Annotated in this window: 52 protein-coding genes and 2 pseudogenes; 31 read left to right on the forward strand and 23 right to left on the reverse strand. The window is 70.1% G+C overall.

The window, feature by feature from the left end; genetic code table 11:
- Positions 1-143 precede the first annotated feature (143 nt).
- Positions 144-626, reverse strand: coding sequence for a hypothetical protein (locus tag ABH928_RS03665; RefSeq protein ID WP_370061926.1), 483 nt, complete (start codon positions 624-626; stop codon positions 144-146).
- A 28-nt stretch (positions 627-654) separates the two neighbouring features.
- Positions 655-1,413: a transposase gene (locus tag ABH928_RS03670; protein ID WP_370061928.1), complete on the reverse strand. Its 759-nt coding sequence runs from the start codon at positions 1,411-1,413 to the stop codon at positions 655-657.
- Between the two features lie 764 nt (positions 1,414-2,177).
- On the opposite strand from ABH928_RS03670, the gene ABH928_RS03675 reads away from it, so the two are divergent.
- The 5 genes and pseudogenes from ABH928_RS03675 to ABH928_RS03695 all read left to right on the forward strand — a co-directional run bounded on the left by ABH928_RS03675 (position 2,178) and on the right by ABH928_RS03695 (position 7,073).
- Positions 2,178-2,783, forward strand: coding sequence for an ABC transporter ATP-binding protein (locus tag ABH928_RS03675; protein ID WP_370061930.1), 606 nt, complete (start codon positions 2,178-2,180; stop codon positions 2,781-2,783).
- On the forward strand, positions 2,780-3,592 hold the full coding sequence (locus ABH928_RS03680; RefSeq protein WP_370061932.1) for an ABC transporter permease: 813 nt from the start codon (positions 2,780-2,782) through the stop codon (positions 3,590-3,592). Before ABH928_RS03675 ends, ABH928_RS03680 begins: the two co-directional genes overlap by 4 nt.
- Positions 3,580-4,440, forward strand: a pseudogene (locus tag ABH928_RS03685) (amidohydrolase family protein); the annotation flags it as partial. The gene ABH928_RS03680 and the pseudogene ABH928_RS03685, both read left to right, overlap by 13 nt.
- Positions 4,441-4,466: 26 nt before the next feature.
- Positions 4,467-5,483, forward strand: coding sequence for a TIGR03842 family LLM class F420-dependent oxidoreductase (locus ABH928_RS03690; RefSeq protein WP_370061934.1), 1,017 nt, complete (start codon positions 4,467-4,469; stop codon positions 5,481-5,483).
- 60 nt (positions 5,484-5,543) lie between these two features.
- Positions 5,544-7,073, forward strand: a complete 1,530-nt coding sequence (locus ABH928_RS03695; protein WP_370062954.1) for an NCS1 family nucleobase:cation symporter-1 — start codon at positions 5,544-5,546, stop codon at positions 7,071-7,073.
- Between the two features lie 717 nt (positions 7,074-7,790).
- Here the strand turns inward: ABH928_RS03695 and ABH928_RS03700 are convergent.
- The 4 genes from ABH928_RS03700 to ABH928_RS03715 all read right to left on the reverse strand — a co-directional run bounded on the left by ABH928_RS03700 (position 7,791) and on the right by ABH928_RS03715 (position 12,443).
- Positions 7,791-8,633 carry a hypothetical protein gene (locus tag ABH928_RS03700; protein WP_370061936.1) on the reverse strand — a complete coding sequence of 281 codons (843 nt, stop codon included), beginning with the start codon at positions 8,631-8,633 and terminating at the stop codon, positions 7,791-7,793.
- A gap of 519 nt (positions 8,634-9,152) precedes the next feature.
- Positions 9,153-11,096 carry a molecular chaperone HtpG gene (gene htpG, locus ABH928_RS03705; RefSeq protein WP_370061938.1) on the reverse strand — a complete coding sequence of 648 codons (1,944 nt, stop codon included), beginning with the start codon at positions 11,094-11,096 and terminating at the stop codon, positions 9,153-9,155.
- 125 nt (positions 11,097-11,221) lie between these two features.
- Positions 11,222-11,680: a hypothetical protein gene (locus ABH928_RS03710; RefSeq protein WP_370061940.1), complete on the reverse strand. Its 459-nt coding sequence runs from the start codon at positions 11,678-11,680 to the stop codon at positions 11,222-11,224.
- A gap of 82 nt (positions 11,681-11,762) precedes the next feature.
- Positions 11,763-12,443, reverse strand: coding sequence for a type III effector protein (locus ABH928_RS03715; RefSeq protein ID WP_370061942.1), 681 nt, complete (start codon positions 12,441-12,443; stop codon positions 11,763-11,765).
- Between the two features lie 122 nt (positions 12,444-12,565).
- Between ABH928_RS03715 and ABH928_RS03720 the strand changes: the two genes are divergently transcribed.
- The 6 genes from ABH928_RS03720 to ABH928_RS03745 all read left to right on the forward strand — a co-directional run bounded on the left by ABH928_RS03720 (position 12,566) and on the right by ABH928_RS03745 (position 15,824).
- The gene (locus ABH928_RS03720) at positions 12,566-13,021 is read left to right on the forward strand and encodes an Hsp20/alpha crystallin family protein (protein WP_370061944.1); all 456 of its coding nucleotides are present in this window, start codon (positions 12,566-12,568) and stop codon (positions 13,019-13,021) included.
- A gap of 225 nt (positions 13,022-13,246) precedes the next feature.
- Positions 13,247-13,681 (forward strand): Hsp20/alpha crystallin family protein, encoded by a 435-nt coding sequence (locus tag ABH928_RS03725; RefSeq protein ID WP_370061946.1) that lies wholly within the window; start codon positions 13,247-13,249, stop codon positions 13,679-13,681.
- A gap of 594 nt (positions 13,682-14,275) precedes the next feature.
- A complete protein-coding gene (locus tag ABH928_RS03730; RefSeq protein WP_370062957.1) occupies positions 14,276-14,560 on the forward strand; it encodes a J domain-containing protein in 285 nt (94 codons plus the stop codon).
- A 176-nt stretch (positions 14,561-14,736) separates the two neighbouring features.
- Positions 14,737-15,108 (forward strand): hypothetical protein, encoded by a 372-nt coding sequence (locus ABH928_RS03735; RefSeq protein ID WP_370061948.1) that lies wholly within the window; start codon positions 14,737-14,739, stop codon positions 15,106-15,108.
- A 197-nt stretch (positions 15,109-15,305) separates the two neighbouring features.
- Positions 15,306-15,629 (forward strand): PRC-barrel domain-containing protein, encoded by a 324-nt coding sequence (locus ABH928_RS03740; protein WP_370061950.1) that lies wholly within the window; start codon positions 15,306-15,308, stop codon positions 15,627-15,629.
- Between the two features lie 27 nt (positions 15,630-15,656).
- Positions 15,657-15,824, forward strand: coding sequence for a hypothetical protein (locus tag ABH928_RS03745; RefSeq protein ID WP_370061952.1), 168 nt, complete (start codon positions 15,657-15,659; stop codon positions 15,822-15,824).
- A 141-nt stretch (positions 15,825-15,965) separates the two neighbouring features.
- On the opposite strand, the gene ABH928_RS03750 is transcribed toward ABH928_RS03745, so the two are convergent.
- Positions 15,966-16,346, reverse strand: coding sequence for a hypothetical protein (locus tag ABH928_RS03750; RefSeq protein WP_370061954.1), 381 nt, complete (start codon positions 16,344-16,346; stop codon positions 15,966-15,968).
- Positions 16,347-17,352: 1,006 nt separating this feature from the next.
- Here ABH928_RS03750 and ABH928_RS03755 point away from each other — a divergent pair.
- On the forward strand, positions 17,353-17,634 hold the full coding sequence (locus ABH928_RS03755) for a MerR family transcriptional regulator (protein ID WP_370062959.1): 282 nt from the start codon (positions 17,353-17,355) through the stop codon (positions 17,632-17,634).
- Between the two features lie 407 nt (positions 17,635-18,041).
- Here ABH928_RS03755 and ABH928_RS03760 read toward each other — a convergent pair whose 3' ends face one another.
- The gene (locus tag ABH928_RS03760) at positions 18,042-18,263 is read right to left on the reverse strand and encodes a hypothetical protein (protein ID WP_370061956.1); all 222 of its coding nucleotides are present in this window, start codon (positions 18,261-18,263) and stop codon (positions 18,042-18,044) included.
- Positions 18,264-18,729: 466 nt separating this feature from the next.
- Here ABH928_RS03760 and ABH928_RS03765 point away from each other — a divergent pair, with 466 nt between their 5' ends.
- The 3 genes from ABH928_RS03765 to ABH928_RS03775 all read left to right on the forward strand — a co-directional run bounded on the left by ABH928_RS03765 (position 18,730) and on the right by ABH928_RS03775 (position 21,371).
- Positions 18,730-18,933: a cold-shock protein gene (locus ABH928_RS03765; RefSeq protein WP_370061958.1), complete on the forward strand. Its 204-nt coding sequence runs from the start codon at positions 18,730-18,732 to the stop codon at positions 18,931-18,933.
- A gap of 359 nt (positions 18,934-19,292) precedes the next feature.
- Positions 19,293-20,861, forward strand: a complete 1,569-nt coding sequence (locus tag ABH928_RS03770) for a DEAD/DEAH box helicase (RefSeq protein WP_370061960.1) — start codon at positions 19,293-19,295, stop codon at positions 20,859-20,861.
- Between the two features lie 141 nt (positions 20,862-21,002).
- The gene (locus tag ABH928_RS03775; RefSeq protein WP_370061962.1) at positions 21,003-21,371 is read left to right on the forward strand and encodes a CBS domain-containing protein; all 369 of its coding nucleotides are present in this window, start codon (positions 21,003-21,005) and stop codon (positions 21,369-21,371) included.
- 288 nt (positions 21,372-21,659) lie between these two features.
- Here ABH928_RS03775 and ABH928_RS03780 read toward each other — a convergent pair whose 3' ends face one another.
- The 3 genes from ABH928_RS03780 to ABH928_RS03790 all read right to left on the reverse strand — a co-directional run bounded on the left by ABH928_RS03780 (position 21,660) and on the right by ABH928_RS03790 (position 23,791).
- Entirely contained in the window at positions 21,660-22,022 is a 363-nt protein-coding gene (locus tag ABH928_RS03780; protein ID WP_370061964.1) for a hypothetical protein, read from the reverse strand.
- 95 nt (positions 22,023-22,117) lie between these two features.
- Positions 22,118-22,444, reverse strand: a complete 327-nt coding sequence (locus ABH928_RS03785; protein WP_370061966.1) for a hypothetical protein — start codon at positions 22,442-22,444, stop codon at positions 22,118-22,120.
- A gap of 462 nt (positions 22,445-22,906) precedes the next feature.
- Positions 22,907-23,791: an aldo/keto reductase gene (locus tag ABH928_RS03790; protein ID WP_370061968.1), complete on the reverse strand. Its 885-nt coding sequence runs from the start codon at positions 23,789-23,791 to the stop codon at positions 22,907-22,909.
- On the opposite strand from ABH928_RS03790, the gene ABH928_RS03795 reads away from it, so the two are divergent.
- Complete coding sequence (locus tag ABH928_RS03795; RefSeq protein ID WP_370063002.1) at positions 23,778-24,035, forward strand: hypothetical protein; 258 nt, start codon at positions 23,778-23,780, stop codon at positions 24,033-24,035. The two genes, ABH928_RS03790 and ABH928_RS03795, sit on opposite strands and share 14 nt — an antisense overlap.
- A 196-nt stretch (positions 24,036-24,231) precedes the next feature.
- The gene (locus ABH928_RS03800; RefSeq protein ID WP_370061970.1) at positions 24,232-25,125 is read left to right on the forward strand and encodes a helix-turn-helix domain-containing protein; all 894 of its coding nucleotides are present in this window, start codon (positions 24,232-24,234) and stop codon (positions 25,123-25,125) included.
- 125 nt (positions 25,126-25,250) lie between these two features.
- On the opposite strand, the pseudogene ABH928_RS03805 reads toward ABH928_RS03800, so the two are convergent.
- Positions 25,251-26,380 (reverse strand): annotated as a pseudogene (locus ABH928_RS03805) (IS256 family transposase).
- A gap of 244 nt (positions 26,381-26,624) precedes the next feature.
- Here ABH928_RS03805 and ABH928_RS03810 point away from each other — a divergent pair.
- On the forward strand, positions 26,625-27,089 hold the full coding sequence (locus tag ABH928_RS03810) for a methyltransferase domain-containing protein (protein WP_370061972.1): 465 nt from the start codon (positions 26,625-26,627) through the stop codon (positions 27,087-27,089).
- Between the two features lie 330 nt (positions 27,090-27,419).
- Positions 27,420-28,232: a hypothetical protein gene (locus ABH928_RS03815; RefSeq protein WP_370061974.1), complete on the forward strand. Its 813-nt coding sequence runs from the start codon at positions 27,420-27,422 to the stop codon at positions 28,230-28,232.
- A gap of 51 nt (positions 28,233-28,283) precedes the next feature.
- Here ABH928_RS03815 and ABH928_RS03820 read toward each other — a convergent pair whose 3' ends face one another.
- The 5 genes from ABH928_RS03820 to ABH928_RS03840 form a co-directional block, all read right to left on the reverse strand.
- On the reverse strand, positions 28,284-28,892 hold the full coding sequence (locus tag ABH928_RS03820) for a hypothetical protein (RefSeq protein WP_370061976.1): 609 nt from the start codon (positions 28,890-28,892) through the stop codon (positions 28,284-28,286).
- 8 nt (positions 28,893-28,900) lie between these two features.
- Positions 28,901-30,067: a nitric oxide synthase oxygenase gene (locus ABH928_RS03825; protein WP_370061978.1), complete on the reverse strand. Its 1,167-nt coding sequence runs from the start codon at positions 30,065-30,067 to the stop codon at positions 28,901-28,903.
- A 226-nt stretch (positions 30,068-30,293) separates the two neighbouring features.
- Positions 30,294-31,799 (reverse strand): phytoene desaturase family protein, encoded by a 1,506-nt coding sequence (locus tag ABH928_RS03830; RefSeq protein WP_370061980.1) that lies wholly within the window; start codon positions 31,797-31,799, stop codon positions 30,294-30,296.
- Complete coding sequence (locus ABH928_RS03835) at positions 31,796-32,023, reverse strand: DUF3556 domain-containing protein (RefSeq protein WP_370061982.1); 228 nt, start codon at positions 32,021-32,023, stop codon at positions 31,796-31,798. The genes ABH928_RS03830 and ABH928_RS03835 overlap by 4 nt, the downstream gene beginning before the upstream one ends.
- A gap of 4 nt (positions 32,024-32,027) precedes the next feature.
- Positions 32,028-32,510: a DUF4254 domain-containing protein gene (locus ABH928_RS03840; RefSeq protein WP_370061984.1), complete on the reverse strand. Its 483-nt coding sequence runs from the start codon at positions 32,508-32,510 to the stop codon at positions 32,028-32,030.
- Positions 32,511-32,660: 150 nt separating this feature from the next.
- Between ABH928_RS03840 and ABH928_RS03845 the strand changes: the two genes are divergently transcribed.
- The 5 genes from ABH928_RS03845 (at position 32,661) to ABH928_RS03865 (ending at position 37,545) form a co-directional block, all read left to right on the forward strand.
- Positions 32,661-33,671, forward strand: a complete 1,011-nt coding sequence (locus ABH928_RS03845; protein WP_370061986.1) for an ATP-binding cassette domain-containing protein — start codon at positions 32,661-32,663, stop codon at positions 33,669-33,671.
- Entirely contained in the window at positions 33,671-34,468 is a 798-nt protein-coding gene (locus ABH928_RS03850) for an ABC transporter permease (protein WP_370061988.1), read from the forward strand. Before ABH928_RS03845 ends, ABH928_RS03850 begins: the two co-directional genes overlap by 1 nt.
- Positions 34,461-35,276: an ABC transporter permease gene (locus ABH928_RS03855; protein ID WP_370061990.1), complete on the forward strand. Its 816-nt coding sequence runs from the start codon at positions 34,461-34,463 to the stop codon at positions 35,274-35,276. Before ABH928_RS03850 ends, ABH928_RS03855 begins: the two co-directional genes overlap by 8 nt.
- A gap of 174 nt (positions 35,277-35,450) precedes the next feature.
- On the forward strand, positions 35,451-36,449 hold the full coding sequence (locus tag ABH928_RS03860; protein WP_370061992.1) for a glycosyltransferase family 9 protein: 999 nt from the start codon (positions 35,451-35,453) through the stop codon (positions 36,447-36,449).
- Positions 36,450-36,462: 13 nt separating this feature from the next.
- On the forward strand, positions 36,463-37,545 hold the full coding sequence (locus tag ABH928_RS03865; RefSeq protein ID WP_370061994.1) for an inositol-3-phosphate synthase: 1,083 nt from the start codon (positions 36,463-36,465) through the stop codon (positions 37,543-37,545).
- A gap of 161 nt (positions 37,546-37,706) precedes the next feature.
- Here the strand turns inward: ABH928_RS03865 and ABH928_RS03870 are convergent, their stop codons facing one another.
- The 3 genes from ABH928_RS03870 to ABH928_RS03880 form a co-directional block, all read right to left on the reverse strand.
- Positions 37,707-38,477, reverse strand: a complete 771-nt coding sequence (locus ABH928_RS03870) for a DUF3472 domain-containing protein (protein ID WP_370061996.1) — start codon at positions 38,475-38,477, stop codon at positions 37,707-37,709.
- A gap of 86 nt (positions 38,478-38,563) precedes the next feature.
- A complete protein-coding gene (locus tag ABH928_RS03875) occupies positions 38,564-41,434 on the reverse strand; it encodes a discoidin domain-containing protein (RefSeq protein ID WP_370061998.1) in 2,871 nt (956 codons plus the stop codon).
- Positions 41,435-41,556: 122 nt separating this feature from the next.
- The gene (locus tag ABH928_RS03880) at positions 41,557-44,316 is read right to left on the reverse strand and encodes a TIM-barrel domain-containing protein (RefSeq protein WP_370062000.1); all 2,760 of its coding nucleotides are present in this window, start codon (positions 44,314-44,316) and stop codon (positions 41,557-41,559) included.
- A gap of 247 nt (positions 44,317-44,563) precedes the next feature.
- Between ABH928_RS03880 and ABH928_RS03885 the strand changes: the two genes are divergently transcribed.
- Positions 44,564-45,535, forward strand: a complete 972-nt coding sequence (locus ABH928_RS03885; RefSeq protein ID WP_370062002.1) for an aldo/keto reductase — start codon at positions 44,564-44,566, stop codon at positions 45,533-45,535.
- A 102-nt stretch (positions 45,536-45,637) separates the two neighbouring features.
- Here the strand turns inward: ABH928_RS03885 and ABH928_RS03890 are convergent, their stop codons facing one another.
- On the reverse strand, positions 45,638-46,552 hold the full coding sequence (locus ABH928_RS03890; RefSeq protein WP_370062004.1) for an SMP-30/gluconolactonase/LRE family protein: 915 nt from the start codon (positions 46,550-46,552) through the stop codon (positions 45,638-45,640).
- 235 nt (positions 46,553-46,787) lie between these two features.
- Between ABH928_RS03890 and ABH928_RS03895 the strand changes: the two genes are divergently transcribed.
- From ABH928_RS03895 to ABH928_RS03915, 5 genes are read left to right on the forward strand one after another with little or no spacing between them, the layout of a single operon-like run.
- The gene (locus ABH928_RS03895) at positions 46,788-48,158 is read left to right on the forward strand and encodes an MFS transporter (protein ID WP_370062006.1); all 1,371 of its coding nucleotides are present in this window, start codon (positions 46,788-46,790) and stop codon (positions 48,156-48,158) included.
- 49 nt (positions 48,159-48,207) lie between these two features.
- Positions 48,208-49,479, forward strand: a complete 1,272-nt coding sequence (locus ABH928_RS03900; RefSeq protein WP_370062008.1) for an ROK family transcriptional regulator — start codon at positions 48,208-48,210, stop codon at positions 49,477-49,479.
- On the forward strand, positions 49,476-50,573 hold the full coding sequence (locus ABH928_RS03905; RefSeq protein WP_370062010.1) for an enolase C-terminal domain-like protein: 1,098 nt from the start codon (positions 49,476-49,478) through the stop codon (positions 50,571-50,573). The genes ABH928_RS03900 and ABH928_RS03905 overlap by 4 nt, the downstream gene beginning before the upstream one ends.
- Positions 50,570-51,388 carry an SDR family NAD(P)-dependent oxidoreductase gene (locus ABH928_RS03910; RefSeq protein ID WP_370062012.1) on the forward strand — a complete coding sequence of 273 codons (819 nt, stop codon included), beginning with the start codon at positions 50,570-50,572 and terminating at the stop codon, positions 51,386-51,388. Before ABH928_RS03905 ends, ABH928_RS03910 begins: the two co-directional genes overlap by 4 nt.
- 38 nt (positions 51,389-51,426) lie before the next feature.
- Positions 51,427-53,586: a hypothetical protein gene (locus tag ABH928_RS03915; RefSeq protein ID WP_370062014.1), complete on the forward strand. Its 2,160-nt coding sequence runs from the start codon at positions 51,427-51,429 to the stop codon at positions 53,584-53,586.
- A gap of 69 nt (positions 53,587-53,655) precedes the next feature.
- On the opposite strand, the gene ABH928_RS03920 is transcribed toward ABH928_RS03915, so the two are convergent.
- Positions 53,656-55,299: a protease pro-enzyme activation domain-containing protein gene (locus tag ABH928_RS03920; RefSeq protein ID WP_370062016.1), complete on the reverse strand. Its 1,644-nt coding sequence runs from the start codon at positions 55,297-55,299 to the stop codon at positions 53,656-53,658.
- A 520-nt stretch (positions 55,300-55,819) separates the two neighbouring features.
- On the opposite strand from ABH928_RS03920, the gene ABH928_RS03925 reads away from it, so the two are divergent.
- A complete protein-coding gene (locus ABH928_RS03925) occupies positions 55,820-55,957 on the forward strand; it encodes a hypothetical protein (protein WP_370062018.1) in 138 nt (45 codons plus the stop codon).
- Positions 55,958-55,967: 10 nt separating this feature from the next.
- Here the strand turns inward: ABH928_RS03925 and ABH928_RS03930 are convergent, their stop codons facing one another.
- Entirely contained in the window at positions 55,968-56,390 is a 423-nt protein-coding gene (locus tag ABH928_RS03930) for a MarR family winged helix-turn-helix transcriptional regulator (protein WP_370062020.1), read from the reverse strand.
- Between the last annotated feature and the right edge of the window lie 63 nt (positions 56,391-56,453).

A 56,453-nucleotide genomic window follows, 5' to 3' on the forward strand; every position in this document is an offset into this window, starting at 1 on the left:
CAATGATCACGAAGCCCGTGCCTGTACTGCTATCCACACCGGGTCGGCCGCTACCCGAACACACCGCACAACCACGGAACTTGAAGTCGCCCTGGGTGCACAGTGCGGTCGGGAACGTAAGTGGCTGTTCAACGCCGCTGCGTTTAGCGTGGCGAGCGGGATGCAAGCCCGCCTTCCATGATCGATATTTCGGTGTGGAGGGTGTACTTCTGCCCGGTTTCCGGGTGCTTGCCGGTGTTCTTGACGTACTTGCTGGCGCTCTTGAGGCTGCGGGCCTTGAGTCGTTGACGTCGGCGTGCGAGTAGGAGGTTGTCCAGCAGCGCGTGGCCGATCGCTCCGACCAGGCGGGCAGGCCCGTGTGGCAGCACACCGGTGGCGGTGGTGACCTGGCCGCGCGCTGAGTGGAGGGCGACGGTGAAGCTGAGCCGGTCCATGTCCAGGCCCGGCCGGTCGGACGCCGCGTCTGCGGCGGTGCGGATCAGCGCCTGGTAGACGGCCAGCAGGCCCCAGACCTCCTGCTCCAGGTCCGCAGGGTGGCCGGAACGCAGGACCCGACCGTCCAGCAGGACGGCTTTCAAGCTCGCGTAGGCGGTCTCCGCCTGCCAACGCTCGTGGTAGAGGGCCACGAGCCGGCTCGCCGGATAGAGCTCGGGGTCAGTCAGACTGGTGAGCGTCCTCCAGGGTCACGGTAATCCACGCCTCGATCACGCGGACGGTCAGCATCTCGTAGCCGCGCCCCGCCCGGTAGGAGCCGGACAGTCGGCTGAGGTAGGAGCCGTCCGGCAGGCGCTGCCCGATGGTCGGGTGCCAGCCGGCGGTAGACCGCACTAGGAAGTGAGCGCCGGTGGCGTGGACGTCTCGCAGGAACGCGACCGCGTCGAAGGCGGCGTCCGCGAGCAGAAGCATGCGGGCGCCGAGACGGTTCAGCAGCCGTGTGGCGTAGACGAGTTCGCCATCGGCCTCGGGTCCGAACGCGGCGGCAATCACGGCGCGGGTACCTGTTTCGACCAGGGTGATCAGCCGCAGTACGGGATAGGCGAACTCGTACTGCGGGCCGTGCCGCTTGGTGAAGCGGGCGGTGACCGGCTCACGGTCGGGCAGGCGCAGGCTGGTGCCGTCCACCGCGACCGTCCGCATCCCGCACCACCAGGCACCTGGCCGGTCCGTCCAGGCCACCGCCCCCGCCAACGCCTCGAACACGAGCCGCAACGGCTCCGGCCCCAGCCGCCTGCGGGCCCGCGACAGCGAAGAGCTGTGCGGGCGCACCGGCACCAGCGAGCCCAGGCCCGCAGTGAGCTTGTCCCACACCGCCCGGCTCGCCTCCAACGCCGCATCCACCAGCGCGAAGTCCACGATCTGGGTCAACTCGCCCAGATGCCCCGGCGCGAACACCCCCGCCGCTACCGCGACCACCCGCCTGATGACAGACTTCTCCCGCAACGGGACCCCTGACCTTGATCGACTTTCTTCGCCGATCGTTGATCTACAGGGGTCCCGTTGCCTCGTGCAAGCCCTTGACCAGCCCGCTTGCGGCATAACGCAACGGCGTTGAAGTGGCTGTTGGCTTTCCGATCTTCAGGAGTGTCGGTCGAACGGGTCCCGTTCGGGCTGTCGGCCGCGGACCCGGCCTTCCACGCAGTCCGGAGGCGCCTGACTGGACCATGTGCGCCGTGTGGGCATGCGTGGTGCTCGCGGATCCCGCGACTCCCCGTTCAGTTCCAGCGCGGCAGCCGAAAGCCTTGCCTCAGTTGCGCTCGGGGATCCTAGCCTGATTCGCGTCGCCTTCCCACCCCAGGACGAAGACCATGTCCGGGCGGTCCTCTTGGAAAACGTCCGACGGATGGGCTGCGACGTGCTCTCCCACGCCACACTGTTCAGGACCCCGTAGAACGTCGCCGCCCTCATCGACGCCCCCGACGACACGGTCAAGCGGATCCGGCACGGCGGTCGCGCCGGTGCCTGGCTGACACCGGCCAGCGACGTCCACTCACCGATCAGCGCCGCGAACGCGCGGATTCTCGGCAAGGTCGTCGTCTTCCTGGGGAAGGTGTGGCCCGAACAGCGAGAACGCGGTCGGCTGATCCTTGCGTCTGTTGCTGGACGGGTTCGGCGGGCCGTGTCCTTCCCTGCCGGTGGATCGTTTGGTCTTGTACGTGCTGCGGGCGTAGGAGGTGTCGGTGGAGGTGTGCAATGTCCGCCACGGGTACGGCCGGCGGGAGGTTCTGTGCGGGGTGGACCTGGTGCTGCCTCCCGGTGCGTTGACCGGTGTGGTGGGGGAGAACGGCGCCGGCAAGTCCACCCTGTTACGGATTCTGAGTGGCGAGCTGCGTCCGGACGGCGGGGCGGTGCGTCATCGCGGCAGGCTCGGCTACTGCCCTCAGCAGGCGGTTCTCAATGATGCCTTCACTGTCCGTCAGCACCTGGAGTTCTTCCGCACCGCCTACGGCCTGCGGAACCTGTGCCGAGCCGAAGAACTCATGGATGTGCTGGGTCTGACTGCCTACGCAGGCGTACGCACCGGTGTGCTCAGTGGCGGGACGCGGCAGAAGGTCAACCTCACGCTCGCGCTGATGCACGACCCGCAGGTGCTTCTGCTGGACGAGCCCTACCAGGGCTTCGACTGGGAGACGTACCTGCGGTTCTGGGAGCTGGTCACCCGGCTGCGGGAGGCCGGTCGAGCGGTACTGGTGGTGTCCCACCTGGCGCACGACGCCGAGCGCCTGGACCGGCTGTTCCATCTCCGTGGGGGCGTCCTGCACGAGGGCGCGGAGGCGCGCGCGTGAATCGCACCGGTCCGGGTCGCGGGGCCTGGCGTCACCTGGCCACCGCCATCCGCTTCGCGCTGATCGAGCACGGCCGCAACCGGTTCGCCATGGTGCTGGTCGCGGTGTTCGTCCCCATCTGGATCAGCCTCGCGCATCTGGTGGTCACGCCCGGTTGGGTCCAGATCCGGCTTCGCGCGACCGGCGAGGTGCTTCGCGCGGGCGGCGACGAGCTGACCCAGATCAGCGGCGCATTGAACGCCGCCACGCTCATCGTCGGCTTCATGATGTTCGCCGCGACGTTCGCCTCCGGCGACTTCGACCGCCGGCTGACCATGGCCGGGTATCCGCGGATCCATCTGCTGCTGGCCAAGGTCACCGCCCTCGTCCTGGCCTCGCTCGCGGTCGCCGCCTACGCCACCGTCGTCATCTGCCTGTATTGGAGCCCCCAGCGGCCCTGGCTCCTGGCGGTGGGAATGTTCTGCGCGGCCATGACCTACGGCGCCTTCGGCGTCACCCTCGGAGCCCTGCTCAAGAAGGAGGTCGAGGGCATGTTCACCATCGTGATGATCAGCATCATCGACCTCACCGTGCAGAACCCCATCGCCAACCCGGTCGCGGACAACCGGCTCACCGACTACCTGCCCTCCTACGGAGCCATGCAGGCGAGCACCGCGGCCGGCTTCTCCTCCACCGTCCCGTTCACCGATCTCGCCCTCCAACTGGTGTGGTTCACGGGCGCAGCGCTCCTGGCTTTCCTCGTCTTCGACCGCCGCACCCGCAGCGCTCTACCGGCGGCACCGGCCTGCGCCTCGGTGACGGTGGGCTGATCATGATGCACGCCGAGAACGGCATCGCGATCGACGTGCTGGTGGAGCAGGCGCTCGCCGCCGGGCACACCGACCCGCGCTACCACGGCGAGGTGCGCCGCGAGCTGCTGGAGGCCGAGGCCACCCACCGGGCGATCCAGCTCGCCCGGGTCGCAGGTGCGCCGCTCTACGTCGTGCACGTCTCGTGCGAGCAGGCCGTGGCCGAGGTGGCGCAGGCGCGCGATCTCGGGCTCAACGTCTTCGGTGAGACGTGCCCGCAGTACCTCTTCCTGTCGACGGACAACATGGCCGAGCCGGGGTTCGAGGGCGCCAAGTACGTGTGCAGCACGCCGCTGCGGCCGAAGGAGCACCAGGCGGCGCTGTGGCGCGGGCTGCGCACCAACGACCTCTCGGTCGTCTCCACGCACCACTGTCCGTTCTGCTTCGTCGGGCAGAAGGAGCTCGGCCGCGGGGACTTCTCGAAGATCCCCAACGGCCTGCCCGGCGTGGAGAACCGGATGGACCTGCTGCACCAGGCCGTGCTCGACGGCCACATCTCGCGTCGCCGCTGGATCGAGCTGGCCTGCGCCACGCCCGCGCGGATGTTCGGCCTCTACCCGCGCAAGGGCACCATCGCGCCGGGCTCGGACGCCGACATCGTGGTCTTCGACCCGCACGATCGGTATGTGATGTCGGCCGCGACCCATCACATGAACGTCGACTACTCGGCGTACGAGGGCCGGCAGATGACCGGGCGGGCGCGCACGGTGATCTCGCGCGGCACGCCCGTCGTCGACGCGGGCTGCTACGTCGGCCACACCGGTCACGGCACCTTCCTGCCGCGCAGCACCTCCCAGTACCTGATCTGAGCCCTGAGTACGTGGAAAGGCACCGCATGGACATCGGCCTCGTGCTCCAGACCGACCCTCCGGCCCGTCTGCTCGTCGAGCGGATGAAGCGGGCCGAGGCGGCCGGGTTCACCCACGGCTGGACGTTCGACTCCTGCGTGCTCTGGCAGGAGCCGTTCGTGATCTACAGTCAGATCCTCGCGCAGACCGAACGGTTGACGGTCGGGCCCATGGTCACCAACCCGGTCACCCGCACCTGGGAGGTCACCGCCTCGCTCTTCGCGACGCTGAACGACATGTTCGGCAACCGCACCGTCTGCGGCATCGGCCGTGGCGACTCCGCCCAGCGGGTCGCCGGACGCAAGCCGGCCACGCTCGACCGTCTCTCGCACGCCATGCACGTCATCAAGGAGCTGGCGGAGGGCCGGGAGGCCGAGGTCGACGGCACGGTGATGCAGATCCCGTGGATCACCGGCGAGCCGGTGCTGCCGATCTGGATGGGCGCGTACGGGCCGAAGGCGCTGGAGTTGACCGGCCGTCAGGCTGACGGTTTCATCCTCCAGTTGGCCGACCCGTTCCTGACGCAGTGGATGGTCAAGGCGGTGCGCTCCGCGGCCGAGCGGGCCGGACGCGATCCGGGGTCCGTCACCGTCTGCGTCGCCGCCCCGGCGTACGTGACCGACGGCAGCGAGGAGCAGCTCGCGCACGCGCGTGAGCAGTGCAGGTGGTTCGGTGGCATGGTCGGCAACCACGTCGCCGACCTGGTCTCCCGGTACGGCGAGCACTCCGGCATGGTGCCGGACGCGCTCACCGACTACATCAAGGAGCGCCAGGGCTACGACTACTCCCACCACGGCCGGGCCGGGAACCCGGACACGGCCTTCGTCCCGGATGAGATCGTGGACCGCTTCTGCCTGATCGGACCGGTTTCCGCGCAGCTGGAGAAGCTGGAGCAGCTGCGGTCCCTCGGCGTGGACCAGTTCGCGATCTACGCCATGCACGACGCCGTCGAGCCGACCATCGACGCCTACGGCGAGCACATCATCCCCGTCCTGAAAGGCTGAACCACAACACACCAGAGGTGGTGCCCGGTGTCCTCGTCCTCGGCAACTCCCGCACCCTCCATATCCTCGTCCGACCTGATCGCCACGCAGACCGCTTTCCCCGACGGCCGGGTCGCCCTGGCCGACGGGGTGGTCCTGGACGATCCGCGCTTCGCCAACGGCGACCTCGCCCCCGTCCCCCTCGCGCGCCGCACCTGGCGCACCTACAACTACCTTGCCCTGTGGGTCGGCATGGCCCACTGCATCCCCTCGTGGACGCTGGCCTCCGGGCTGGTGGCGCTCGGCATGGACTGGAAGCAGGCCGTGCTGACCATCGCGCTGGCGAATGTGATCGTGCTGGTGCCGATGCTGCTGACCGGCCATGCCGGGACGAAGTACGGCATCCCGTTCCCGGTGTTCGCGCGGGCCTCGTTCGGCGTCCGTGGCGCGAACCTGCCGGCGCTGGTGCGGGCGGCGGTGGCGTGCTGCTGGTTCGGCATCCAGACCTGGATCGGCGGGGAGGGCATCTACCTGCTGGCCGGGAAGGTGCTGGGCAACCGATGGTTGACGGTAGGTCAGATCTCTGGGACGCCGTGGACGCAGTGGCTGTCGTTCCTGGTGTTCTGGCTGATCGAGATCGCGGTGATCACGCGCGGGATGGAGACGCTGCGGCGGGTGGAGAACTGGGCCGCGCCGCTGGTGATCGTCGGCTCCCTGGTGCTGCTCGGCTTCATGGTGTCGAAGGCGGGCGGCGTGGGCCCGCTGCTGGACCAGCCCTCGCAGCTGGGGTGGGGGAGCGGCTTCTGGAAGGTGTTCTTCCCCGCGCTGATGGGGATGATCGGCTTCTGGTCGACACTGTCGTTGAACATCCCGGACTTCACGCGTTTCGGGGGCAGTCAGCGGGCGCAGCTGTGGGGCCAGACGCTGGGGCTGCCGACGACGATGACGTTGTTCGCGGTGCTGTCGGTGCTTGTGACGTCGGGTTCGCAGGCGGTGTACGGGGAGCCGGTCTGGGACCCGATCGCGCTGAGCGCGAGGATGAGCAATGTGGTGGGGGCGCTGTTCGCCCTGCTGATCGTGATGGTGGCGACGCTGTCGGTGAACATCGCCGCGAACGTCGTCTCGCCGGCGTACGACCTGTCGAACCTGGTGCCCCGGTTCGTCAACTTCCGTAGAGGCGCGCTGATCACGGGCGTGGTCGGAATCGTGATCATGCCGTGGAAGCTGATCGCGAACCCGCACGTCTACATCTTCACCTGGCTGGGGGTGGTCGGCGGCCTGCTCGGAACGGTGGCCGGCATCCTGATCGCCGACTACTGGTTCGTCCGTCGCACCCGCCTGGCCCTCGCGGAGCTGTACCGGAGAGACGGCCGCTACTGGTACACGGGCGGCTGGAACCTGCGGGCGGTGCTGGCCTTCGTCGTGGGCGGCCTGCTGGCGATCGGCGGCTCGTACTCGACTGTGGTGAAGGGCGTGAAGCAGGGCCCGTTCCCGGCCGACGGAGTCATCCCCCTGCTGAAGCCGCTGGCCGACTACGGCTGGGCCGTCGGCCTGGCCTCGGCGTTCGTCGTCTACGCTGCCCTCAGCCTGGGGCAGCGCCGGACCGACTGACACGCCGTCCCACCGACCCCGCAGCCGCCCTGCCTCGCCGTCAGGACGGCTGCGGCCCACCTGGCGGCACCCACGGAGCACGACAGGTAGCGCACTTGATCCCCAGTCAAGTGCGTTGACCGTCTTGCTGGTTGGCCACCTGTTCGACGGGCTCCGAGCTGGTGGCCAACTATGTTGGGCTTTAGGATAGTTGGGCTATGCGCGTGGCTCTCCTGCCTTGTGTGAGCTGACGGAGCCCAGGTGTTACCTCGATCATGTATGTCCAGGTCTGTCCATGCGCGCTCAATCGCGCTCGTGCTGTCTGGTCCCAAAGTGGTCCCAGGGGGCTGAAGCCGGATCCTCAGTGGGATTCGCGCGCACCTGGGATACGTCCACGCACGCGCGACTCCAGTCCAGTCCGCCTGGCCGTGTTGAGTTCCGCGAGCAGTTTCCGATGGAGCTGGTCGAAGACCCCTGCATCCTGCCATCGCCCCAGACGCCTCCAGCAGGTCTGCCCGGGGCCGACGCCCAGCTCCAACGGCAACTGCAGTCACGGATCCCGGTGTAGAGCCCAAAGAGGACGCCCTGCAGGGGGCCAGGGGGGCGGCATCGGCTCGATGATCGCCCACAACTCGTCGTCCACGACCCACGGCTCGACGCTCACGTCCTCACGAACGGCCCAGCCGTCACACCGGTTACGGCTGACCTGCACCAACCCGCAAGATCGTGTTACGAGCTCTACGGAAGTTCGTAGGCGTGGGCGCGGATCGCCGCGCAGGCCTTGCAGTCGCCGATGAAGCGGAGCGCGGAGTAGCCGTCGGCTTGTTCCCGTTCGTGCCGCCACAGTGCTCGGAACTCGCCGCAGGGGCACTGTCGTTGAGCGAGGTCGGCCAGGGCGGCGGTCTCGGTGGTGAAGCCGGTGACGGTGGGTGGCCATTCGAAGGCGTCGGGGTCGGGCTGGGTGCCGATGTAGTCGGTGGCGACCTCGTTGTCGTACTCCCAGGGGTTCTCGCGCCGGTGGCGCTCGCGCCGCAGCCGGGCCGCTGGGTGGCTGCCCTTGGCGTGGCAGACCCCGCAGCGTCCGGGGCCGGCGTTGCTCGCGGCGCACCAGCACTTCCTGCCGCCGCTCAGCCGTGCCTGGCCGCCGCATTCGTTGCACACGGTCCAGCCGTTGCACTCGTGGCAGAGCACACCGTCGGCGAGGCTGTACGTGGCTTGGGGTTGCTGCCAGCCCCGCTCCGGGTGGTCGAACACCACCGGGGTTGCCGCCAGAAGGGTGAGCAGTCGCGAGCCGCAGCCGGTGTCCAGGCGGAGGGTGCAGCCCTCGCGCTGCGCCCGGACGTGGCCGCCCCAGCGCCGGGTCTCCCAGCCGCCCGCGGCGAGCGCGTCCGCCGCGGCCTCCGGGGCGGGCGCTGGCAGCTCCAACCCGGCCAGGCAGAGGCGCTGCCAGCCCACCTGTTCCCGGTCCAGCTGCACCGTGTCGCACCACTCCCGTGCAACGACCGCCGGTTGACCCGGCGTCAGTATGGCCACGGCCGACTGCACGTCGCCGCGCAACCGCTCCTCGGACCCGGTCTCCATGACATCCCCCGTTCACGCCCCGGAAGCCGGGACGGTTTCAGGTTACGCCGTCGCGTCGCCAGGTCTGCGGCCTCCACGGTCAGGGCCCGAACGGGCCATGGCTTTCGCGCATTCCGCTGTATCGGCCCCTCGCTGGGCCGTTGGTGGTGGCCGCCCGTGCGACGCGACCGGCGGTCTGTCCTCGCTCTGGTCTGAAGGTAGGGCAGTTGGTTCCGGGTGCGAGGATGGTCTGCCCTCGCCCACCTCATAACCCTCGCTGGCCAGCCGTTCCTCGTTCGCCTGTGCGGCGCACGCCCCCTACCGTCGGTCGACTGCGTCACTCCAAAACGGGTCAGCCGTCTCCCTGGGTGTGGCGAGCAGCGCCTCGAAATCCTCAGGTTCAGGTGATTCGACAACGAAGAGGTTTCCGTCAGGATCGGCGAGTTCGACCCACCCGCAGCCCCACCCGTTGTGGTACGGGGCCGGGGGAGTGGGTGCGGCCGGCCGGTCGTGTAGCCGGTCGGCCGCACGCCGCTGGGGTTACAGGGCTTTGGTGAGGCGGTTGGTGAGGAGGCGCGTGAAGCGGGCGGGGTCGGGCAGGTCGCCGCCTTCGGCGAGCAGCGCGCTGCCGTGGACGAGTTCGGCGGTCTCCGCGAGCGCGGGGTCGTCGGGGTTGGCCTGGTGGGCCTGTTGCAGGGCGGTGATGAGGGGGTGGGTGGGGTTGAGTTCGAGGATGCGCTTGACGGTGGGCAGTTCCTGGCCCATGGCGCGGTACATCTTCTCCAGGGTGGGGGTCAGGTCGTGGGCCTCGCCGACCAGACAGGCGGCGGAGGTGGTCAGCCGGGTGGAGAGGCGGACCTGCTTCACATGGTCGGTCAGGCTGGTCTGCAGCCAGGCCAGCAGGGCGGCGTAGTCCTGCTCTTGCTGGGCCTTGGCCGCCTTCGCGTCCTCCTCGTCTGCGGTGTCGTTGTCGAGGTCGACCTGGCCCTTGGCGATGGACTGGAAGCGGTGGCCGTCGAAGGCGGGGATCTGGTCGGTCCAGACCTCGTCGACGGGGTCGGTGAGGATGAGGACCTCGTAGCCCTTGGCGGTGAAGGCCTCCATGTGCGGGGAGTTCTCGACCATGGCGCGGTTCTCGCCCGTCAGGTAGAAGATCGTGTTCTGGCCGTCCTTCATCCGCGCCACGTACTCGCGCAGCGTGGTCGTCTCGGCCGGGTCGTGGGTGGAGTGCGCGGAGACCAGCTCCAGGAGGGTGTCGGCGTTGTCGCGGTCCTCGATCAGGCCTTCCTTGATGACCCGGCCGAACTGCTCCCACAGCGTCGCGTAGGCGTCGGTGCGGGTGGCCTGCATGCTCTTGATGGCGGCGAGGACCTTCTTGACGAGGCGTCGGCGCACGGCGGTGATCTGCCGGTCGTGCTGGAGGATCTCGCGGGAGACGTTGAGGGACAGGTCGTGGGCATCGACGACGCCCTTGACGAAGCGCAGGTAGTTCGGCATCAGCGCGTCGCAGTCGTCCATGATGAACACGCGCTTGACGTACAGCTGCACACCGCGCTTGGTGTCGCGGGAGAACAGGTCGAACGGAGCGTGGGCGGGCAGGAACAGCAGCGCCTCGTACTCGAAGGTGCCCTCGGCGCGCATGTGGATGGTCTCGGCCGGGGGCTGCCAGTCGTGGCTGATCTGCTGGTAGAACTCGCTGTACTCGGCCTCGGCCACCTCACTGCGCGGCCGGGCCCACAGGGCCTTCATCGAGTTCAGGGTCTCCGGCCCGCCTGCGGTCGTGCCGTCGGCGCCGGTGTCCGTGTCGGCGGTGTCGGTGGGTTCGGTGGCCATGCGGATGGGCCAGCGGATGAAGTCCGAGTACTGCTTGACGATCTGGCGGATCTTCCAGGTGGCGAGGTAGTCGCCGAGTCCGTCCTCGCTGTCCTCGGCCTTGAGGTGGAGGGTGACCGCGGTGCCGACCGGCAGACCTTCGGCCTCGGCGATCGTGTAGGTGCCTTCGCCGTCGGACTCCCACAGCGTGCCCTGGTCGGTGCCGGCGCGGCGGGTGTGCAGGGTGACCTTGTCGGCGACCATGAACGCGGAGTAGAAGCCGACGCCGAACTGCCCGATCAGGTGCTGGGCCGCGTCCGCGTCCTTGGCTTCCTTGATCTTGGCCAGCAGGGAGGCGGTGCCGGACTTGGCGATGGTGCCGATCAGGTCGACGACGTCGTCGCGGGTCATGCCGATGCCGTTGTCCCGCACCGTCAGGGTGCGCGTCTCCTTGTCGACCTCCAGGGTGACGTGCAGGTCGGAGGTGTCGACGCCGAGGCCGGTGTCGGTGTCGGTGAGGGATTCCAGGCGGAGCTTGTCGAGGGCGTCGGAGGCGTTGGAGATCAGCTCGCGCAGGAAGATGTCCTTGTTCGAGTAGATCGAGTGAATCACCAGCTGCAGCAGCTGGCGGGTCTCCGCCTGGAACTCCAGCGTCTCGGTCGTGGCGGCCACGGAACGTGTCTCCTTCGTGCAACGGGTGGACAGGGTGCGGGTCGGGTCAAGTAGCGAGATTCGGGCGGCGCCGCCACCCAGGGGCTGAACCGTTCGGCCCCCAGTGGCGCCCGGCCCATGGGTGTTCAGACGTGGCTGAGGGGTCTGTAGGGCTGCTCGGGTTTGGTGCGGCCGGGGCGGGACGTGCCGTAGCAGGACAGGAACAGCTTCCAGCCGTCACGGCATTCCAGCGTGGCGCCGTAGCGGACCGCAGGCGGGTTCGGGCGGACGCTGTACCGGTCGGCGCGAACTACTCCGCCGGACGGATCGTCCGCGCCGGCAGCGGTGGCGACCAGGGCCTGCTCGACGTGGGCCACCGGGACCGAGGATCCCGTCAGGTCCGGTATCTCCTCGGCACTGAAGCCTTCGTCGGTGGTGGGAGCCGGTCCGCTCGCTCCGGTTATGGACCACCACACCTGCCCGCCGTCGGTGAGGGTGACGGTCAGTCCGTAGGGGCTGTCGTCGTCACGCTTGCCGGCGTCGGTGATGCCGGGGACGGTGGGGGCGCGCTCGATGAGCAGCTGTTGGAGATCGGCTGGAGTCATGGGCGTCGGAGAGGTCGGGGACAGCAGGGCCGTCACGGATCAGGGTGTTACGGGGGCCGTCAAGTGCAGGTGGCCGTGGCGGTCATGGGCCCGGTGGGGTGCGGCGCTGCCGGTCGCTGTGGGCGCGCAGCTGGTCGGTGCGGGCGGTGAGTTCGTCCAGACGACCCGCGATTTTCGGGTGGGCCGCTTCGAGATGGGGTCGGGTTTCGGCGAGGGGCGCCAGCAGGCGGGCGGGGTCGTTGTCGCCGAGGGCGTCCAGGAGACGTTCCATGGCCGGGACCGCGCTGGTGGTGAGGTCCTCCAGGGCGCCGATCTGACCGGCCAGGCGGCGCAGGTCGGCGGCATTGTCGCGGGCCCAGCCGGTCACCGCGCGGTCGGCGGCGCGCTGGTCGCGGGCGGCCTGGACGCGCTGCTCACCAGTGCTGCCCGCCGTGGTGCCCGCAGCCTGGTCCGGGCGCAGGCGCAGGTAGCGGCGTTCGGCGGCTTGGCGGCTTTGAACACCGAGGGGTTCGGCGAGATCGGCCCAGGTGGCCCCCGCGGTGCGGGCGGTCTCGATCAGGCTGGTCTCCCAGCCGGCGAGTTCCTCGCGGACGTGCCGCAGCAGCATCAGCGCCGCCAGGGCCTGCCGGGGGTCGTCCTGGTCGGCAGCCTCGCGGGGTGCGTGGCGAGCCGTGCGGGCGGCGGCGTCCATCATCCCCAGCGCGGAAGCGGCGGCCATGAAGGAAACCGGCCCCGCCTCGCCGGTGTGATCGTGCGCGTCCATGATGGTCACTCTTTCGCTGACGGCGTGTTTGTCATCGTCTGGACGACATGCTACAACGGTTTCCGTTCGCACCGCACCGGTGCGACACAGCGAGAAAGCCCTTGGACCGGAGGTGTCCGACGATGTTCATGCGCACTGCGGTGACCCGCCAGGTGAACCCCACGGTCCGACAGGACCGGCCGGGTTCCGGGTCCCAGCTGGCACCGATCCCGGTGGACGCCTGGCGCGACGGCGACCGGTATGTCATCGCGCTCGACCTGCCCGGCGTCCCGGCCGACGCGGTGGACGTGGAGGTGGCCGGCCGGCTGGTGACGGTACGTGCGGAGCGCCGCCCCACCGGGCGGAGTCAGGCTGCGCGCACCGAGGCCGGTGAGCGGCGGCACGGGGTGTTCGCCCGCCGGATCGAACTGGCCGACACCCTGGACGCCGACCGCCTGGAGGCCGGCCTGCACGACGGCGTCCTGACCTTGACCGTGCCGGTGGCGGGGGCGGTCAAGCCCCGCAAGATCACCGTCCAGGGCGCCGAGGGCACGCGGCCCCGCCCCCGGCAGGATGCCGCGGCCCCCGCTGCGGCGTGACCACCCGGGCCGCGACGCCCCCGGCCGGCGCTGCGCGGCACCCCGCCCCCGATGGCCCGGCTGCTGAAGGCCACACTCATGTCCTGTTCACCCACCCACGCGTAACCACGTCCCAATGTCGTCCATCAAGCGACATTCAAAGCTTGTCACTTTATGGACGACGTGTTATCACGGGATGTGTGAGCGCGTCGATGTTGCCACTGGATTCGACGAGGAGGCTCGACGATGTTGATGCGCACTGACCCCTTCCGCGAGCTGGACCGGATCACCCAGCAGATGTTCGGCACCACCGGCACGTGGTCGCGCCCGTCCGCGATGCCCATGGACGCCTGGCGCGACGGCGACACGTTCTACGTGCAGTTCGACCTTCCCGGCATCAGCCCGGACGCGATCGACCTGGACGTCGAGAAGAACGTGCTGACCGTCAAGGCCGAACGCCGCCCCACGCAGCGCGGCGACAACGCCGAGGTCCAGGTCTCCGAGCGGCCGCTCGGGGTGTTCTCCCGGCAGCTGTTCCTCGGCGACACCCTCGACACCGACAAGATCAGCGCCGCCTACGAGGCCGGAGTGCTCACCCTCACCATCCCGGTCGCCGAGACCGCCAAACCCCGCAAGATCCAGATCAGCGGCGGCAGCGACCGCAAGGAACTCCAGGCCTGACCTTGGCCCTCAGGCCTGGACGCGGGAAAGGGAGAACGGCCGTGCGGGCGGAACCTTCCCCCGGACGCCCGCACGGCAACTCCGACACCGCAACCGGGCATCCCACGACTCCAGGCCCACACCCTCGGGCCTGGTGCCCCGAAAGGAAACGGTGTCGCGCGGACACACACATCCCCCGGTCTGTCCGCGCGACACCCCGACCCCTCTGCGAGGCCGGCACCATGACCTGGCAGACGAAGACCGACCCGACTGTGGACGAGGCCTTCTGGGACCTCGTCTGGTCCGACCCCGACCTCCTGGCGGCCGACCTGCACGACCTGGCCGAAGAAGACCTCCTGCTCCCACCATCCGACCGCACCCCGCCCAGCGGTCGCTCGGCGCCAACACCGCGAGCTCCTGGCCGACCTGCCCCGGATGGCTCCCCGCGGCGGCTGCCGCTCTCGCGCGCGGTGACCACCGCAGCGTCGGGGAAGGTTCGCAGTCCGCCGCACACCCCGGAACGGTGCCGGCACACCCGCTGAGGATGACAAAGGACGGCAGGCGACCAGGGAACCGGGCTGGGACGCGGTCGAGGACGCGCGCCGGGTACTCGGGCTGCCGTTGGGCGCCGACCTGGAGCAGGTCACGCGTGCCTACCGTGTACTCGCCCGCGCCTGGCACCCGGACACCAGCCCCGATCCGGCCTCCCCGGCCCGGACTGCCGAGGTCCTGGCCGCCTACCGCCTCCTGAGACGCGAGGCCCAGAATGGTTCCCGGCCACAGGACCCGGGCCGGTCACCGGCCCCGGCAGCACCCAGACCGATGCGACAGCCGACGCGACCGCGCGGCGCCACCGTGGTGGCCGGCCCGGTCCGCGTCCACAACCTGCCCGCAGAGTGAAGCGCCACCGCGCCCCGCCGGCAGGTCACCGACCCCGCCAGCCACCGCCCCGAGCGCCACCACGCACCGATGCTCGGCGCCCACGCCCACCGCCCACCCCTCCAGCCCGGCCCGCCCACCCCTACCAGCTGGTACACCACCCCACCGCAGCAGCCCGCACCAGACCGGAGTCCGTCATGACCGGCGCCCGCAGCCCGCACCAGGCCGCAGCGGCAGCGACCGAGCAGATCCGCAGCCTCGGCGAAATCACCGCCCGGCCCGGCTGCTTCCCCTACCCCATCGACGCCCACCACACCCTCGGCGCCCTCGCCGGGATGCTCGAACAGCTCCCGCTGACCCTCCACCAGACCGCCGCGGCGATCAACGCCATACCCGACCAGCACCTCGCCGTCCTGGACGACCCGCCCATCCCCTCACGGGTGCAGGCCGTCGTGGCCACCGAACTGGGCCTGGCCATCGCCGCCCTCGAAGAAGCCGCCACACACCTGCGCAGAGCCCAGCACACCACCGCCGAACTCCTCTACACCGGCCCCATGCCCGGACCGTGACACCGCAGCGGACACACCCAGCATCACCCGGACGGGTGGAGCACGGGTCCTCGCGCGCGCGGTGACGGCGTCCCGCGGCAACCAGACGGCATGATCATCATCGGGCCGACGGTCACCCGCCAACTTTGGGCGATCACGGCAACCAGGGAAGGGAGGCCTGGCAGTGATCGCGATAGTCGATGTCCGGGAGTTGGCGCATGCACGACGTGGTGGACCGCGACGGCAAGAAGATCGGCACGCTGGAGTCCGTCTATGTGGACACCGCCACCGACGAGCCCAGCTTCGGCACCGTCACCGTGGGCCTGCCCACCAGGCACCGCCTGGTCTTCGTGCCACTGGACGGCGCGCTGGTCGGCCCGGGCTACCTGAAGGTCGCCTTCGCCAAGTCCCAGGTCAAGGACGCGCCAGCGATCGACACCGACGGGGTACTGCCCGCCGAACAGGAACCGGCGGTCTTCGCCCACTACGAACTGCCCTACACGCCCGGCGAGGGCGGCGAACGCCGCCTCGCCCGACGCTGACCAAGCACCACAGGGAAGGCCCAAGCCATGGTCCTCGTACTGCTGCTCATCCTGGCCGCCGTCGCGCTCGGCATTATCGGCGCGGTCGCCAAGGGCCTGTTCTACCTGCTCATCATCGGCGTGGTCGTCTTCCTCGCCGCGCTGCTCCTGGGCGGACTCAAAGTCCGCGGCGGCGCGCGGCGTCCCAGCCGCTGACCACCGCCCCCGCAGCGTCCGGGCCGTCACCGGCCTGCACCAGGCCGGTGACGGCCCGGTGGACGGCACGCTCCTCCACAACGTATTCGCCAGGACCCGGGCCAACGGGATCACCGGACGGCCCCGGGTCCTGGCGTACGGTCACTGGTCGGAGTAGCTGAGGTCTCCGACAGTCCAGCTGTTGATGTCGGCGATACGGATGCGGTACATGCCGCCGGTATGGGGCAGCCCGTAGCTGCCCTGCAGGATGCGCGCCAGGTGCAGGTGCAGGTGGGTCGGCCGTCCGCTCTGGTCCAGGTCGGCGGCGTGCTGCGCCTCGGCGGCGGCGAAGGGCGCAGAGAACGGCTTGAGGTGTTCCGATGCTTCGAGGACCTCGGCGACGCGCTCGCGCCACAGGCTTTCCGGGGCCAGCCTGCCGGTGATGACGGCGCCGGGCACGACCACGGTGAGGGGCATCTGGTTGCTGTGCTCGGACTCCACCATCGCGGCGATGTCGGCGAGCAGCCCATCGGGTTTCGACATGACGCCAGATTATTGCGCCGCACCGGCACTCTTCACAGGACCCCGTGCCGGCTTCGTGGTCGCCCCGGCGATCGTGGCGCGGACACCAGATCCCCGGCCTGCCGGCACGTGCAACTCCCGCGCCGAGGCTCTGCGCGCGGGGCCTGTTCACGGCGGCAGTCCCTCGCGTGAGCCGTTGCCCACCGAGCCAAACCAAGGTTCCGGCCGCTCCCGCTCCCGCTCCCGCTCCCGCTCCCGCTCCCGCTCCCGCTCCGAGCACAAGACCGTGCGGTCCTGCTGGCATGCGCCCGCGTGCGCCCGCGCGGCAGGAAGTTAGCTCTCCCCAGGGCAATGCAAAATCTATGCTCGCTGGAGTAGACATTGCCCTCGTCGGCGGTTAGTGTTTCTCTCGTAGTCAGCAGTCGATGAGACCCGCCAGACATGAACTGGCGGTCCGCAGGACAGCAGTTTTCGCACGACGGTCCGGCAGCAGAGCCCCGAAGCCGAGCAAGCGCAGGAAGGGCGACGGAGCTGGCTGCCGGACCGGGCGGCCCGCGGTTCTCAAAGGGGCCGCCGCCTCTGCAGTACGGAAGTGCCAGCAGTCACAAGAACACAGCAGGGAACCCAGCAAAGGCGCCAGGACTGCGGGCGCGCGTGCTGGCCGGCACGACCAGCAGTACGCAGTTTCCCCGTCAGCTATCAGATGAACGAAGGAGGGCGCAGGCGCCATCAGGATCGCCCGGCCGGTGAACACGCGCCCGGGCGGATACCGCAGACCCCAAGGCAAGGACGGTGGTTTCCGGTCACGCTTACGCGATCCCCGCACGCCCCATCCCCCCGGGCGGTGCGGAAGAACAGGACCGGCTCCGGCCGGTAGATGGTGTTGTTTCCCTTCGGGGCCCCGGGCCGACACAGGTCCCGGGGCCCCTCGACGCGTTCTCGCGAGAACCAGAGAGGTGCAGTGACTCCCACGCCCAGTCCCGACACAGCCCACACGTTCGACGACGACGACTACCCGGCCTACACCATGGGCCGCGCCGCCGAGATGACCGGTACCACCCCCGGATTCCTACGAGCGCTCGGCGAACACCGCCTGATCACCCCACTGCGCTCCGAGGGCGGCCACCGCCGTTACTCCCGCTACCAACTGCGCCTGGCCATGCGCGCCCGCGATCTGGTCAACCAGGGCACCGCCGTCGAGGCCGCCTGCCGCATCGTCATCCTCGAAGACCAACTCGAAGAAGCCCTACGCATCAACGAACAACTGCGCCGCGCCGACTCCGGGCAGGAGCCCACCGCCGACACCTAGGGTCCAAGCCCGGGGCGTCCTGCGCCCCGGGGCCCTGGCGGGCTCGTCCTGTCCCGGCCGTCGGTTTGGGGTGTGCAGGGAACGAGCCCGGCGGCAAGACCGCACGGGCGAGGTCGCCGTCCGTAGCCCCGCTACGGGCAGGCGCAACCGGCAACGGCCGGTGTGGGAATGATTCACCACACCCACGCGAAGCCGGCCCCGGACGTCCGGGGCCGACCCGCAGCGCCGGATGTGCGTTCCTTGTCCACCGATCGCTGGGGTCGTCACCCTGGGGAAGCCTCGTCCCCGCAGTGCGCCGCCGGGATGAGCCCGACCAAGGCGACAGGGAGCCGCCCGCTGTCTCGGGACTGGGAGGTCACGGGCGGGCGATCGAAAAGACCAGGTCCTGTGCCCAGGTCCGGCTGAAGTCAGAGCTTGAACATCCCCGCATACGGCTCGTAGATGCGTTCCTGCTGCGATCCGAAGTCGACGAGCACCGCACCGTCGCTCTCGACGCCGATGGCCCGGCCGAGGCCGAAGCTGTCATGGGTGACCCGGTCACCCAGGGCGAACCGTTTGAGGGGTGCCTCGACCTTGGCCTTGAAGGGACTGGTGGGCAGGGGCCGCCGGACTGCTGCTGATTTTCTCATTGGCTCCAGTATGTGCCGGAATCCCTGAAAAGGCAGTCCCCTGGGAGCTGAATTCGGCGGCGCGCGATGGCCGTCCGGGGTTCGAACCGCCGGGGCGCCAGTGTCGGCGACACCTGTCCCAGATCCAGCCGTGTCACGCTTCCGGGAGCCGCCGCCAAGCGGACCACGGGGGCGGCCATGTGCTCAACCATCGGGCTGTCACGGCGTGTTGGCGGGGCCGGAGGCCTGGTGGGTGGTGGGCGCGGAGACGTCCTCCCGGAACTGGGGGTGAAATATCCGGGCAGGGCCGGCCGGGGCCTGCTAGGATCTCATCAGTTGCAGTAGTGGTTCCCATGAACTTTGTGTGCGCCTGCTGATGTTTGCAGGCGCATTTTTGTTTCCCGGTCTTTTCGGGTGGGTGCTCATCGCGGCGACTCGAAGCCCGCGCCGTGCGCGCTTCGGACAGCCCCTTGAAGGAGATTGTTTTATGGCTAATGGCACTGTGAAGTGGTTCAACGCGGAAAAGGGCTTCGGCTTCATCGAGCAGGACGGCGGCGGCCCGGACGTCTTCGCCCACTACTCGAACATCAACGCCAACGGCTTCCGTGAGCTGCTCGAGGGCCAGAAGGTCGAGTTCGATGTCGCGCAGGGCCAGAAGGGCCCGCAGGCCGAGAACATTCGTCCGCTGTAGTTTTTCTGCCGAGGCACCCGCCCAGCAGCGAGGGGTCCGCACCGCGTACATGCCCGGTGCGGGCCCCTCGGCATTGCGCCACGACCCATGTCCGGCCGTTCAGGCCCTTGGTCCCGCAAACCGCTCCCGCGAACGCACAGCGTCCAGTCCGACGCACGGCGCCCCCACCACGACGTCGCACGTTCGAGGTTTCTCGCTCCCGCCCCTTTTCGGTGAGCGCCGACAGTAGGTGACGTGCCGCGCGGCGGTACCGTCCACGCTCCACCCGCCACATTCTCGGCCCGTTCTCTTGTGGTCTCCGCCTGCGCCTCACGCTGCGGAACCTTCCTGGTGACGTGCCGCCCTAAGGAAGGTTCCGCATGATTCATGCACGTCGCTCTTCGCACCAGGACTCCGGTTCCCGTTCCGCCGAAGGATCACGGTCCGGCGGCCGAGCCCGCGGGTCCCGCTCCGCCGGCGGCAGCGGGGACCGATCCGGCGGTGGCGCCTTCTACGGTGCCCGTTCCGGGAACGCACGGTCGTCGTCAGCCCCAAGGGGGCGTCAGGGCGACGCTCCGCAGGGCGAGTTCGCGATCCCGGTCAGCGTCACACCCGCACTTGCGGCCGTCGAGTCGTTCGGCGAGCTGGACATGCCCAACGCGCTGTTGTCGGTGCTGACCCGACAGGGCGTCACCTCCCCGTTCCCGATCCAGGCCGCGACGCTGCCGAACGCTCTGGCGGGCCGTGACGTGCTGGGCCGCGGGCGCACGGGTTCGGGCAAGACCATCGCGTTCGGCCTCGCCGTGCTGGGCCGTACCGCCGGTCGGCGTGCCGAGCCGCGCCGCCCGCTGGCCCTGGTACTGGTGCCCACACGAGAGCTGGCGCAGCAGGTCACCGAGGCGTTGACCCCGTACGCGCACGCGGTGCGTCTGCGGATGACGACCGTGGTCGGCGGGATGTCGATCACCCGGCAGGCGCGGGAGGTGAGCCGCGGAGCGGAGGTCGTGGTGGCCACCCCGGGCAGGCTCATGGACCTGATCCAGCGGGGCGACTGCCTCCTGGACCGTGTCGGGATCACGGTGCTGGACGAGGCCGACCAGATGGCCGACATGGGCTTCCTGCCGCAGGTGACGGAGCTGCTCGACCAGGTGGCCGACGGCTGCCAGACGATGCTGTTCTCCGCCACGTTGGACCGCAACGTCGACCGCCTGGTGCAGCGTTTCCTCAAGGACCCGGTCACCCACTCGGTTGATCCGTCCGCTGGAGCGGTCAGCACGATGGAGCACCACGTCCTGCATGTGCAGAGCGCGGACAAGGACGCCACGATCGCCCGGATCGCCTCCCGCGACGGCGGGGTGATCATGTTCACCGACACCAGGCACGACGCCGACCGTCTCGTGGCGGACCTGCTCGCGAACGGGGTCAAGGCCGCCGCCCTGCACGCAGGCAAGTCCCAGCCCCAGCGCACCCGCACCCTCGAGCAGTTCCGCACCGGACAGGTGACCGCGCTGATCGCCACCAACGTCGCCGCCCGCGGCATCCACGTTGACGGGCTCGACCTGGTCGTCAACCTGGCCCCGCCAAGCGACCACAAGGACTACCTGCACCGCGGCGGGCGCACCGCCCGGGCCGGCGAGTCCGGCACGGTCGTCACCCTGGTCCTGCCCCACCAACGCCGCCAGACGGCTCGCATGATGGCCAACGCAGGCATCACCCCGGCCTCCGCGCACGTCCACTCCACCGACGAGGTGCTGGCCCGCGTCACCGGTGCTCGCGTCCCCACCGGAGTTCCCGTCGTCATCGCCGACCCCGTCGTCGAACACCCCCGCCGCAACGCCGCCGCGCGGCGCGACCACCGCGGCCGCCCCGCCCACACCAGCCGCAACCGGCCGACCACCAGCAGCCCCCGCAGTACAGCGATGCCGAGGCGCACCGCTCCCGCCGCATAACGCTCCCACCGGCGTCGGACCACAAGGGTCCGTCAACGGCGCACGCCCCAGGCAGGAGTCGAGCACCAGCGCCAAAACTCACGCCGACCCCGCCGCAGCAGCTCAAAGGAGCCCGCCATTTCCCTTGCCCCCGACCCCGCCATGACCGCCGCGACAGTCGGCGACCTCATGAAACGCCCGGACCTGCAGATCAGCGATGACGTGACCGTCGATGCCGCGATGGACATCCTGCGCAGCTCTGGATCCCCGCACATCCTGGTCCGCGACGACGACGGCCGCTGCGCCGGATTGCTGACCCGTCAGCACCTCGCGCCGTTCCAGACCCGCTCCTGGTACACCGAACGCACCCCGGTCCGCAACGCCAAGATCGACCGCGCCCCTTTCGCGACCGCCGACATGTCCGCCGGTACCGCTGCTGCCACCATGCACTCGCGCGGCCTGGCAGCCTGGCCCGTGGTGGACCACGACGGAAACGCCATCGGCCTGCTCAGCTTCCAGAGCCGTCCGTGACCCAGGCCGGCGAAGGACGGGGTGGCGGGCGGCCACGGCATCGAGACGTCGCGAGCCCGGTGCCCGCGAGATGCCGGGAACCGCAGAGCCCCGCGTCGGGTGAAGAGTGACAGCTGAACGGGGTGTCGGTCGGACCGAGATCGATGACTCGGATCGGTGGCCGGTTCGTACAACGTTCGGGGAGAGCCTGCCGACTGTGAAGGCAGGGGCCCGGCGGGGCGTGATCCCCGCCGGGCCCGGGGCCTCGGACTCAGTCGTGTGCAGTCTCTAGTCTCTGCTGTCCGGCTCTCAGTGCTTGTAGGACTCCAGGTAGGCGGCGGTCGGCGAGCCGACGCCGGTGGCGTTGGAGAAGCCGGGGGTGGCCACCAGGCCGTAGTCACGGCCGAAGGCCACCAGGGCGGCGTTCAGGCTGCCGTTCTGCAAGCCGTTGTCGAAGACCGCGTTGAGCGGCGGCTGGCCGTTCAGGGCCGTCTTGTTGACGATGTCGTGGAAGTCCTTGGTACCGAACCGGTCGTAGATCTCCGGGTTGGCGAACCCGAGCGGACGGTCACCGCGGGCCTGGTTGGCGTCGGCCGGGACGGCCGTCCAGCACGGGGAGGACACGCTGGTGCCGCCGTAGCCGCCTTCGCTGTACGGGCTGCCGTCTGACACTGGCTTCGGCTATCAGCACGCGTTCAGGCAATGTCGCCAACAGCTTTCCCTTTGGTGCGAGCCGGGACCCGACCGCCACGACGTCGCCGGCCACGTCATCCCCAAGATGAGGGGAAGCCGGCGAGCTGCGCGTCGAACGGTACCGGGGCGAAGAACTCCTGGAGAACCACACCGACGACGCCCTGTGGGAACTCATGTACTTCGGCAAGGCCCGACCTTGACGGGCCCCAGTCCGCGTAGCGCCCCAGATCGCCGTCGACGATGCCATGGCCGAACGGGGCGAGTGCGTCCGGGATCGCCCGGCGGACCGGGCAGCCGACCGGGTTGAGGACCAGGTCGACACCCTGGCCCGGGGGCGCGTCCGCTTCGACAGCGTCGCCGGGGACCTCCCGCCGCTCCTTGTATGGCACCCCCGCCTGCATGCTGACGCTCCTTCAGCCACACCCACTCGTGGTGTCACCTGAAGGTGGCATCTTCCGTCAGACGCCGACGGGCGTCACCTGGCCGGACCTGCCGGACGGCACCTGTCCGCGGGCGCGCATACCGTCGCAGTACGTGGTACGTGCCGCGAGCTCGACGGAATTCGCACGACGGAGAGCTGGCCCGAGGCCCGTTCGGCCGTCCCTCCCTTGCGCATGTCGGCTTAGGCGATGTTGTCGGCCAAGGGATCGTAGGCAGGCCTGAGTTCGTCGCACCGCGCGTCGGCGTCGCAGCGCTCACGCCCGACGAGGTGGGCGCCGAGATCCTCAACGTGGATCCGGACCCCGCCCCGTAAGCGGTGAACAGGTTAGGGGCATGCCCCCCTCGTCGGACCAGTACCACCATGCTGCTTGACCTGCACGGACGGGGTTTTCGGCACGACACACGGCTGATCCGATCGGGGGTCAGGCCTCGGGGATCGCGCGGCCGTAGGCCTCCAGGGTGATGTCGGCCGGTTCGGGGCCGCCGCGGACGCCGGTGTCGAGGGCGTCCAGGGCCGCGAGTTCGGTGGTGGTGAGTTCGAAGTCGAAGACGTCGAAGTTCTCTGCGATGCGCTCGGGGCGTACGGACTTGGGGATGGCGGAGCGGCCTTCCTGCAGGTGCCAGCGGATCATCACCTGAGCCGGGGTCTTGCCATGGGCGGTGGCGATGGCGGTGATGGTGGGGTCCTCGAAGGTGCTGGTGCCGGTGCCGCGGTAGCTGGTGATGCCGCCGATCGGCGACCAGGCCTGGGTCAGGATGCCGTGGGCGGCGTCGGCGGCCAGTACGTTCGGCTGGGTGAAGTAGGGGTGCACCTCGACCTGGTTCACCGCGGGCACGATGTCGGTCTGCCTGAGCAGCGCGTCGAGGTGGTCGGGCATGAAGTTGCTGACGCCGATCGCACGCACGCGTCCATCGGCGAGCAGGGTCTCCAGGGCGCGGTAGGCGTCCTGGGTGAGGTCGAAGCGGCTGGGCAGGGCCTGGTGCAGGATGAGCAGGTCGATGTGGTCGACGCCGAGCTTGCCGGCGCTCTTGTCGAAGGCGTGGAGGGTCTGGTCGTAGCCGTAGTCGCTGATCCAGACCTTGGTCTCGATGAACACCTCGTCGCGGTGCAGCCCGGAGTCCCGGATGGCTTCGCCGACGCCGCGTTCGTTGGCGTAGGCGGCGGCGGTGTCGATGAGGCGGTATCCGGTCTCCAGGGCGGTGCGGACGGCCTGTGCGGTGACGTCCGGGGGCGTCTGGAAGACACCGAAGCCGAGGGCGGGCATCGTCACGCCGTTGTTCAGGGTCACGTTCATGGTCATGTTCATGGTGTTCTCCGAGCGGATTGCGATGGGCTGGGGCGAGGTGGTTCAGGGGGTGACGAGGACCTTGGGCCTGGCGGTCTGCCATCGCTTTGTAGCCGTCGCGGACGCCGTCCAGGTCGACGGCGTGGTCGAAGACCCGGCCGGGTTCGATGCGGCCTTCCAGGACGTCGGGGAGGATGTCGTCGATGTAGTGGCGGGCCGGATCCACGCCGCCGGTGAGGGTGATGTCGCGCATGGCCCTCGGTGAGCCGGCGACCCGGCCCGGAGTGTGGGCCGGAGCGGCGGTGCGGGCGGTGCTGGACATCGGTGCCTCCTGCGGTGGACCTGCTGGTGAATCGCTCTCCAGACAACACCGCCACGGCCGCCGATTCGACACCGAAGGAGACCCTGCCAGGGTCCCCCAGACGCGTGCCCTACAAGGGGTCCGGCCGTAGTGTCGAGGCATGGACCGACGCAGCGAGATCCGCGACTTCCTCACCACCCGGCGCGCCCGCGTCACCCCCGAGCAGGCCGGCCTCACGGTCTCCCCCCTCGCCGGGACCCGCCGCGTCCCCGGCCTGCGCCGCGAAGAAGTCGCCCTGCTCGCCGGGGTCAGCGTCCCCTACTACACCCGGCTGGAGCGCGGCGATGCCCGAGGCGCCACCGACGCGGTCTTGGACGCCATCGCCCGCGCCTTGCTCCTCGACGACGCCGAACGCGCCCACCTTTTCGATCTCGTCCGGGCCGCCAACGCCACCGCGGGGACCGCCGCCCAAGCGGGTACTCCGCGCCGTCCCCGGCGCCAGCCGGTCCGCCCGGAGCTGTGGAACATGCTGGAGGCGATGAACGGCGTCCCGGCCTACATCCGCAACGGCCGCCTCGACCTCCTCGCCGGCAACACCCTGGCCCGCGCCCTGTTCGCGCCGGTCTTCAACAGCCCCGCCCGGCCGGTCAACTCCGCCCGTTTCACCTTCCTCGACCCGGCCGCCCCCGCCTTCTACCCGGACTGGGACGCCGTCGCCGACCAGAACGTCGCCACCCTGCGCACGGAAGTCGGCCGCAACCCCTACGACAAGGCCCTGTCCGATCTGATCGGCGAGTTGTCCACCCGTGGCGACACCTTTCGCGAGCGCTGGGCGCAACACGAAGTCCGCCGCCACCGCGCCGGCGCCAAACGCCTCAACCACCCCGTCGTCGGCCAACTCACCTTCACCTACGAGACCATGGAACTCGCCGCCGACGAAGGCCTGTACCTCATCGTCTGCGGCGTCGCCCCCGGCAGTCGAGACGCCGAGGCACTGGGCCTACTCGCCAGCTGGAACGCCCCCGTACCGAGCACATCATCGTCCAGCACCTGACGCGGTCCTTCCCCTCTCCTCCGACAACGAAGCACAGACGGCCGTGCCCTTGCGACCAACCGTCCAGGTGAGTGCAGGCGATGGGAGTGTCCTGATCTTTGTGGGTGGCCGGGTGTCGGTGACTGTCAGTTCGTCGTGACGCGTTCGCCGTAGCAGCCGGCGAGGCTGTTGATGGCCTGTTTCCAGGCGGGGGTCCTGCCGGTGACGTTGGCCCTGTTCTTGATCGGGTTGCGGATCACCAGGTAGAGGACCTTCAATGCGGCGTCGTCGTCGGGGAAGTGCCCGCGTCGTCGGGTGGCCTGCCGGAAGCGGGAGTTGAGGGACTCGATCATGTTGGTGGTGTAGACGACACGGCGGATCGGGGCGGGGAACCGCATGAACACGATGACGTGCTCCCAGCTGCGGCGCCAGGTGTCGATCACGGCCGGGTAGCGCTCGCCCCATTCCTCCTCGAAGCGGGTGAACCGCTGCTCGGCCTCCTCGGCGGTCTTGGCCGTGTAGACCTCCTTGAGTTGGCGGGCGATCACACCCCAGTGCTGCTTGGCCGTGTAGCGAAGGCTGGTGCGGACCATGTGGACCACGCAGAGCTGGACATCGGTCTGCGGCCATACGTCGTTGACCGACTCGGGCAGGCCCTTCAACCCGTCGCAGCAGGCGATCAGCACGTCGGCGACACCGCGGTTGCGTAGTTCGGTCAGCCAGGTCATCCACTGCTTGGCGCCCTCACCGCCGGTGCCGACCCACATGCCCAGCACGTCGCGGTCGCCGTCGAGGTTGATGCCGACCGCGATGTAGACCGGCTTGTTGGCCACGGCTCCGTCGCGGATCTTGATGTAGATGGCGTCGATCAGCAGGACCGCGTAGACGCGGTCGAGCGGGCGGGTGCGCCAGGCGGCGAGGTCGGAGGCGACCTGGGCGGTGGCGCGGGAGACCAGGTCGCGGGAGACGTCGATGTCGTAGACCTCGGCGAGGTGGGCCTGGATCTCGCCGGTGGTCAGGCCTTTCGCGTAGAGGGAGACGATGGTTTCGGAGAAGCCGTCGACGCGGCGGGCGTGCTTGGGCACGATCTGCGGGGTGAAGTCGCCAGCCCGGTCACGGGGATGTTGATCCGGACCGGGCCGACCTGGGACAGGACGGTCTTCCTGCTGGTGCCGTTGCGCTGGTTTCCTGACCCGGCACCCGCTGGGTCTCTCTTCTCATAGCCCAGGTGCTCGGCCATCTCGGCCTCCAGGGCGCCTTCCAGGACCAGCTTCACCAGCCCGGTCAACAACCCGTTCTCGCCGACCAGTTGCAGGCCGTCCCCGGCGAGCCCTCTCGATCAAGTCCTCTGCCAGCTCCCGGTTCTGTTCGGCCATTGCTCGTGCCAACTCCGCCCCCGTCTGCACCTGGTGCTCGTTCTCGTGGGGGCTCTGCTCGTTCGTGGTGCCCATCGTGATCCTTCCCAGCACGGACCCCGGTCCATGCCCATCGGGTCACACCAGGCCAAACCCACAAACTTCATGACAGTCCCGGATCTCGGATGCGGTGCCAGCCAGGCCGCCGCCCACCTCGCACGCGACCACCACGCCCACGTCACCGCGCTCGACAGCTCCGCGCCGCAACTACGCCGCGCCAAGGAGCGCTTCGCCGACCAGGGCAACCTCACGTTCGTCCACGCCGACGCAGTCGAGTACCTGCACCGCAACCCCGGCGTCTGGGACGTGGTCTACAGCTGCTGGAGGAATGGGTTCTTCGGTCCCGCATCGGCGACGCGGCAACCACGGCCGGTCAGCTCCGCCACCTGCTCACCGTCCAGCGCCTCCCATCGCTGGCCGCGGGGCTGTGCGCCGAGCACTACATCGCAGTCAAATAGCAGTGCACGGTGGCGGGTTGGCTCCCTGGATGATGTGCCAGCGCTCCACCTGCGACCAGCGCTCCGCCCGCGTCCAGTGCCCCAACGACTTCCGGCGGCGCGGCCAGCGTGAAGACGGCCATGGTGCCGGCTCTTCCGCCCGTCCTGCTCGGCGGTCCTGACGGTTGGTCAGCCCTGGGGCAGGCCGCGCTAGCGTCAAGGGCGCGTAACGATGGTCCGGAATCACGTCACGAGCCCGTCAGGACCGGACGGACAGGGGGACCTGTCAGTCACGCTGTAGCCACTTCGCAGGTGACGGCGGTCCCGCGCTCCCGTCCGTGCGCGGGGACGTCCGCCTGCGCCGGGGTGCTCGCCGGAGCGGTTGCAACGCCGCAGGATGATCGGGTGATGGCGCCCAGCGAGGGCGCGATCGGATCGGCTTTGCGCCGGATGAGGAGGACAGATGGTCAGGGCCGATGTCGCGCTCGCGGATCTGGGCGGAGTCTGGCGCCGTACATTCGTGCGCGAGGCAGACGGCTCGACGGACCGTGCCAGCAGCGTCACCTGGGTGCAGGGCCCGTCCCTCTTCGGCGATCTGCGCCGGCCCGCCGGACTCGAACCGACCATCGGAACGTCGCGGCTGGCGGACCTGGACCGCCCCCAACTGCTTGCCCTGTGCGGCCAGAAGGCCTTCGCCGGCACGCTGCACCAGCATGGCGAAGCGTTCAGCTGGGTGCGCCTGATCGACCTGCACCCCGCGGCTCCGCTCCCGGACACCGGCACCCTGCGCTGGGAGGAGGGCGTCCTGGTGGAGGAGGGCCTGCACGAGGCCTACCTGGAGAACTGGGAACGCATCGGAAGCCCACCCGTTCACCCGGCGGCAGCCCTGCTTGAGGATCCGCAGGACGGGTGTACAGGGCTGCTTGTCCGCGCCGGCTCGTGGTTCTGCTACGCCAGGGACCGGTCAGCGCCGTTCCCGACGCAGCTGGTCCCGCTCGTCGACCAGGTGCGCGGCTGCGATCGCCGCGCGCAGGCGGCGGCTCTGCTGGACTGCGAGGTGTCGGTCGGGCGGGTGCGTGCGGGCCGGTGGGAGATCGTCCGCTCCACCTTGCCGCATCGCGTCGGGGCCGACCTGGGTCCCGAGTGGAACCGCGTCGGGGACAGGCTCCGGACCCGCGACGCGGGTCCGGAGGGGCGGTCACGCCCGCGCGACTGGCAACTCGTCCGCGCGGAGGGCTCGTTGGGCACTCTCGCGGCTCGCGACGTACATGCGTGAACGGCGGCGCCGACAGCCCGGCCTCACGTGCCTCCCGTGCCTCACGTTCGGTCAGGGCGGCAGCGCGACCTCGGTCGCCGGTCCCGGCCGGTCCCGGCGGCGCAGCAGGATCAGCAGGGTGCCGCAGAGCGTGAGCAGGTAGCAGGAGAAGCCCGCAGCCGGGAACGTCCACGCGGGCAGCGTGGCCAGGGTCAGTGCTGCACTGACGCCCATGAGCGCGTAGACGGTCCGGTCCTCGCTGGCCGGCTGGCGGTGGCACTTCACGATCGTGGGGACCGCTGCGCAGCCGTCGGCCAGGATGCTCAGGGCGAGCGCGGCCGCCGGGTCCGCGCTGATCCACCAACCGACCAGCGCAGCCACGGACAGCGCAGCGCAGCACAGTTCGGCGCGGCTGGGGTGCACCGCGCGGAACCCCGGGCGGCTGAGCGCGCACAGGAAGACGATCAGGGGGCCGAGCCCCACGCTGAGTGTGGTGACGGCGGCGAGGCCGGCGTGGCGGGCGATCTGGGCCGCGAACGCCACGCCCGGTGCCACCGCCCACAGCAGCCAGGTCACGGCGTTGGGCCGGACCGATCCGCGGAGCGTCCGCACCGCGTAGACGCCGCTGCCGCCCAGGTTGAGCGCCGCTCCGAACGGCACCGCGAACAAGGAGAGCGGCATCCGCGCGCTCACCCCTGAGTGTCGCCGCAGTGCCAGGGAGTCGGGCTGGGGGAGAAGTTGGGGCGCACCCGGGTCGGCTCGTAGCGGCGCTGCCACACCGGGGTGGTCGAGCCGCTGGTGGCGGGCACGATCGCGGACCAGTCGGCCGGACAGGTGCGGCCGCTCTTGTGCTCGCGTTCCTCGTGCCGCACGAACTGCTTGGTGGCGAAGTGGTGGTCGATGATCGACACTCCGGCGCGGTCGTAGGAGTGCAGGACGGCCGCGGTCAGCTCCAGCAGCGCCCGATCGCGCCACAGGGTGCGGTCGCGGCCGGTGTCCAGGCCCATCCCCTGGGCGACCAAGGGCAGTTTGTCGTAGCGGTTGGTGTCGGAGAGGTTGCGGGCGCCGATCTCGGTGCAGGTGTACCAGGCGCTGAACGGCGCCAGCGTGTAGTGCAGACCGCCGAGTTCCAGTACCTGGTTGGAGATCGTCGGGAAGGCGTGCCAGCGCAGGCCCAGCCGCTCGAACCACGGATAGTCGGGGTGACTGATGCGCACCTCGGGAACCGCGTCCGAGGGCAGGTCGAACCACCGCGGCTCGTGTCCCGGCCGTTGGACGACCAGCGGCAGCACGTCGTACTCGGTGCCCTTCCCGCGCCAGCCCAGTCGCAGCACCGCCTCGGTGAGCTCGGTCGTCTCGGGGTCTCCGACCACGGAGCCGTCGTGCTGCCGGTAGCCGGCGTAGCGGATGAGCTGGCCGTTCCAGACCCGGGGCCCGGGCCGGTCGGGGCTGCTGGGAGCGAAGACGCTCAACAGCAGCCGGACCTTGCCGCCGTTCCAGGCCAAACGCAGATGCTCCATCAGAGCCTCGAACAGCGCGGCCTCATCGGCGCCACCGGCGCCGACCCCGCGACAGTCCCTGGTCTCCAGCGCCTTCCAGTAGAACTTGCCGACGCACTGCGGGTTGTTCCTCCAGGCGATCCGTGCGCCGAGCGCGAGCTCCTCCGCGCTCTGCCGATAGGTACCCGTGGTCGCCACCTCGTCCTTGATCTCCCGGATGCGCTGCTCCGCGGCACCGGGCGACAGGTGGTCCTCGGCCGCGAGCTGCCGCACCAGCTGCTCGGCCTCGACGGCCGTCGGCTCGGGCGGCGGACCGGCGAGCGTGGACGGTGATGTGCACAGAGGTACAGGCGTCATGACGAACCCCCAGGTCGACGGCCGATAGCGGGCAACCGGTTAACTTGCCCGAAACATGCCAACGTTTGGACGTTACGCGTTGAAGCCATGGGATGCACGCAGAATCCGCGCGCTTGACGCAACCCATATGCGCCCTTGTCGATTTGCCTCCAACGGTGCAGGGCAGGCGCCCCTGCGCCGGACCGTGTGTGGGACAGGAAAAGATCCGCGGCTTGCTGGAACGTCACTACCAGAAGGCCCTCTTGGCAGCCTCGAAGACACCGCGCCCGCGCGGGTGAGTTGTCGGCACCACCGGGTCCTGGCCCTTCCCGCCGCCGTGGAAGCCGAGGTGGCGCAGGGCGGAGGCTGCTGCGCCGGCGCCGCACATGCCGTGGGCGCCGGGGCCGGGCGGGGTGGCGGCCGAGCAGAGGAAGACGCCGGGGATGCCGGTGGCGTACGGGTCGAGTGCCGGGCGGGGGCCGAGTAGGAGCCGTAGGGGTGTCTTGGCGCCGGTGAGGATGTCGCCGCCGGCGAAGTTGGGGTTGGCGGACGCGAAATCGGCGGGCCGGGTGACGCGCATGCCAAGAATCCGGTCCCGTACGCCCGGGGCGAACCGCTCCAACTGCCCGAGCACCGCCTCGGTGGCGTCCCCGTCGTACCCGTGCGGGACGTGGGCGTACGTCCACACCGGGTGGACCTCTCCGACTGACCGCGAGCGGTCTGCGAGGTACTGCTGGCCGACGAGGACGAAGGGGCGCTCGGGCATCCGTCCGGCGGCCACCTCGCGTTCCGCGTGGGCGACTTCGGCGAGCGTGCCGCCCAGGTGCACGGTGCCGGCCCGGCCGGCTTGCCGGTTCGTCCAGGGCACGCCGCCCTCGACCGCCAGGTCGACCTTGTAGGCGCCAGGGCCACGGCGGAACCGCCGGTAGGCGGCCCGGACCCGCGCCGGAAGCCGGTCTCCGTAGAGGGCTGCGACCTGACCGGGGTCGAGATCCAGGAGGGTCACGTCAGCGGGCGGGATCTGTGTGTGGTCGGTCACCCGCACGCCGGTGTGGATCACGCCGCCGTGGGCGCGCAGCACGTGCTCCAGGCTGCGGGCGATGGCACCGGATCCGCCTTCGGCGACGGCCCAGCCGGCGGCGTGGCCGGCGGTGAGGATGCCGAGCCCGATCGCCGAACTGAGCGGGTCGGACAGTGGGCGGAACGCGTGGGCCGCGACGCCGGCCCACAGGGCCTGCGCCTGCGGGGTCCGGAAGAGGCGCGCCAGGGCCTCGGCCGGTGCGAGGGTCGGCAGCCCGAAGCGGGCGAGCAGCAGCGGGTGGCGGGGGATGCGCAGCAGTGGGCCCATGACGTCTGCGGCGAGGGCGTCCCAGTGGCGCACGGACGGTTCGAGCAGCGCTCGGTAGCGGCTGCCGTCGGTGCCGAGGCCGCGCGCGGTCGCGGCGACGGAGCGCAGCAGGACGCCGGCCGTGCCGTCGTCCAGCGGATGGACGCAGTCGACCTCGGGCAGTAGCCAGCGCAGGCCGTGGCGTTCGAGGTCCAGTGCGCGCAGCGCGGGTGAGGTGACGGCCATGGGGTGGATGGCCGAGCAGTGGTCGTGCAGCAGGCCGGGCAGGATAGCTTCGCCGCTGCGGGTTCCGCCGCCGGTCTCCGCGGCGGCTTCGAGCAGGGTGACCCGCAATCCGGCTTTGGCCAACAGGGCCGCGGCGGCGAGCCCGTTGGGCCCGCCGCCGATCACGACCGCGGTCGTCATGAGGTCGCGTCCAGGGGGCTCGTCGCGTTCCCGGCGCCGCCGCCGGACGGCGTGGGGCCGGGTTGGAGGAGGTGCACGGTGTGCACGTCGTAGCCAGGGTAGTCGGGGCCGTCGGCGGGCCAGGGCTGCCGTGCCAGCATGTCGCGCACGGTCACCTGGCCGCGCTCCAGCAGCCCGAGTGCTGCGTCGTGGACCTGGTAGTCCTGGGTCTGCCGGGGGATCACGCGCTCACTCGCCGTAGGATTTCATCGTCCGCCAAGCCGGTAAGCGGCGTGCGCCCGCGATCACCTCGGCCACCAACTGGTCGTAAGCATCAGCGAGTTCGCCCAGCTGCCGACGCGCCGCTACGGCCCGTGCCGCCTGCCCGGCCAGACCACTCAGTTTGTCCGCCCTGACCCGTGCGATGCAGATGCGATCGACCACCGATCCCAGCGTCTCGGTGTGCAGTGCCGCAGCGGGCTCCTGGGGTACGTGATCACCAACCCAGGCGTCGATCACATCGATGAAGTGACTGCGCTCGAGGTTCATCCGGTCGATCGTCCGTTTGATCCCGGCGAGCTTTGTGTCGTCGGTGGCGCACAACCTGGACTCGTCCTCCGCCGTCCATTGCTCCTCATGGTGGTGGAACAGGCGGCGAGCGGTCTGCGTGATCACATTGTCCCCGTCGGGAGAAGCCGCCGGATTCCGGTCGTGTGCGTCGAACTGGATCAACAGAGCTCGCGACGAGGGTATCGGCCTGAATTGACCGGTCGACGTCCCATCTGTTCGTCCTTCCACAGTCCCCCCGAGCGCTCCGGTATTACGTGCGTTCTCTGATCGTCTTGCTGGCAACAGTCTTGCTACCGGATGGCACGATGTGCCATGGTCGGGCACGTGCCGATAATTCGGGTCGAGAGGTTGGTTAAGGAGTTCTCTCGAACAACCCGCGTGCCAGGCCGATTCGGGGCGGTGCGCACCCTGTTCAGCCGGGAGCGCACGGTGACCCGGGCCGTTGACGAGATCGACTTCACGATCGAGCCCGGTGAACTGGTCGGGTACCTGGGGCCTAACGGCGCCGGCAAATCCACCACCATCAAAATGCTCACCGGCATCCTGGTACCGACCTCGGGTGTGGTGGAGGTCGGCGGCGTCGTGCCGTGGCGAGAGCGGGAGCGCAACGCCCGGCAGATCGGTGTGGTGTTCGGGCAACGCACCGGACTGTGGTGGGACCTGCCGCTGATCGACTCGTTGCGCCTGATCGGCACCATCTATGAGGTACCCGAACGCCGGTACCGGCAGAACCTGGAACGCTTCTCCGAGTTACTCGGCCTGGACGAGTTCGTGGACACGCCGGTGCGGCAGTTGTCGCTCGGTCAGCGGATGCGCGGCGACCTCGTCGCGGCCATGCTGTACGAGCCGCGGATCCTGTACCTGGACGAACCGACCATCGGCCTGGACGTGGTCGCCAAGAAACGGATCCGAGAGTTCGTCGCCGACCTGAACCGCACCGCCGGCACCACGGTCATCCTGACCACGCACGACCTCGATGACGTGGAATTGCTGTGCAACCGGATCGTGCTCATCGACCACGGCCGGTTGCTCTACGACGGGGACGTGGCACATCTGAAGTCCCGTCACGCGCCCTACCGGGACCTGGTCGTTCAGCTCGCCGACGGCGCCGGGCCCGGCGCCGCACACCGGATGCAGGTACCGGGCGCGGAGCAGATCGCCACCACCGACGGTTCGGTGACGCTGAGGTTCGACCCGGACAAGCTCCCCGCGACCGAGCTGATCACCAGGGTGTTGGCGCAGCACCGGGTGACCGACCTGTCCATCGTGGAGCCCGATCTGGAGGGTGTGGTGGCGCGCATCTATGCGGATCGGAGCGCCTGATGGCCTCGCCGGCCGGCTACCGAGGGCTGGCGCGGATGCAGGCACGCACCGTGTTGGCCTACCGGGCTGACTACCTGAACCAGCTGATCGGGCTGCTGACCCAGATATTCGTGCTGCGCGTGGTGTGGTCCACCGTGTACGGACATCACACCGAGGTCGCCGGTGCGCCGCTGTCGCTGATGCTGGCCTACGTGACGCTGGCCAACGTGCAGTCATGGCTGTTCAACCCGTGGCAGTTCTCGCTGATCCCGGACCGGGTGCGAGACGGTCTGGTCGCGACCGACCTGGCCCGCCCGGTCGGCTTCCTCGGTCAGATCATCGCCAGGCAGATCGGGCGCACGGGCGCGATGCTGCCGTTCGCCGTGCTGGCGCTGCCGTTCGCGGTGCTGCTGGCCGGCATGGCGCCGCCGGCCTCAACCGCCGGTGCCGTCGGCTACCTTGTCGGCCTGGTGCTGGCGTACGGGATCACGACCTTACTGTCGTTGTTGTTGGGCCTGTCCACATTCTGGTCAACGGAGATCGGCGGAATCTTCCTCATCTACCGGATGGTGTCCCAGTTCCTGTCCGGCGCGTTGGTGCCGCTGTGGTTCATGCCCGGCACGCTGCGGCTTGTCAGTCAGGTCCTGCCGTTCCAAGCCGTGACCTACACGCCGACCGCGATCTACCTGGGCACGCTGACCGGCACCGGGGCGTTGTCCGGCGTCGCGCTGGAGGCCGGTTGGGTGGTGGTGCTGTGGCTGGCGACCCGGTTGGTCTGGTCCCGGGCCATACGTCGGGTGGTGGTGCAGGGTGGGTAGTGGCGTGCCGCGCGGGCTGCGTATCTGGGCCGTGCTGGCCCGCGCCGGGCTGCGCACCACCTTGCAGTACCGGGCCAACTTCGTCCTCGGCGTGCTCGGCGGGCTGGCGTTGCAGGGCATGGGACTGGCCTTCATCGGAACCGTCATGTCCCGGTTCGCCACCATCGGCGGCTGGACGCTGCCGGAGATCGTGCTGTTGTACGGGATGCGCCTGACCTCGCACGCGCTGTGGACGATACCCTGCTCGCCCCTGATGTACATGGACCGGCTGGTGCAGCGGGCCGAATTCGACTGCTTCCTCACCCGCCCGGTCAACCCGCTGGTGCAGGTCATCACGACCCGGCCGTCCATCACCACGGTTGCGGACCTGGTCGGCGGCGTGGCGACGCTGACCGCCGGGTTGGTCCTGGCGCCGGTGCGCTGGTCGCCGCTGCTGGTCCTGCTGCTGCCGTTCGCGCTCGCGGGCGGCGCCCTGGTGGAGCTGTCGTTCCAACTCGCCAGCTCCGCGCTGGCGTTCCGGATGTTGTCCACGCTCTCGCTGAAGCTCGCCGTTGACAACGCGTTCAACACCATCGGGAACTACCCGATCAAGATCTTCGGCCCGGTCGCCCGGTGGGGCATGACGTGTGCCTTCCCGCTCGCGTTCGCCAGCTACTTCCCGACCACCGTGCTGCTGGACCGCACCGGTGAACTGTGGATACCGCCTTGGCTTGCGGTGGCCGCGCCTGCCGTCGGCCTGCTGCTGTTCCTGGCGGCCTACCGGTTCTGGTTCGGTCAGCTCCGGCACTACACCTCCGGCGGCGGTTGAGCGGGCGGGGCAGGTGCCCGCGTCGGACACCCGTGATCACCTCAACTCTCCGAAGGAGCAGGACGGACCGTGCAAGACGACATAGATCTGCGGGATCCCTGGCAGCTCGACGGAACCGGAATCCACCGGGCCGGCCGATTCCTCGTCACTCGTGAGCGCGCGCCGATCGGGCGGATGCTCGAATACCGGCGCGCGTGCGGTGAAGCGCCGCCGGCGTGCCACGGCGACCTGTCCGTCTCGCAGGGGTGGCGCGTCAACCTGAAGCAGAAGTGGCTCGGGGACATGCTCCTCGGACTCGGCGCGGTCCGGGCACTGTTGGATGTCGACGCCGACCGGTCGTGCGAGGTTCGTTACTTCGGTCCGCGTCCCGAGCTCATCGAGCGGTGCTCTCTTCCGGTCGTACCGACGTTCCGGGAGGGCGCACACGTCTTTGAACGGCAGGGGGCGAACCCGGTAGAGGTCGCCCCCAGGCCCGAGGGCAGTCAAGCCCTTCTCGACCTGCGCGACGACGGCCTCGTGGAGGTGCACACGGCCATGCCGATGCGCTACTACCTCGACATGGAAGGGCGTCTGGCCCGTCGGCTCCCGTGCGACGCTGATCCGTTGCCCCGCTTCATGGCACCGAGCGCCCAGCGCGACGACGGACACGTCGTATTCGTGATGACCTCGAGCATGCCCGAGCGGAAGGACTACGGGATCGCGCAGTATGCGTCGGTGGCGCGGCTCCTCCTCGACCGCATCGGTCCGGCCCTGCATTTCACCGTGGTCACCGCTCCGGACGTTCAGCTCCCAGGCGGCGACCTCGACGGACTGCCGATCGAGTTGCGAGGCGGTCTCGACGCCGTGGACTGCGTCGATCTGTTCGCGTCCGCCCGAATCGTGATCGGAAACGACACCGGCTTGACGCACCTGGCGGCGCTCTCGACTGCGGGGGACGGCCGTGGCCCGGATGTCGTCAGCATCTACGGTCGCCACTCGTACGCGAAGTGGTCCACCGGATCACCGAGGCATCACGCGATCACCACGTGGTTCTCCCGGATGCTCGCCGCGTGCGATCGTGATGCGGATCGTGATCGACTCACTGACCCGATCTGGGCGGACGCGTCGGCCATTACGGCGATCTCGCCGACCACGGTGGCCAACTTCGTGATGCACCTCCTGGCGGCTGAATGAACTGCGTGGAGTCTTGCGCGGCCCGCACCGCTCAGATCTACTGATGTACCGTCAAATTGCCTTCGGGGGAAGGAATGTACGCATGCCAAACATCGGCATAGTCGGCGTCGGGAACTGCAGCTCCGCCCTGGTTCAGGCGTTGCACGGCGTGTCGGCCGGCACAATCGCTCACACCGATCTGGTTCCCGGCCTCGAATCCGTTCCGGTGCGCGACATTCATGTCACCGCTGCGTTCGACGTCGACGCGAGAAAGATCGGACTGCCGCTGGAGAAGGCGATCTTCGTCGAGCCGAACTGCACGACCTGCTACGTCGAGGTGCCCGTCAAGTCGACCACTGTCAGCGCCGGCCCGCTGGCGGACGGGGTCACGGGCCCGCTGGCCGACATCGTCCAGGTCCACGACCTGGCCCGCCGGGTGACGGTGAAGGACGTCGTGGCCGAGCTGCGGGAGTGCGCCGTCGAGATTCTCGTCATCTATCTCCCCACCGGCGCGCAGGGCGCGGCGGAGCTCTACGCGGAGGCCGCGGCGGAGGCGGGCTGCTCCCTGGTCAACTGCACGCCGGCCACGCTGGGCCGGTCCAGCTCCTGGCAGGAGCGGTTCCGAGGCCGGAGCGCGATCCTGCTGGGCGACGACATGAAGAGCCATATCGGATCGACCACGGTCCACCAGGCGCTACTGGGTGTGCTGCGCCGGCAGGGCGTCACGGTGAATTCCACTTACCAGCTGAACATCGGCGGGAACACGGACTTTCTCAACCTCCGGGACACCGGCCGTTCCGCGGCGAAGCGCCTGACGAAATCCACCGCGCTGCGCGAGTTGGTCTCGTCGGAAACCGCGATGTCGCTGGGTCCGAGCGACCACATCGCACAGCTCGGGGACCGCAAGGTCGGCTACATCAGAATCGAGGGATCCGGTTACCTCGGCATGCCGTTCTCCATGGAGGTCCGCCTGGAGGTCGAGGACAGCCCGAACTCCGCAGCGATCGCCATCGACGCGGTGCGAGTGGCCGCGAGCGCTCGGTCGGGCTCCGGAGTCGACCTCGACGCGGCGCTTCCGCTGCTGTTCAAGGCCCCTGGGGCACGTGGTCGGCGATGACCTTCGTTGTCGCTCTGCCATTGCCGAAGCGCAGTCATCGCCACTGACTGGGGCCGTCGGCCGGTGCTTTCGCGTCGGCTCTCCGCTGCGATGGCCCGTGTTGCGGCAGCCGGTCTCCGCCCGTCGCGCGGATCGGCTTCCGGCTGCCGCCCGTCCGGCCGCTACTGCCCGGTCATGGTGATGCCGCCGCTGCCGTCGAGTGTGTAGCTGCCCTCGGTCGCGCAGGTGCCGTAGGTGCCTCCGCTGGTGATGGTGCCGGTGCCCTGGCCGCTGTTGGTGAACGGCCGCCAGAAGTGCGCCTGGCCGTAGGGGATGGCGCTGCAGGAGGAGACGGAGTCGTAGTACTCCTGGAAGCCGACGCCGGAGGACTGGAAGTTGCCGCCGCCGGAGACGGTCCAGCTGCCGATGGTGGTCCACACATCCGTCGAGTCGTCGACGACGTAGCCGGTGTACGTGTTCGTGCCGGTGACGGTCGCTTCGAGCTCGTACTCGTGGCCGACGGTGTAGGGGTAGCTGATCAGGCAACTGGTGCCGCTGCCGCCGTCGGCGCCGGAGTGGCAGTTCGGGCTGGTGGAGGAGGTGCCGCTGCCGAAGATGCTGAACAGGGCCGCTCCGCCGCCGGTTCGGGGCTGGAGGCCGACGTAGCCGCCCTGGTTGTTCTTCAGGTAGAACTGCTGGGCCCAGTAGTAGCCGGCGGCGTCGGGCTGGCTGTTCACGGTGATCGGGAAGGCCAGCTTGGTCAGGCCGCCCGCGGGCGCCCCGGTGAAGGACCAGTTGTCGGAGACCATGCCGCCGGGGGTGACGGCCGCTGACGCGGGACCCGCGTCCGCGAAGGCGAACGCCGCTGCCGCTGCGCAGGCCAGCAGGGCGAGTCGGGCCCGGCGTCCGGTGTTCTGACGGAGTGTCGGTGACGGTCGGTTCGGACGGTGCATGTGGGGGTCTCCCATCGCAATGGGGTGAGGCGACGATCGGGATCGGGATCGGAGTGGGGTGGGGGTCGGAAGGGCGCGGGGCGGGTTCAGGTTCCGTAGACCTGGAACTCCCAGAGCGAGTAGCCGTAGCCGGTCGCGCGCTGTGTTCCGTACATGCGGATGTAGCGCCCGCTTCCGGTCAGGCCGGTGAGATCCTGGTTGCCCCCGCTGCCGCTGGTGGTGGTGTAGATGGTGGTCCAGTTCGTGCCGTCGTCGGAGGTCTGGATGGTGAACGCCGATGCGTAGGCGTCCTCCCAGTCCAGCTTGACCTCGTTGATGCTGTGGACGGCCCCGAGGTCGACCTGCAGCCACTGCGGATCGCTGAAGTCGCTGGCCCACCGGGTCGTCGGGTTGCCGTCGGTGGCGAGGTCCGGGGTGTCGGTGGTGCCGGGCTGGACCGACGACGCGGTGGTGGGCCGCCCGAGAGCGAGGTCGACTCCCGCGACGTTCCAGGTGAACGTGGTGCTCTGGTCGGCTCCGCGGGCGTCGGTCACGGTGACCGTGACGACGGATGAGCCGTTCGTGTGCGGCGTCCCGCTGATCACTCCGGTCGCCGGATCGATCGCGAGGCCGGCCGGCAGGCCGGTCGCGGTGTAGGTCAGCGTCTGACCCCGGGCCGAGTCGGAGGCGGTGATCCGCAGCGGGGGGACGGCGGCGTTCTGCGGGGTCGTCCGGTTGCCCGGGGAGACGACCGTGACGGTGTCGGCGGGGGAGCCGCCGGTACGCGTGAAGCTGATCAGCTGGGCGTCGACCGGTCGGGTGTCCTCGGCGCTGCCGGGGTTGTTCCACGAACGCTGGGGAGCGGTGGCCGCCTCGTGGCCGGTCTGGTCGGTGAGGCTGAGTGCGAGGCCGCTGTAGCGGCTGACCAGCCGGTAGCCGCCGGAGGCCCGGCCGGACGCGTCGGTGACGGTCTGGATCGACCACTGCTGGCGGGCGTCTGTCGCCGTGCTGGGTGCCTGCTCGGTCACGCCCGAGTCCCAGGCTCGGCCCGCGTTGCCGCCGTTGACGCCGAGTGCGCGGCCGGTGGCGGTGTCCACGATGGTGTAGAAGCCGTCGCCGGTCGGGCGGAAGGTCCAGTCCAGGGCGGATCCGGTGCCGGACGTGCTCGTGCTGGTGACGCGTCCGCCGTCGCGCGCCAGGCTCTGGCCGTCGTCCGCGGTGATGCGGTAGGTCAGGCCCGCCACCACCGGGGCGGCCGGGAGTTGGGCGGTCGAGGCGGGGTCGACGGTGATGTCGCTGTACTCACTTGTGTAGGTGGAGCAGTAGTAGGCGCAGTAGGAGCGGAAGGTCCGGCCGACGACCGTGGACTGGGTGAGGCTCGCCGGGTCCAGCATCCATCGGTACCAGGCGGCGTTGGGGTCCCCGGGCAGCAGACCCATGTCGGTCCACTTCTCGGTGGCCAGGTTGTCCGTCTCGTAGAAGTGCAGCGGCGTGAGGGTGCCGTCGGCCTGCGCGACGTTGTTCTGCGGGGTGCCGATGTACTTGCCGAGGTAGGCGTCCCAGGCGACGTTCATGACGGCGAGTTGGGAGTTGTCGGGCATGCTGCCCGCGGCGACCTGGTTCGCCACGGTCCCGGTGGCGGAGGGCTGGTAGGCGTTCGCGCCGGAGACGTAGCCAGAGCCCGAGCCGTCGGCGGGGATGATGTCGCTCTCCTTTCCGCCCGTGCCCGGCTGCGACCAGGAGCCGTCGTACCACTTGCGCCACGAGGAGCCGGCCATCTTGTCGGCTATGGGCGCGCGGGCGACGTGCTGCAGCCAGACCGTGCCGCCGCCCGACTTGTCCAGCACCCGGGTCGCGTAGAAGACGTAGAAGTACCCGGAGGCGTAGTCGACGAAGAGGCGCTGGTCGCCGTCGCCGTAGTAGTAACTCGCTCCCGGGAACTGCGTGGTGTCGTCGCGCGCGGTGCTGTAGGGGGAGGTGATCGCGTGTCCCTCGATGGCCCAGGTGTGGCCCTGGTCGTGGGAGACGGCGTAGTCGACGGCGTCGTAGTGGAGTCCGTCGCCGAAGGGGTTGGGGGTGAACTCGTTGTGCACCAGCCCGTACCAGTCGCCCGAGTCGGGGTCGACCCAGACTCCGAGGAGGTCGCAGTAGTTGCGCTCGGCGTAGCCGGACGGGGCGGGTGCGGGGGTGGCGCTCACGCCGGTCGGGCTGTTGTTGCAGCGCCAGGTGGTGTCGGCGTTGCTGTCTTTGGGGTTCTTCGGGTTCACCGCGTTGCTGATGGCGGCGGTCTTGGCGGTGTCGAAGTTCGACCCCGTGGAGAAGTCCCACTGCCGACTGTCCGTCGGACCGTACAGCGAGTGCGAGGACTGGTAGTAGAACTGGCCGTTGCTGTCCGTGTAGACGTCAGCAGGCGTGTCGTCCGGGTTGTCGAAGTTCACCGCCTGACCGGAGGACAGCACGTACGGGGCCGGGCGGGCGCCGGGGGCGGTCCACTCCTGGTCCGCCTGCGCGGGGTCGCAGGAAGCGAGGCCGACACCCGCGCCGTTCGCCACGGTTCCCTGCACCGCGAGGCACTTGCCCGAGGGGGAGCTGTAGATGGTTCCGTCCGGGAGGTGGGCGAAGTGCTGTCCCGGTGTCCCGGCGTCGCAGGAAGCGAGCTCCACCGGCGTGCCGGTGGCCGCCGAACCGCCGCTTGTCCGGAGGCACTTGCCGAGAACGCTGACCGTCCCGTCGCCGTTCCAGGTCCACGCCTGCTCCGCCGAGCCGTTGCAGCTCTGCAACTGGACGGCAGTGCTGTTCCCCGTCGCGGTGGCGTCCAGGCATCTGCCGCCGATCGTGACCGGCGCCCCGCTGGACGGTGACCGGGTGCCGGCGGCCACGGCCGGGCCGCCCTGCAGCCCGAGAACGACGCAGGCGCCGGACAGGCCCAGGACGGCCGCGGATCGAAACCACTGACGAGTGACTCTGCTTGCTCTCATCTGATGCCCTTCACTGATGGCTCACGACTACCCGTGCAATTAGTTCTAGTAGGATTCAAATTAATTGATGTCCCGTCAACCCCCCTGCGTGGATCGTCTCCGCACCTCCCTGCCGAAGTGCCTCAGGCGATCACGACGTCGGTGCCGGTGGTGGTGTCGGTTGTGGGCAGGTGGACGGTGAGTGTGCGGCTGGTCGGGTCGTACGTCCAGGTGGTCAGGGGCAGACCGGCGGCGGTGACCGTGGTGGGTCGGGTGCTGTCGGAGATCCGCAGGGTGTAGCTGCGGTGGGTCACCACGCCGGGGTAACTGCCGTGGCGTGGGGCGATGGTGACGGTGGTCGCGGATCCCTCCGCGCGCGTGGTGATCTCGGTGGTGGCGGACTGGCCGTGTTGGTAGCCGTGTCCCTGTCCGGCGTCCTCGTAGAGGCTGAACGAGCCGTCGCCGCCCGCCGCGATGCTGAGCGTCACCTGGTCGAGGGGCTTCTGCGCGTTGTCGTCGACGTAGTCGGTCCGCTGCGGCATGACCGCTCCGGCCTTGAGGAAGACCGGCATGGTGTCCAGGCCCGTGGTGACGTTCTGTGTGGTGCCGCCGGCGTAGGTCTGGCCGGTGAAGTAGTCGGTCCAGGACGAGCCGGGCGGGAACCAGACGGTCGTGGTGGCGTGGCCGGTGCTGTCGTCGGGTGTGGTCACGGGCGCGACGAGCACGTCGTCGCCGTACAGGTACTGGTCCGGGTGCTGGTAGGCGTCCGGCTCGCCCGGGTAGTCGAGGTACATCGCCCGCACCATGGGAAGGCCGGTCTGCACGGACTGCTCGGCGAGCGAGTAGGTATAGGGGACGAGCGCCTCCCGCAGCCGCAGGAACTTCTCCGCCGAGGCCTGGGCCGCGGGCCCGTAGTTCCACGGCAGTCGGTCACCGTGGTTGGAGTGCAGGCGGAGCACGGGCTGGAACGCTCCGAGCTGGACCCAGCGCGCGTACAGGTCGTCCGGGTCGTGCTGGGTGTAGAAGCTGCCGATGTCGTCGGAGACGTACGGCTGGCCGATGGCCGCGCCTTCGTCAGCGGTGAACTCGGCCTCGAACGCGAGCATGTCCCACGTCGCGCCGGTGTCGCCGGTGAACTGCAGTGTGTAGCGGTGGTCGGCCCACGGGCCGCTCGGCAGCGCCACCGACCCCGAGTACCCCGACGCCGTGTACGAGCTGCCGAGCCTGGAGAAGGCGTAGCCGCGCTGGCCACGCGCGTTGCCGTCAGCGGTGTACTGGTCGTTGATCCAGGAGTCCGGGGTGATGCCGGGCATCGAGGCCGTGCTGCTGTCGCAGCACCAGTCCAGCCACCACTCGTCCACGCCCTGCTTCTCGAACGGCTGGTGCAGGGCGAAGTACGCCTTGAGCTGGTCCGGGTCGGACCAGTCGAAGGTGCAGGTGCCGTCCGAGCACTGGAGCTTGTTCTTGGCGATCGCCTGCGCCTCGGCGTACTGCGGGTCGGCCGTGCTGATGCTGGGGTGGACGTTCATCGCCACCGTCAGCCCTTGGCCGTGGGCCCAGTCGAGGAAGGACTGGGGGTCGGAGAACAGGGCCGTGTTCCAGTTCCAGCCGTCCCACTGGTTCGGCGCTTTCCAGTCGGTGTCCACGACGAGGTTGTCGATCGGCGTCTGGTTGGCCCGGAACTGAGGAAGCAGCGTCGTTTCGTAGTCGGAGGTGGTGTAGGGGTAGTAGCGGGAGTACCACACGCCGAACGCCGACTCGGGAAGCATCACGTCCGGGCCGGTGACCGCGCGCAGGTCGCGCAGCGCCTGCTGGTAGTCGAGGCCGTATCCGAAGAAGTAGCCGTCCTGGTACGGCTTGCCGCCGTGGGACGGGCGCGGGGAGACGGTGTTGTGCGCGGGGTCGAAGAGCGCCGTGGTCGAGTCGTCGAGCAGGTACCACCCGTTGGTGGACAGCACCCCCGGGGACAGCGGAGCGGGACCGTACTGGCCGTCGAGCCCGCGGCGGTAGCCGCCGAGCACCGGAGAGGGCTGGACCGGACCGGGCTTCGGATACGGCGCGCCGGGCTGGGTGACCGCGAGGCTGTCGATGTTCACCTCGCCGGAGTCGTCCGCCGCTTCGGCGACGGTGACGGTGTTGTTCCCCTTGGCCAGGTGCAGCGTCACCTGCGCGGTCGCCCAGCTGTCCCAACTGCTGGTCACCGGAAGGCTGAAGCGCGCCTGCGTCGTCCCGCCGACCTGGGCCGACAGGGTGCGGGTGGTCGTCTTCCCGTCGTTGCCGGTGCTGTTCGCGTAGCGGATGGTCAGGGTGTAGTCGCCTGCGGACGGCAGGCCGGTGATCTGGTAGGTGTCGGAGGCTCCGGCACCCTCGTAGCCGTCGATGAATCCGGTCCCGGTATAGCCGGTGTGATCGTTCGCCTCCGCGGCGCCGCCGGCCAGTTGACCGTTCTCCGCCTCGCACAGCGCGCCGATCGCGCAAGCGGGCATCACCTGCCCGAACTGCGGATGTGCGACGACCTTCTTCGCTCCGTCCATGAGCTGGACGGAGGTGTTGGCCGGCGTGAAGGGGCCGCTGCCCTCCTTGTACGCGAGCGTCTCCTGCGCCGTGGCGATGTACCGGTAGCCGCCCGTGGTCCAGGTCCGGAACGGCGGCGTGCGGAGGTCGCGGTTGACGACGTTGAAGGTGTCGGCGTCCTGGAACTTCCCGTCCCCTGCGTACTCCAGGCGTATCAGCGTCGGTGTCAGCACTTCGAACCGCGCATCACCGTCCACCACCGCGTCCGTGCGGTGGGACGCCGCGACAGCGGGCGTGGACGTACCGCCGAGGAGGGCGGACGCGATCAGGGTGGTGGCAAGCGGCGCGGCGAGGCTGAGCACGCGCCTTCGGCGTAGGGGTACGGACATCCGGTGCTCCTGATCTGCTCTTCGGGAGGCGGCGACCACCGTCGGCGTCGGTGACGACTACGGTCTAATTAGTTCAAGTAGCATTCAAACTAATTGAGGCAGCGTCAATCCCCTTGCACGAACTTTCTCTTCGCCCTGCTGTCGAGCCGCGCTCGCAGGGTCCGGTCGGTCGGCGTGGACAGCGGGTAGCGTGCACCTGAGCCGGGTCGGCTTGTTCGGTGCCGACCTCGTACGAGAGAGGACGACCATGCGCTACAACCGACTTGGGACCACCGGCTTGGAGGTCTCGTCGATCTGCGTCGGCTGCATGAGCTTCGGCGAGGCGAACCGCGGCAACCACGCGTGGACCCTTGCGGAGGAACCCAGCCGGGGGATCATCCGCGCCGCTCTGGACGCCGGGATCAACTTCTTCGACACGGCCAACGTCTACTCGGACGGCTCCAGTGAGGAGATCGTCGGGCGGGCCCTTACGGACTTCGTCCCGCGCGAGGAGGTCGTGATCGCCACCAAGGTGCACGGCCGGATGCGCCCCGGCCCGAACGGCGCCGGGCTGTCACGGCGCGCGATCCTCGCTGAGATCGACAACAGCCTGCGCAGGCTCGGGACGGACTACGTCGACCTCTACCAGATCCACCGGTGGGACTACCGCACGCCCATCGAGGAGACCATGGAGGCGCTGCACGATGTGGTGAAGGCGGGGAAAGCCCGCTACGTCGGGGCCTCCTCCATGTACGCCTGGCAGTTCGCCAAGGCCCAGTTCACCGCCGAGCGGAACGGCTGGACGCGGTTCGTCTCCATGCAGAACCACTACAACCTGCTCTACCGGGAGGAGGAGCGAGAGATGCTGCCGCTCTGCGCGGACCAGGGCGTGGGCTCGATCCCGTGGAGCCCGCTGGCCCGGGGGCGGCTGACCCGCTCCTGGGACGCCTCGACCGCGCGCTCCGAGACCGACGAGTTCGGCAAGAGCCTGTACCTGGAGAGCGACCGGACGATCGTCGAGCGGGTCCACGAGGTTGCGGGCAAGCGCGGGGTCTCCGCGGCACAGGTCGCACTGGCCTGGGTCCTGCGCAATCCCGTGGTCTCCGCGCCGATCGTCGGGGCGACCAAGCTGACGCACCTTCAGGATGCCATCGCTGCGGTGGACTTGGAGCTGGACGACGCTGAGGCGGACTTCCTGGAGGAAGCCTACGCCCCACACGCCACGGCGGGCTTCGCGTAAGCCTCCGGCGGTGCCCTGTGCGGCTCGGATGTCTTTCGCTCCCTGTTGCTGCATGGGTCGTTCCTGCATGGGTTGTTCCTGTACGGGTCGTTCCTGTACGGGTCATCCGGCGTAGGGGTGCGGGGGGACGCCCACGATGCCCGGCTCGCAGGCGAACAGCGAGCCGGCCATCGGCTGGTCGCCCAACTCGGCTTCGCTCAGGCCTCGGCTGGCGGTGGTGATGTAGAGGGTGCGCAGGTCCGCGCCGCCGAAGGCGCAGCTGGTGACCTTGGCGGCGGGGACCGCGACGATCGCGTCGAGTGTCCCGTCGGGCAGGTAGCGGTGGACGGCGTGGCCACCGAAGAGCGCGACCCAGACGCCGCCCTCGGCGTCGACCGTCAGCCCGTCCGGAACGCGGTCGGTGAACCGTGCCAGGGTGCCGGTGCGGTGCAGACCGGGGCCGGTGCAGTCGAAAACGGCGACCTCGCGGGTGGGTGAGTCGGCGTAGTAGGCCACGGTCCCGTCCGGCGACCAGTCAAGTCCGTTGGAGATGCTGACACCTGTGAGCACGGTCGTCACGTGCGCGGCGCCGCCCGCGCCTTCGATGCGGTGCAAGGCACTGGTGCCGGACTCGCCCGTGGTGGACATGCTGCCGATCCAGAAGCGGCCCTGGGCATCGCAACGGCCATCGTTGAGGCGGTGGTCGGCTGAGGGCAGAGCGAACCGGGCGAGGGGTTCCGGCTCGGTGGCACCGGTGGCACTGGTGTCGCCGGTGTCGCCCGCGTCGGAGCGGAAGGCGGCGACGGTGTCGCCGAGCGCCAACAACAGTCCGCCGTGGGCGCGCAGGGCGACGGCGCTGAGCGGAGCGGGGAACGCGGCGCGAAGCGTGTCGCGCCCGCTCTGCGGGTGGTAGCGGTGCAGCTCCCCACGGGGGATGTCGGTCCACCACAGGACACCCTCTCGGGCGTCCCACAGCGGGCTCTCGCCCACCACGGCGCGGGTTTCGAGGACGGCGCGGGCCTGATGGACTGCGGTCACGGGGGCTCCTGGGGAGGGTGTCGGGATGCCGGGGGTGCGGGCACGGTACCGGTGACCGGGCCTGCGACGCCCGTTTCCTGCGGCGGCCTTGCGGGGGCTTTGCGGCTGTGTTGCGCCCCGTGAAACCTGGCCCCGAAACGGTTCTGACGCGTCGCCAGTCTTGTTCCGCGCCGTCCACGGCCTCTAACTTTCGGGGTGAAACTAAGCACCTCCACTCCGCCTGCCTGGAGCCGTCATGTCCTCCGCCGCCGTTCCCACCTCCCGGGTCTCCGCCCGGACCGTGCGTAGACTCGCGCCGCCGCTGGTCGCCTTCGGCGAGTTCGTCGACGGCTACGACCTGCTGGTGATGAGCACCGCTCTGATCTTCCTGAGCCCGGCCTTCGGCCTGACGCCCGTCGACAAGGGGGTGCTCGGCGCGGCCAGCTTCGTCGGCGCGGCCCTCGGCGCACTCGTCTTCGGTGATCTGACGGACCGTTTCGGCCGCCGCGCCATCTTCGTGATCAATCTCCTGCTCTTCGTGGTCTTCGCCCTGGCCTCGGCTTTCGTCACCAACGTGCCGGAGCTGGTCGCCGCGCGCTTCCTGATCGGCGTCGGCGTCGGCATGGACATCCCGACCAGCTCGTCCTTCCTCGCCGAGGTCGCGCCCGCGCGGCGGCGCGGACGGCTCGCGGGTTCGCTGCCGAACGCGATGTGGCTGCTCGGTGCGATCACCTCGGCGCTCGTCGCCATCGCGCTGAAGGGGAACCCGGACGCCTGGCGCTGGCTCTTCGGTCTGGCGGCCATACCCGCCCTGCTGGTGCTGGCCGGTCGGCAGTTGCTCCCCGAGTCGCCGCGCTGGCTTCAGGCCCAGGGCCGGCACGTTGAGGCGGACGCCGTCTTCGCCCGACTCGGCCTGGAGCGCCCCGCCCGTCCCGACTCCGCCGCTGGGCTGCGCGGCTACCGAGGTCTGTTCGGCGCCAAGTACCGCACCCGCACGCTCGCCTTCGCGCTGTTCTTCGCGGCGAACGGCCTCGGCGGCGGGGTCAGCACCATCGCCGGTCCGCTCTTCCTGACCGCCGCGGGCCTGGACGCGAGTCAGGCCATGCAGTTCACGCTCTACGGCTTCCTGGTCGGTCTCGGCGCGGTCGGGCTCGGTGCGTTCCTGGTCGACCGGGTCGACCGCCGCTGGTTCGGCGTGGCCACCGCGCTGGCCGCCCTCGCCGTGACCCAGGTCCTCGCCTGGGGAGGCACCGGAAACCGGACCGTGGTCTTCGTGAGCTGGCTCGCCTTCACCTTCTTCACCTGGATCGGGCCGGGCACGCTGGCATGGATCTGGTCCGCGGAGCTCTTCCCGACCGCGTTGCGCGGGGTCGGCACCGGCTTCACCCAGGCGGCGGGCAGGCTCGCCATCGCCGTCACCGCGGGCTTCGGCCCGACGGTCATCAGCGCCTGGAGCCTGCACGCGGTGGCGCTGTTCTCGCTCGCCTACCTCGTCTGCGCTGCCGTGCTGCTGGCCTTCCCCTTCTTCGCCACGACCGGAACGGGCTTGGAGCAGGCGGCCGACGAGGCGGAGGCGGCGGGGGCCGCCGCCCAGGCCGCAGCGGCCCGGGCGACCCTGGGATCCTGACGACCCTGAGAGTCCGCGACCACGACCCGAGAACGGCAGGGAAGAAACCATGATCGAGCGGTCCGGGACGGCCGATCCCACCTCGTGGACCTCCACGGTGGCACAGCCCGCAGACGTCGGCCGCCGCAACGTCGCCGCGATCATGCGGACGGTGCTGGCGCACGGTCCCCAGCCGCGTGCCAGGATCGCCGAGCTCACCGGCCTTTCCGCCGGGACCGTCACCAGGCTGACCGCCCGACTGACCTCGGCCGGGCTGCTGCACGAACTGCCCGGCGTGCGCGGCCCGGAGGAGACCGGGCGACCCCGCATCCCGCTGGACCTCCCCCCGGCGCGCAGTGCCGTCGTCGGCATCCACATCGGTCTGCTGCGTACCACGGTGGGGCTGGTGGATCCGCGCGGCGTCGTGCTCGGCCAGGCGGCGCACCCTCACCACTCCTTCCAGCCGGGCGAGTTGGTCACCCAGGCGGCCGACGCCGTGGCCGAGCTGGTCGAGGAGCTGGGCCGGGGCCGCCGGATACTCGGTGTCGGCGTCGGCATCGGCGGCTGGGTGGACACCGAACACGGCATCGTCGTCGAACACCAGCCGCTCGGCTGGTACGACGTCCCGCTCCGCAGCCTGCTCGCCACCGCCCTGGGCCGGCCGCTGCGCTTGGAGGGGACTGTGCGGGCGATGGCCCTGGCCGAGTCCTGGTACGGCGCGGCGACGAACGCGCGCAGCATGGTGGAGCTGTTCATCGGCAACGTCATCGGCAGCGCTCTGGTGCTGGACCGGAGCATCCACGGCGGTCCGCGCTCGGCGGCCGGAACGCTCACCCACCTGCCGGTGGCAGGCGCGCGCGGAGTGCGCTGCGGCTGCGGCAGGTACGACTGCCTGCACGCCGTCGCCACCGACGAGGCGGTGCTGGCGCTCGCCCGCGCCTCCGGTGCCGCGAGCGAACACGACGCCTTCGAGGACCTGGTGCGTCGCGCCCAGCAGGGAGACCGGGCCGCGGGCACGCTCCTGCGGCGCCGCGCCCGGCACGTCGGCCGGGCCGCCGCCCTCGTGCTCGACCTGGTCAACCCGGAACTGGTGGTCCTGGCCGGAGGACCGCTGCAGACGCCCGAGTACCTGCCGGACGTCCGACGCGAACTGGTGCGGCGCAGCCAGCTCGGAGCCGAGGCGGCAGCGCGGCTCGTCCCCTCAGCTCTGGGCCCGCACGCCCTCGTGCTGTCCAGCGCGGCGCCGTTCCTCGACGCCTACTTCAGCGACCCGCTCGGCTTCGAGCAAGGCTTCGGGCATGGCTTCGAGCAAGGAGCGGAGAAGCTGGTGACGCACGCGTGAGCGGGCCGCTTCGCCTCGAACTGCACCAGACGCGGGTCTCCGCACGCACCACCTGGTGGGTGGCCGCGCTCGCCGACACCGGGGGCCGCACCGGACTTGGCGAGTCCTCGGACGCCGGTCCCGGCGCCCGCCGGGCCTGGGCCCTGGCCGCCGCGCTACTGCGTGCCGGTCTCCCGCCGCAGGAGGTCCTGGCGCGGCTGCGCGCGGACACGTCCACCCCGCCGCTCGCCCGCCACACCGTGCACGGCGCATTGGAACAGGCGCTGACGGACCTGCGCGCCCGTCAGGCGGACGTGCCACTGTGGCAGGCCCTCGGCGCTGCCGCGGCGCGTCCGGTGCACCGCTACGCCAACATCAACCGCGCCCTCCGCACGCGCACCCCCGAGGAGTTCGCCGAGGTCGCCGCCGCAGCCGAGGCGGCCGGCTACCGGGCCGTCAAGTGCGCACCCTTCGACGGACTGCCCCCCGCGCACCGGCTGCGCGAGGGGCTCGCCCGTGCTCGCGCCACCCGGCGCGCGCTGCGTCCCGGGACCGCCCTGATGGTCGACGCGCACCTGCTGCTCGGCGTCGAGGAGGTGCTGGCCGCAGCTCGCGAACTGAGCGCGCTCGACCTGCGCTGGCTGGAGGACGCCGTCCCCCTGGACGACGCGGCCGGACTCGCGGCGGTCCACGCAGCCTGCATCGCTCCGCTGGCGGGCGGCGAGTTCGCCACCGAACCGGCGCAGGTCCGCACCGCCCTGCGCAGCGGGCACCTCGACTGGTTGCTGCCCGACGTCAAGCACAGCGGCGGCTACGCCGCCGCGCGCCGCCTGGCCGAGGAGGCAGCGCAAGCCGGGGTGCGCGTCTCCCTGCACAACCCCGCCGGACCCGTCGGCACCGCCGCCGGCCTGCATCTGGCCGCCGCCCTCGGGCCGGACACCGAGACCGAGTTCGCCTTCGGTGAGACCCCCTGGCGCGACGCGGTCGTGACGTCCGCAGAACCACCCCACGGACCCTGGCTGACACCCCCTCACGGCAGTGGCCTCGGCCTCGGCCTCGTCGCCCGCCACTGGCGAGTGGTGCCGCTGCCCCGACTGGACGGAGCCCTCGGATGACCGCTACGCAGAGCACTGCCCCGTCCGGCAGCACTGCCCCGCCCGACGTCATCGCCAGGCCCCGTGACCTGCACGGGCGGACCGCCGTCGTCACTGGCGGCGCCCGGGGCATCGGTGCGGCGGTCGTCACCGAGCTCCTCGCCCGGGGCGCCGCCGTGGTCGCCGTGGACCTCGCCGAGCCGGACGCGGCGGCCACGCAGACGGCGAACGCGCTTGCGGTCGTGCGGGGCGACGTCACCGACCCCGCCGCGCTCGACGCCGCCTTCGCCGCAGCCCGGCGGCTCGGCGGGGGAGCGGACATCCTCGTCCAGTCCGCCTTCGGCGGTGCTCCCGCGCCTCTGGACGAGCAGCCGGAGGCCGAGTGGGACCGAATGCTGCACGTCGTGCTGACCGCCGCCCGGCGCTTCGACACCGCCTTCGCGCGCCAGACGCGTGAACAGGGCGGAGCGATCGTCCACATCGCGTCGCCACACGCCTTCGGCGCGGTACCCGGTTTCTCCGCCTACGCCGCGGCCAAGGCCGGGCTGCTGGCGCTCACGCGGGCCGCGGCGGTGGAGTTCGGGCCGCGCGGGGTCCGCTGCAACGCCGTCGCGCCCGGCTTCGTCCCGGTCGAGCGCAACCGGCATGTCTGGGACGACCCGGAGACGGCGGCGGCCATGCTGCGCGCCTCACCGCTCGGCCGCTTCGCCGACGTCGCCGAGATCGCCCGCGCCGTGGGCTTCCTCGCCTCACCCGAGTCGTCCTTCGTCAACGGCGCCTGTCTCGCCGTGGACGGCGGCATGACCGCGATGCTTCCCGAAGCGCTGTTGCGCTGAGGGCCGAAAGGAGCACCACCCGCCATGAAGGAGGACCCGTGTTGTCGCCGACCCGCACGCCCCGCCGCAAGCGGAGGCCGTGGGCGCTGCCCGCGCTCGCCGCCGTCATCTCCCTGTTGCCCCTGGCCCCTGCCCTACCTGCCGCAGCCGCATCGGCCGCAGCCACCACCGGAACCGCCTACTACGTCGACTGTTCTGCCACCGTCGACGGCACCGGCACCCAGGCCGCTCCCTTCAACGCCCTGGCCGATGTGGACGCGCTGACGCTCCAGCCGGGCGACTCCGTCCTCCTCGCGCGCGGCACCACCTGCTCCGGCAGCCTCACCCCGCACGGCTCCGGCACCGCCGCCGCTCCGATCCTGATCGACGCCTACGGCAGCGGAGCGCTGCCCGCGATCGACGCCGACGGCGCCGCCCAGGCCGTGCTGCTCGCCGACGAGTCCTACGTCCAGGTCCGCGACCTGTCCCTGTCCGCGCCCGGAGACAACACCACCGCCCGCCGCGGCGTCTACGTCTACGCCGCCGACGCCGGCATCCTGCCCGGGATCGTCCTGCAGGACCTCGACATCCACGACGTGCGCGGCGCCCTGCCCGCGAAGACCACCACCGGCAACGGCACCGGCAAGTACGCAGGTGCCTCGGGCGGCATCGTCGTGGAGGCCCAGGGCAGCACGACGCCCACCGCGTTCGCCGGACTGCAGATCCTCGACAACCGCATCCACACCGTGGACCGCGAAGGCATCTACACCTGGTCCAACTGGTGCCAGAGCTCCCGCCTCGCGGCCTTCTGGAGCACGCTGTGCACGGCGGCCTGGACCCCGTTCACGGACCTCGTCGTAAGCGGCAACCTGCTGTGGGACATCGGCGGCGACGGCATCGCACCCATGACCGGCCAGAACACCCTCGTCGACCACAACACCCTGAGCGGCTTCAACGAACGCTCCGGCTCACCCAACGCCGGTATGTGGACGGCCAACAGCGTCGACGCCACCTTCCAGTACAACGACACCTCCGGCGGGAACAGCACCTCCGACGGCATGGCCTACGACGTGGACCACTCCACCGACGGCGTCGTCTTCCAGTACAACCTCTCCCACGACAACCAGGGCGGCTTCTTCCTGCTCTGCCCCTACAACACCCCGACCAGCGACTTCGTCATCCGCGACAACATCTCCGTCAACGACTCCGCCCGCGGTTTCCAGGTCTGCGACGGCGCCCTGAAGAACGGTCAGATCTACGGCAACACCCTCTACCTCGCCAACGGCATCAGCCAGCAGATCGTCACCGAGTCCACCAGCGCCATCCTGGACGTGAAGTTCACCGACAACGCGGTCGTCCGGCACGGCAGCACCGGAACCGTCGGCTGGACCCTCAACGACCCCGCCTGGGTCATCGACCACAACCTCTTCTACGACGTCCCCGTCCCCTCCGGGGCGACCAACTCCGTCACCGGCGCGCCCCTGTTCAACAGCCGTGAGCTGGCCGACGCCTACGGCTACCAGCTGTCCACCGGGTCGGCCGCACTGTCAGCCGGGGTCCAGGTCGGCGGCAACAGCGGACTCGACTACTTCGGCGACCCGGTGCCGACAAGCGGAGCTCTCGACATCGGCGCCTACCAGGGCGGAGCCGTCTGCACGCCACCCGTCGCGGACACCTTCAACACCGACACGGCCGGGGCGGCGCCCACCGGTTGGACGGTCACCGGCCCCGCTGCGGGTGCCCTCGTCGGCGCCGACCCCGCGGCGGGGGAGTACGGCAGTTCCCTGCTCCTCACCGGCCAGAGCACGGACACCACGGTCACCCGCTCCTTCACCTCCCCGAGCGGCGATCTTCGCGTCGACGCCCGGCTGTGGGCGGGACAGACCGACGCGCCGCTCGGCCTGCACGTCCTCGACGCCAACGGCAACCCTGTCGCCCAGTTCAGCCTCGCCGCCGACGGCAACGCCGCCTACACCGACAACGGCACCTGGACCGACTCCACCTTCGCCTACCCCAGCGGCGTCTGGCTGCTCGTCTCCCTGGTCCTCCACCCCGCCGCGGGCACGTACGACGTCTACGTCGACACCACCGAACTCGCCACCGCCCACCTCACCTCCGGAGCCGGGGCACCGGCCCAGATCCGCCTCCGGGTCCAGGCGGGCAACCTCACACCGGGCTTCGCCGCCGACGACGTGCTCGTCCAGCCGTTGAGCTGCTGAGCCACGCATGACGGCCCGGTTGACCCCGGGCCGTCATGGTCATTGTCGTGGCGTGTTGTTGACGGTGCCTCAGCCGAGCTCGGCGCTGAGGAACCCGGCGCCGTTGTAGGAGCCCCAGCCGGTGACCTGGTCGTAGCCCGCGTGAGCGCTGTAGGCGCCGTTGCTGCCGGTGGTGATGTCGTGGAAGGCGGAGCCGTAGTTCGTGGACTGGGCCAGGGTGTAGATGGTGGGGTTGGCGAACCCGAAGGCGGGCTTGCCCTTGACCTTCGCCTCGTTGTCGTAGACGGCGGTGAAGGCGGCCCAGTTGGGGGCTGCCGCGCTGGTGCCGCCGACCTCGCCCCAGCTTCCCTGGCTGTACACGGCCCAGCCGCTGTTCGGGTCGGCGTCGGCGGCGACGTCCGGGACCGTGCGGTGGCTGCCGCTGTTGACGGGCGTCTGGTAGCCGGGTGTGGCGAACTCGGAGGAGACGCCTCCGCCGCTGCCCGACCATGCGGTCTCCGCGGACCAGGAGCCGCTGGAGTTGAGCTTGAGGGTGGTTCCGCCGGTTCCGGTGACGGACGGGTCGCTGGCCGGGAAGTCGACGGAGGTGCCGCCGTTCCCGGCGTCGTCGGAGCCGTTGTCACCGGAGGCCGCGTAGACGGACTGGCCCTGGGCGGCGGCCTCCTGGAGGTCGGCGTGGACGGCGGTGAGGTTGCTGGGCGTCTCGTCGGCCTCGTCGATGCCCCAACTGGTGGAGATGATCGGGACGTCGTCACTGACGAGCTGTGCGTAGACCGCGACCTCGCCGGCGTCGCTGTTGGGAGCTTCGTAGACCTTGATCGTGCTACCGGGGGCGATGGCCTGAACGACCTCGATGTCGAGTTCGTCCTCGACCTCGCCGGACAGGTCGGTGGTGCCGCCGCTGACGTTCACCACGGTCGGTGTGGTGGGCTTGAGTGCGAAGTTGCTGTCGTACTTGGTGATGTCGGCCTGCTTGAAGGCGGAGAACTCCAGCAGCGCCACGGTCGAGCCGGTGCCGTTGTAGCCTGCGCCGATGGCGGAGGTGAGGTTGTAGGCGCTGCGGGCCTTGGCCGGGGTGAGACCGGTGACCGCGCGGGACTGCGCCCGGGGCGTGGACGCCGGTTCGGCGTAGGAGTCGAACCTCGCGTAGTCGTTCAGGCCCGAGATGTCGGTGACCGCCGAGGCGATCGCGGCGGGGAGCTGCGGCGCGGTGGTGTTGGCGAAGAAGTCGCGTCCGGTGCGGGCCTCGTGGAAGGTGGCCAGCCGGGTGCCGAAGGCCTTCTCGATCTGCGCGGCGGTTCCGGTCGCCTGGAGGGTGAGGTGGTTGGCGGTGGGCGCGGAGACCTTCAGCCCCTGCGCGGTGAGGTAGGCGGTGACCTTCGCGACGGTCGGGGCGGTGGCGCCGAACCTGGCTGCGAACTGGTGGACGGTCAGGTAGTGCTTGTACTGGACGGACCTGGGGTCGGACACCTGGTTCAGGAAGGCGGCGAGCCCTGCCTGGTCCCGGGGTGCGAGGCTGACCTGGACGGCTATTCGGCGGTCGGCCGCGATCGCGCCGGTGCGCAGGGAGTGGCTCACCGCCGGCAGTACGTCGCCGCGCACCGCGGCGGTGCCGACGGGCGTGTTCGCGGCGATGGCGGGCGTGGCGGCGAGAGCGAGGATCGGGAGCGGTGCGGCGAGCAGGCCGACCAGGGTCCTGAGGCGATGCGTCACGGCTGTGTCCTCCTGGGACGTAAGTGGAGCGTGGCCACCGTAAGCTGACGATCGGTCAGCGCGGCGGTGTGGTGACCAGGCTAGGAGTCGACGTTTGCCGCGCTATGGCGTGTCCATGTCTCCCCGTCACGCTTGCGTGAAGCATCCCTCACCCGAGGCCGGGGAGGTGTGGCCACTCCTCCGCGCTCGCAGAGCAACTCGGGCCGGTCATGCTCGTTGAGCAGGACCCCGCCCGTCGCTGAGGAGGACCCCGATGCGCCTCTGGTCCGGTGCAGTCGTCGTTGTCGCGCTCGCGTCGACGGCTGCCTGCAGTGCCGCGACCCCGGACCGACCGACCGGGGCGTCGGGACGGTGGACCTCCCGGTCGGTGTTGTCGACGGGGACCAGGTCAAGCCCGGTGATGCCGCCCGGGGCCGCGCCGGGCGTCCTGTCCCATCGGCCCGACCCGACGACGCCGAGCACGGCCGTGACCGCTGCGGCAGCGGTGTCGACGCCCCCGCATTCGTCGACGCCGGTCGGCGTGGCAGAGCATCCGCGCACCCGCCGTCACCACCGGCCGCACCCGGTGGGCCCCGTCGTGACCGGTCAGGGGGCGATGTGTGACCAGGCCGGACTGCCGCCGCAGCTGGCCGACGACTGCCACCAGCTCTACGGGTGAGCATCGGCTTTTAGCGCGCGGCGAGACGCTCCAGCAGGGCGGCGCTCCGTGCCAGCAACGCCCGCTCCTCATCCGTGAGTTCGGCCTCGATGGCCTGCGCGAGCCAGCCGGCCCTGCGGCCGCGCTCTGCTTCGAGCGCGGTCCGGCCCGCGTCCGACAGCTCGACCAGTGACTTGCGGCCGTCCGTGGGGTGCGCCCGGCGCGTGATCAGGTTCTGCTCCATGAGCAGCCCCACCGCCCGAGCCATGGACTGGGGGCGTACGCGCTGATCGGCGGCGAGGTCGCTGGTGGTCATGGCGCCGTTGCGGTCGAGTGCACCGAGCACGGCGGCCTGGCCCAGCGGGATGCGGTCCTCGTGTTTGACGCGTCGGGTGAGCTTGCCCATCGCGGTGCGCAGTTCGGCGGCGATGGCGGCGGCTTCCGGGGTGGGCATAGGGCAGTTTAGCCCGTTGGACAGCAAAGCTGTGCACCTGACCTGCGCAGCAGTGCTGAACAG

It is taken from the genome of Streptacidiphilus sp. MAP5-3, from assembly GCF_041262505.1.
In the GTDB taxonomy this organism is placed as follows: Bacteria; Actinomycetota; Actinomycetes; order Streptomycetales; family Streptomycetaceae; genus Streptacidiphilus.

Excerpts from the sequence above, each read along its gene's own strand:
- ABH928_RS03690 (WP_370061934.1), top strand. The coding sequence starts at position 4,467 with ATGGACATCGGCCTCGTGCTCCAGACCGACCCTCCGGCCCGTCTGCTC.
- ABH928_RS03700 (WP_370061936.1), bottom strand. The coding sequence starts at position 8,633 with ATGGAGACCGGGTCCGAGGAGCGGTTGCGCGGCGACGTGCAGTCGGCC.
- ABH928_RS03710 (WP_370061940.1), bottom strand. The coding sequence starts at position 11,680 with ATGACTCCAGCCGATCTCCAACAGCTGCTCATCGAGCGCGCCCCCACC.
- ABH928_RS03715 (WP_370061942.1), bottom strand. The coding sequence starts at position 12,443 with ATGGACGCGCACGATCACACCGGCGAGGCGGGGCCGGTTTCCTTCATG.
- ABH928_RS03720 (WP_370061944.1), top strand. The coding sequence starts at position 12,566 with ATGTTCATGCGCACTGCGGTGACCCGCCAGGTGAACCCCACGGTCCGA.
- ABH928_RS03725 (WP_370061946.1), top strand. The coding sequence starts at position 13,247 with ATGTTGATGCGCACTGACCCCTTCCGCGAGCTGGACCGGATCACCCAG.
- ABH928_RS03735 (WP_370061948.1), top strand. The coding sequence starts at position 14,737 with ATGACCGGCGCCCGCAGCCCGCACCAGGCCGCAGCGGCAGCGACCGAG.
- ABH928_RS03740 (WP_370061950.1), top strand. The coding sequence starts at position 15,306 with ATGCACGACGTGGTGGACCGCGACGGCAAGAAGATCGGCACGCTGGAG.
- ABH928_RS03745 (WP_370061952.1), top strand. The coding sequence starts at position 15,657 with ATGGTCCTCGTACTGCTGCTCATCCTGGCCGCCGTCGCGCTCGGCATT.
- ABH928_RS03750 (WP_370061954.1), bottom strand. The coding sequence starts at position 16,346 with ATGTCGAAACCCGATGGGCTGCTCGCCGACATCGCCGCGATGGTGGAG.
- ABH928_RS03755 (WP_370062959.1), top strand. The coding sequence starts at position 17,353 with ATGGGCCGCGCCGCCGAGATGACCGGTACCACCCCCGGATTCCTACGA.
- ABH928_RS03760 (WP_370061956.1), bottom strand. The coding sequence starts at position 18,263 with ATGAGAAAATCAGCAGCAGTCCGGCGGCCCCTGCCCACCAGTCCCTTC.
- ABH928_RS03765 (WP_370061958.1), top strand. The coding sequence starts at position 18,730 with ATGGCTAATGGCACTGTGAAGTGGTTCAACGCGGAAAAGGGCTTCGGC.
- ABH928_RS03770 (WP_370061960.1), top strand. The coding sequence starts at position 19,293 with ATGATTCATGCACGTCGCTCTTCGCACCAGGACTCCGGTTCCCGTTCC.
- ABH928_RS03775 (WP_370061962.1), top strand. The coding sequence starts at position 21,003 with ATGACCGCCGCGACAGTCGGCGACCTCATGAAACGCCCGGACCTGCAG.
- ABH928_RS03785 (WP_370061966.1), bottom strand. The coding sequence starts at position 22,444 with ATGCAGGCGGGGGTGCCATACAAGGAGCGGCGGGAGGTCCCCGGCGAC.
- ABH928_RS03795 (WP_370063002.1), top strand. The coding sequence starts at position 23,778 with ATGGTCATGTTCATGGTGTTCTCCGAGCGGATTGCGATGGGCTGGGGC.
- ABH928_RS03790 (WP_370061968.1), bottom strand. The coding sequence starts at position 23,791 with ATGAACATGACCATGAACGTGACCCTGAACAACGGCGTGACGATGCCC.
- ABH928_RS03800 (WP_370061970.1), top strand. The coding sequence starts at position 24,232 with ATGGACCGACGCAGCGAGATCCGCGACTTCCTCACCACCCGGCGCGCC.
- ABH928_RS03810 (WP_370061972.1), top strand. The coding sequence starts at position 26,625 with ATGACAGTCCCGGATCTCGGATGCGGTGCCAGCCAGGCCGCCGCCCAC.
- ABH928_RS03815 (WP_370061974.1), top strand. The coding sequence starts at position 27,420 with ATGGTCAGGGCCGATGTCGCGCTCGCGGATCTGGGCGGAGTCTGGCGC.
- ABH928_RS03820 (WP_370061976.1), bottom strand. The coding sequence starts at position 28,892 with ATGCCGCTCTCCTTGTTCGCGGTGCCGTTCGGAGCGGCGCTCAACCTG.
- ABH928_RS03825 (WP_370061978.1), bottom strand. The coding sequence starts at position 30,067 with ATGACGCCTGTACCTCTGTGCACATCACCGTCCACGCTCGCCGGTCCG.
- ABH928_RS03830 (WP_370061980.1), bottom strand. The coding sequence starts at position 31,799 with ATGACGACCGCGGTCGTGATCGGCGGCGGGCCCAACGGGCTCGCCGCC.
- ABH928_RS03845 (WP_370061986.1), top strand. The coding sequence starts at position 32,661 with ATGGTCGGGCACGTGCCGATAATTCGGGTCGAGAGGTTGGTTAAGGAG.
- ABH928_RS03850 (WP_370061988.1), top strand. The coding sequence starts at position 33,671 with ATGGCCTCGCCGGCCGGCTACCGAGGGCTGGCGCGGATGCAGGCACGC.
- ABH928_RS03860 (WP_370061992.1), top strand. The coding sequence starts at position 35,451 with ATGCTCGAATACCGGCGCGCGTGCGGTGAAGCGCCGCCGGCGTGCCAC.
- ABH928_RS03870 (WP_370061996.1), bottom strand. The coding sequence starts at position 38,477 with ATGCACCGTCCGAACCGACCGTCACCGACACTCCGTCAGAACACCGGA.
- ABH928_RS03875 (WP_370061998.1), bottom strand. The coding sequence starts at position 41,434 with ATGAGAGCAAGCAGAGTCACTCGTCAGTGGTTTCGATCCGCGGCCGTC.
- ABH928_RS03880 (WP_370062000.1), bottom strand. The coding sequence starts at position 44,316 with ATGTCCGTACCCCTACGCCGAAGGCGCGTGCTCAGCCTCGCCGCGCCG.
- ABH928_RS03885 (WP_370062002.1), top strand. The coding sequence starts at position 44,564 with ATGCGCTACAACCGACTTGGGACCACCGGCTTGGAGGTCTCGTCGATC.
- ABH928_RS03895 (WP_370062006.1), top strand. The coding sequence starts at position 46,788 with ATGTCCTCCGCCGCCGTTCCCACCTCCCGGGTCTCCGCCCGGACCGTG.
- ABH928_RS03900 (WP_370062008.1), top strand. The coding sequence starts at position 48,208 with ATGATCGAGCGGTCCGGGACGGCCGATCCCACCTCGTGGACCTCCACG.
- ABH928_RS03910 (WP_370062012.1), top strand. The coding sequence starts at position 50,570 with ATGACCGCTACGCAGAGCACTGCCCCGTCCGGCAGCACTGCCCCGCCC.
- ABH928_RS03930 (WP_370062020.1), bottom strand. The coding sequence starts at position 56,390 with ATGCCCACCCCGGAAGCCGCCGCCATCGCCGCCGAACTGCGCACCGCG.